This is a genomic window from Nocardia sichangensis, from assembly GCF_047200615.1.
GTDB classification, from domain to species: domain Bacteria; phylum Actinomycetota; class Actinomycetes; order Mycobacteriales; family Mycobacteriaceae; genus Nocardia; species Nocardia sichangensis.
In genome coordinates, this window is record NZ_JBJZOK010000010.1 from 1 (window position 1) to 55,140 (window position 55,140).

59 protein-coding genes (1 of these 59 only partly in view) are annotated in these 55,140 nt (G+C 68.4%); 32 read left to right on the top strand and 27 right to left on the bottom strand.

The annotated features are described in order from the left end of the window. Positions 1-204 precede the first annotated feature (204 nt). A complete protein-coding gene (locus ACL03I_RS15720; protein WP_355076592.1) occupies positions 205-891 on the top strand; it encodes a PAS and ANTAR domain-containing protein in 687 nt (228 codons plus the stop codon). Between the two features lie 9 nt (positions 892-900). On the opposite strand, the gene ACL03I_RS15725 is transcribed toward ACL03I_RS15720, so the two are convergent. After that, positions 901-1,977, bottom strand: a complete 1,077-nt coding sequence (locus ACL03I_RS15725) for a baeRF2 domain-containing protein (RefSeq protein WP_412806303.1) — start codon at positions 1,975-1,977, stop codon at positions 901-903. 747 nt (positions 1,978-2,724) lie between these two features. Here ACL03I_RS15725 and ACL03I_RS15730 point away from each other — a divergent pair. Beyond that, positions 2,725-2,883, top strand: coding sequence for a hypothetical protein (locus tag ACL03I_RS15730; RefSeq protein ID WP_355076589.1), 159 nt, complete (start codon positions 2,725-2,727; stop codon positions 2,881-2,883). Positions 2,884-3,350: 467 nt separating this feature from the next. On the opposite strand, the gene ACL03I_RS15735 is transcribed toward ACL03I_RS15730, so the two are convergent. After that, positions 3,351-4,826, bottom strand: a complete 1,476-nt coding sequence (locus ACL03I_RS15735) for an MFS transporter (RefSeq protein ID WP_355076587.1) — start codon at positions 4,824-4,826, stop codon at positions 3,351-3,353. Positions 4,827-4,939: 113 nt separating this feature from the next. Between ACL03I_RS15735 and ACL03I_RS15740 the strand changes: the two genes are divergently transcribed. Further along, a complete protein-coding gene (locus tag ACL03I_RS15740) occupies positions 4,940-5,596 on the top strand; it encodes an EthD domain-containing protein (RefSeq protein ID WP_412806304.1) in 657 nt (218 codons plus the stop codon). A gap of 4 nt (positions 5,597-5,600) precedes the next feature. On the opposite strand, the gene ACL03I_RS15745 is transcribed toward ACL03I_RS15740, so the two are convergent. Further along, on the bottom strand, positions 5,601-6,476 hold the full coding sequence (locus ACL03I_RS15745) for a LysR family transcriptional regulator (protein ID WP_397281284.1): 876 nt from the start codon (positions 6,474-6,476) through the stop codon (positions 5,601-5,603). Between the two features lie 71 nt (positions 6,477-6,547). Between ACL03I_RS15745 and dapA the strand changes: the two genes are divergently transcribed. Both dapA and ACL03I_RS15755 read left to right on the top strand, forming a co-directional pair. After that, positions 6,548-7,483, top strand: a complete 936-nt coding sequence (gene dapA / locus ACL03I_RS15750; protein ID WP_355076582.1) for a 4-hydroxy-tetrahydrodipicolinate synthase — start codon at positions 6,548-6,550, stop codon at positions 7,481-7,483. Continuing rightward, positions 7,480-9,018: a DHA2 family efflux MFS transporter permease subunit gene (locus ACL03I_RS15755; RefSeq protein WP_355076580.1), complete on the top strand. Its 1,539-nt coding sequence runs from the start codon at positions 7,480-7,482 to the stop codon at positions 9,016-9,018. Before dapA ends, ACL03I_RS15755 begins: the two co-directional genes overlap by 4 nt. Before the next feature lie 75 nt (positions 9,019-9,093). Here ACL03I_RS15755 and ACL03I_RS15760 read toward each other — a convergent pair whose 3' ends face one another. Both ACL03I_RS15760 and ACL03I_RS15765 read right to left on the bottom strand, forming a co-directional pair. Then, positions 9,094-9,912: an alpha/beta fold hydrolase gene (locus ACL03I_RS15760; RefSeq protein WP_412806305.1), complete on the bottom strand. Its 819-nt coding sequence runs from the start codon at positions 9,910-9,912 to the stop codon at positions 9,094-9,096. 19 nt (positions 9,913-9,931) lie between these two features. Further along, positions 9,932-10,486, bottom strand: a complete 555-nt coding sequence (locus ACL03I_RS15765) for a TetR/AcrR family transcriptional regulator (RefSeq protein ID WP_355076577.1) — start codon at positions 10,484-10,486, stop codon at positions 9,932-9,934. An 85-nt stretch (positions 10,487-10,571) separates the two neighbouring features. On the opposite strand from ACL03I_RS15765, the gene ACL03I_RS15770 reads away from it, so the two are divergent. Then, complete coding sequence (locus ACL03I_RS15770; RefSeq protein WP_355076575.1) at positions 10,572-11,288, top strand: SDR family NAD(P)-dependent oxidoreductase; 717 nt, start codon at positions 10,572-10,574, stop codon at positions 11,286-11,288. A 9-nt stretch (positions 11,289-11,297) separates the two neighbouring features. Here the strand turns inward: ACL03I_RS15770 and ACL03I_RS15775 are convergent, their stop codons facing one another. Further along, positions 11,298-11,729 carry a type II toxin-antitoxin system Rv0910 family toxin gene (locus ACL03I_RS15775; RefSeq protein ID WP_067809684.1) on the bottom strand — a complete coding sequence of 144 codons (432 nt, stop codon included), beginning with the start codon at positions 11,727-11,729 and terminating at the stop codon, positions 11,298-11,300. Positions 11,730-12,359: 630 nt separating this feature from the next. Between ACL03I_RS15775 and ACL03I_RS15780 the strand changes: the two genes are divergently transcribed. From ACL03I_RS15780 to ACL03I_RS15820, 9 genes are all read left to right on the top strand, one after another. Beyond that, a complete protein-coding gene (locus tag ACL03I_RS15780; protein WP_364435667.1) occupies positions 12,360-13,730 on the top strand; it encodes an ATP-binding protein in 1,371 nt (456 codons plus the stop codon). Continuing rightward, positions 13,730-14,155 (top strand): roadblock/LC7 domain-containing protein, encoded by a 426-nt coding sequence (locus ACL03I_RS15785; RefSeq protein ID WP_355076570.1) that lies wholly within the window; start codon positions 13,730-13,732, stop codon positions 14,153-14,155. The genes ACL03I_RS15780 and ACL03I_RS15785 overlap by 1 nt, the downstream gene beginning before the upstream one ends. A gap of 73 nt (positions 14,156-14,228) precedes the next feature. After that, positions 14,229-14,579 (top strand): DUF742 domain-containing protein, encoded by a 351-nt coding sequence (locus ACL03I_RS15790; protein WP_039805398.1) that lies wholly within the window; start codon positions 14,229-14,231, stop codon positions 14,577-14,579. Further along, positions 14,554-15,159 carry a GTP-binding protein gene (locus ACL03I_RS15795; RefSeq protein ID WP_355076568.1) on the top strand — a complete coding sequence of 202 codons (606 nt, stop codon included), beginning with the start codon at positions 14,554-14,556 and terminating at the stop codon, positions 15,157-15,159. The genes ACL03I_RS15790 and ACL03I_RS15795 overlap by 26 nt, the downstream gene beginning before the upstream one ends. Then, a complete protein-coding gene (locus ACL03I_RS15800; protein WP_356965394.1) occupies positions 15,156-16,427 on the top strand; it encodes a cytochrome P450 in 1,272 nt (423 codons plus the stop codon). The genes ACL03I_RS15795 and ACL03I_RS15800 overlap by 4 nt, the downstream gene beginning before the upstream one ends. Positions 16,428-16,440: 13 nt before the next feature. Continuing rightward, positions 16,441-17,670, top strand: a complete 1,230-nt coding sequence (locus ACL03I_RS15805) for a cytochrome P450 family protein (RefSeq protein WP_355076567.1) — start codon at positions 16,441-16,443, stop codon at positions 17,668-17,670. A gap of 298 nt (positions 17,671-17,968) precedes the next feature. Then, complete coding sequence (locus tag ACL03I_RS15810; RefSeq protein ID WP_355076565.1) at positions 17,969-19,261, top strand: cytochrome P450; 1,293 nt, start codon at positions 17,969-17,971, stop codon at positions 19,259-19,261. 203 nt (positions 19,262-19,464) lie between these two features. Next, complete coding sequence (locus ACL03I_RS15815; protein WP_412806306.1) at positions 19,465-20,727, top strand: cytochrome P450; 1,263 nt, start codon at positions 19,465-19,467, stop codon at positions 20,725-20,727. A gap of 10 nt (positions 20,728-20,737) precedes the next feature. Further along, entirely contained in the window at positions 20,738-21,964 is a 1,227-nt protein-coding gene (locus tag ACL03I_RS15820) for a cytochrome P450 family protein (RefSeq protein WP_364435651.1), read from the top strand. A 39-nt stretch (positions 21,965-22,003) separates the two neighbouring features. Here the strand turns inward: ACL03I_RS15820 and ACL03I_RS15825 are convergent, their stop codons facing one another. Next, the gene (locus tag ACL03I_RS15825) at positions 22,004-22,951 is read right to left on the bottom strand and encodes a pyridoxamine 5'-phosphate oxidase family protein (protein ID WP_364435648.1); all 948 of its coding nucleotides are present in this window, start codon (positions 22,949-22,951) and stop codon (positions 22,004-22,006) included. A gap of 60 nt (positions 22,952-23,011) precedes the next feature. On the opposite strand from ACL03I_RS15825, the gene ACL03I_RS15830 reads away from it, so the two are divergent. Together ACL03I_RS15830 and ACL03I_RS15835 are read left to right on the top strand one after the other, a co-directional pair. Then, complete coding sequence (locus tag ACL03I_RS15830; protein ID WP_412806307.1) at positions 23,012-24,340, top strand: MFS transporter; 1,329 nt, start codon at positions 23,012-23,014, stop codon at positions 24,338-24,340. A gap of 360 nt (positions 24,341-24,700) precedes the next feature. Then, entirely contained in the window at positions 24,701-25,201 is a 501-nt protein-coding gene (locus ACL03I_RS15835; protein ID WP_355076557.1) for a flavin reductase family protein, read from the top strand. A 32-nt stretch (positions 25,202-25,233) separates the two neighbouring features. Here the strand turns inward: ACL03I_RS15835 and ACL03I_RS15840 are convergent, their stop codons facing one another. Together ACL03I_RS15840 and ACL03I_RS15845 are read right to left on the bottom strand one after the other, a co-directional pair. Further along, a complete protein-coding gene (locus tag ACL03I_RS15840) occupies positions 25,234-26,097 on the bottom strand; it encodes a TIGR03619 family F420-dependent LLM class oxidoreductase (RefSeq protein ID WP_412806308.1) in 864 nt (287 codons plus the stop codon). Continuing rightward, entirely contained in the window at positions 26,094-26,468 is a 375-nt protein-coding gene (locus ACL03I_RS15845; RefSeq protein ID WP_355076553.1) for a MerR family transcriptional regulator, read from the bottom strand. The genes ACL03I_RS15840 and ACL03I_RS15845 overlap by 4 nt, the downstream gene beginning before the upstream one ends. A 137-nt stretch (positions 26,469-26,605) precedes the next feature. Between ACL03I_RS15845 and ACL03I_RS15850 the strand changes: the two genes are divergently transcribed. Continuing rightward, positions 26,606-27,733 (top strand): acyl-CoA dehydrogenase family protein, encoded by a 1,128-nt coding sequence (locus ACL03I_RS15850; RefSeq protein WP_355076551.1) that lies wholly within the window; start codon positions 26,606-26,608, stop codon positions 27,731-27,733. A gap of 10 nt (positions 27,734-27,743) precedes the next feature. Here ACL03I_RS15850 and ACL03I_RS15855 read toward each other — a convergent pair whose 3' ends face one another. Further along, positions 27,744-28,613: an alpha/beta fold hydrolase gene (locus tag ACL03I_RS15855; protein WP_412806309.1), complete on the bottom strand. Its 870-nt coding sequence runs from the start codon at positions 28,611-28,613 to the stop codon at positions 27,744-27,746. A gap of 64 nt (positions 28,614-28,677) precedes the next feature. Here ACL03I_RS15855 and ACL03I_RS15860 point away from each other — a divergent pair, with 64 nt between their 5' ends. Next, complete coding sequence (locus ACL03I_RS15860; RefSeq protein ID WP_356965583.1) at positions 28,678-29,286, top strand: TetR/AcrR family transcriptional regulator; 609 nt, start codon at positions 28,678-28,680, stop codon at positions 29,284-29,286. On the opposite strand, the gene ACL03I_RS15865 is transcribed toward ACL03I_RS15860, so the two are convergent. The 4 genes from ACL03I_RS15865 to ACL03I_RS15880 all read right to left on the bottom strand — a co-directional run bounded on the left by ACL03I_RS15865 (position 29,287) and on the right by ACL03I_RS15880 (position 32,496). Further along, entirely contained in the window at positions 29,287-30,348 is a 1,062-nt protein-coding gene (locus ACL03I_RS15865) for an NAD-dependent epimerase/dehydratase family protein (RefSeq protein WP_355076545.1), read from the bottom strand. 240 nt (positions 30,349-30,588) lie between these two features. Next, complete coding sequence (locus ACL03I_RS15870) at positions 30,589-30,831, bottom strand: hypothetical protein (protein ID WP_355076543.1); 243 nt, start codon at positions 30,829-30,831, stop codon at positions 30,589-30,591. Between the two features lie 42 nt (positions 30,832-30,873). Further along, positions 30,874-31,200, bottom strand: a complete 327-nt coding sequence (locus tag ACL03I_RS15875; protein WP_355076542.1) for a plasmid stabilization protein — start codon at positions 31,198-31,200, stop codon at positions 30,874-30,876. A gap of 135 nt (positions 31,201-31,335) precedes the next feature. Then, complete coding sequence (locus ACL03I_RS15880; RefSeq protein WP_355076540.1) at positions 31,336-32,496, bottom strand: lipase family protein; 1,161 nt, start codon at positions 32,494-32,496, stop codon at positions 31,336-31,338. Between the two features lie 483 nt (positions 32,497-32,979). On the opposite strand from ACL03I_RS15880, the gene ACL03I_RS15885 reads away from it, so the two are divergent. Next, entirely contained in the window at positions 32,980-33,384 is a 405-nt protein-coding gene (locus tag ACL03I_RS15885; RefSeq protein ID WP_355076538.1) for a hypothetical protein, read from the top strand. A 29-nt stretch (positions 33,385-33,413) separates the two neighbouring features. Here ACL03I_RS15885 and ACL03I_RS15890 read toward each other — a convergent pair whose 3' ends face one another. Continuing rightward, the gene (locus ACL03I_RS15890) at positions 33,414-34,445 is read right to left on the bottom strand and encodes a DUF2293 domain-containing protein (RefSeq protein ID WP_412806310.1); all 1,032 of its coding nucleotides are present in this window, start codon (positions 34,443-34,445) and stop codon (positions 33,414-33,416) included. A gap of 176 nt (positions 34,446-34,621) precedes the next feature. Between ACL03I_RS15890 and ACL03I_RS15895 the strand changes: the two genes are divergently transcribed. Beyond that, positions 34,622-35,089, top strand: coding sequence for a PaaI family thioesterase (locus ACL03I_RS15895; protein ID WP_355076534.1), 468 nt, complete (start codon positions 34,622-34,624; stop codon positions 35,087-35,089). A 61-nt stretch (positions 35,090-35,150) separates the two neighbouring features. On the opposite strand, the gene ACL03I_RS15900 is transcribed toward ACL03I_RS15895, so the two are convergent. The 6 genes from ACL03I_RS15900 to ACL03I_RS15925 are packed head-to-tail and all read right to left on the bottom strand — an operon-like array spanning position 35,151 to position 40,159. After that, positions 35,151-35,993 (bottom strand): acyl-ACP desaturase, encoded by an 843-nt coding sequence (locus ACL03I_RS15900; RefSeq protein ID WP_397281303.1) that lies wholly within the window; start codon positions 35,991-35,993, stop codon positions 35,151-35,153. Between the two features lie 16 nt (positions 35,994-36,009). Next, a complete protein-coding gene (locus ACL03I_RS15905; protein ID WP_355076530.1) occupies positions 36,010-36,858 on the bottom strand; it encodes an SAM-dependent methyltransferase in 849 nt (282 codons plus the stop codon). Then, positions 36,855-37,121 (bottom strand): acyl carrier protein, encoded by a 267-nt coding sequence (locus tag ACL03I_RS15910; RefSeq protein WP_412806311.1) that lies wholly within the window; start codon positions 37,119-37,121, stop codon positions 36,855-36,857. Before ACL03I_RS15910 ends, ACL03I_RS15905 begins: the two co-directional genes overlap by 4 nt. Further along, the gene (locus ACL03I_RS15915; RefSeq protein ID WP_412806312.1) at positions 37,118-37,684 is read right to left on the bottom strand and encodes a PaaI family thioesterase; all 567 of its coding nucleotides are present in this window, start codon (positions 37,682-37,684) and stop codon (positions 37,118-37,120) included. The genes ACL03I_RS15910 and ACL03I_RS15915 overlap by 4 nt, the downstream gene beginning before the upstream one ends. Before the next feature lie 4 nt (positions 37,685-37,688). Beyond that, positions 37,689-38,477: a ferritin-like domain-containing protein gene (locus tag ACL03I_RS15920; RefSeq protein WP_397281308.1), complete on the bottom strand. Its 789-nt coding sequence runs from the start codon at positions 38,475-38,477 to the stop codon at positions 37,689-37,691. Positions 38,478-38,500: 23 nt separating this feature from the next. Further along, positions 38,501-40,159 carry a fatty acyl-AMP ligase gene (locus ACL03I_RS15925; protein ID WP_412806313.1) on the bottom strand — a complete coding sequence of 553 codons (1,659 nt, stop codon included), beginning with the start codon at positions 40,157-40,159 and terminating at the stop codon, positions 38,501-38,503. A 270-nt stretch (positions 40,160-40,429) separates the two neighbouring features. On the opposite strand from ACL03I_RS15925, the gene ACL03I_RS15930 reads away from it, so the two are divergent. The 4 genes from ACL03I_RS15930 to ACL03I_RS15945 all read left to right on the top strand — a co-directional run bounded on the left by ACL03I_RS15930 (position 40,430) and on the right by ACL03I_RS15945 (position 45,617). After that, the gene (locus tag ACL03I_RS15930) at positions 40,430-41,668 is read left to right on the top strand and encodes a cytochrome P450 (RefSeq protein WP_412806314.1); all 1,239 of its coding nucleotides are present in this window, start codon (positions 40,430-40,432) and stop codon (positions 41,666-41,668) included. Continuing rightward, entirely contained in the window at positions 41,665-42,888 is a 1,224-nt protein-coding gene (locus ACL03I_RS15935; protein ID WP_412806315.1) for a cytochrome P450, read from the top strand. Before ACL03I_RS15930 ends, ACL03I_RS15935 begins: the two co-directional genes overlap by 4 nt. Next, positions 42,885-44,285, top strand: coding sequence for an FAD-dependent monooxygenase (locus ACL03I_RS15940; protein WP_412806316.1), 1,401 nt, complete (start codon positions 42,885-42,887; stop codon positions 44,283-44,285). Before ACL03I_RS15935 ends, ACL03I_RS15940 begins: the two co-directional genes overlap by 4 nt. A 63-nt stretch (positions 44,286-44,348) precedes the next feature. After that, positions 44,349-45,617 (top strand): cytochrome P450, encoded by a 1,269-nt coding sequence (locus ACL03I_RS15945; RefSeq protein WP_355076514.1) that lies wholly within the window; start codon positions 44,349-44,351, stop codon positions 45,615-45,617. A gap of 42 nt (positions 45,618-45,659) precedes the next feature. Here the strand turns inward: ACL03I_RS15945 and ACL03I_RS15950 are convergent, their stop codons facing one another. Next, complete coding sequence (locus ACL03I_RS15950) at positions 45,660-46,181, bottom strand: OmpA family protein (RefSeq protein WP_412806317.1); 522 nt, start codon at positions 46,179-46,181, stop codon at positions 45,660-45,662. Between the two features lie 365 nt (positions 46,182-46,546). On the opposite strand from ACL03I_RS15950, the gene ACL03I_RS15955 reads away from it, so the two are divergent. Continuing rightward, positions 46,547-47,422, top strand: coding sequence for a hypothetical protein (locus ACL03I_RS15955; protein WP_355076511.1), 876 nt, complete (start codon positions 46,547-46,549; stop codon positions 47,420-47,422). A gap of 57 nt (positions 47,423-47,479) precedes the next feature. On the opposite strand, the gene ACL03I_RS15960 is transcribed toward ACL03I_RS15955, so the two are convergent. Together ACL03I_RS15960 and ACL03I_RS15965 are read right to left on the bottom strand one after the other, a co-directional pair. After that, positions 47,480-47,878, bottom strand: coding sequence for an NUDIX hydrolase (locus ACL03I_RS15960; RefSeq protein WP_355076509.1), 399 nt, complete (start codon positions 47,876-47,878; stop codon positions 47,480-47,482). Positions 47,879-47,940: 62 nt separating this feature from the next. After that, entirely contained in the window at positions 47,941-48,537 is a 597-nt protein-coding gene (locus tag ACL03I_RS15965; RefSeq protein ID WP_364435583.1) for a TetR/AcrR family transcriptional regulator, read from the bottom strand. Between the two features lie 229 nt (positions 48,538-48,766). Between ACL03I_RS15965 and ACL03I_RS15970 the strand changes: the two genes are divergently transcribed. Next, entirely contained in the window at positions 48,767-49,759 is a 993-nt protein-coding gene (locus tag ACL03I_RS15970; protein ID WP_412806318.1) for an NAD-dependent epimerase/dehydratase family protein, read from the top strand. Between the two features lie 57 nt (positions 49,760-49,816). Here ACL03I_RS15970 and ACL03I_RS15975 read toward each other — a convergent pair whose 3' ends face one another. Then, positions 49,817-50,170: a RidA family protein gene (locus ACL03I_RS15975; RefSeq protein ID WP_412806430.1), complete on the bottom strand. Its 354-nt coding sequence runs from the start codon at positions 50,168-50,170 to the stop codon at positions 49,817-49,819. A 175-nt stretch (positions 50,171-50,345) separates the two neighbouring features. Here ACL03I_RS15975 and ACL03I_RS15980 point away from each other — a divergent pair, with 175 nt between their 5' ends. Continuing rightward, complete coding sequence (locus ACL03I_RS15980) at positions 50,346-51,320, top strand: helix-turn-helix transcriptional regulator (protein ID WP_412806319.1); 975 nt, start codon at positions 50,346-50,348, stop codon at positions 51,318-51,320. Here the strand turns inward: ACL03I_RS15980 and ACL03I_RS15985 are convergent. Both ACL03I_RS15985 and ACL03I_RS15990 read right to left on the bottom strand, forming a co-directional pair. Next, positions 51,302-51,565, bottom strand: coding sequence for a hypothetical protein (locus tag ACL03I_RS15985; RefSeq protein WP_412806320.1), 264 nt, complete (start codon positions 51,563-51,565; stop codon positions 51,302-51,304). The genes ACL03I_RS15980 and ACL03I_RS15985 overlap by 19 nt on opposite strands. Positions 51,566-51,677: 112 nt before the next feature. Continuing rightward, positions 51,678-52,871, bottom strand: a complete 1,194-nt coding sequence (locus ACL03I_RS15990) for a helix-turn-helix domain-containing protein (RefSeq protein ID WP_355076501.1) — start codon at positions 52,869-52,871, stop codon at positions 51,678-51,680. Positions 52,872-53,107: 236 nt separating this feature from the next. Here ACL03I_RS15990 and ACL03I_RS15995 point away from each other — a divergent pair, with 236 nt between their 5' ends. From ACL03I_RS15995 to ACL03I_RS16010, 4 genes are all read left to right on the top strand, one after another. Continuing rightward, complete coding sequence (locus ACL03I_RS15995; RefSeq protein ID WP_355076499.1) at positions 53,108-53,596, top strand: DNA-directed RNA polymerase subunit beta; 489 nt, start codon at positions 53,108-53,110, stop codon at positions 53,594-53,596. Next, positions 53,589-53,918, top strand: coding sequence for a hypothetical protein (locus tag ACL03I_RS16000; RefSeq protein ID WP_412806321.1), 330 nt, complete (start codon positions 53,589-53,591; stop codon positions 53,916-53,918). The genes ACL03I_RS15995 and ACL03I_RS16000 overlap by 8 nt, the downstream gene beginning before the upstream one ends. Continuing rightward, the gene (locus tag ACL03I_RS16005; RefSeq protein ID WP_355076495.1) at positions 53,915-54,229 is read left to right on the top strand and encodes a hypothetical protein; all 315 of its coding nucleotides are present in this window, start codon (positions 53,915-53,917) and stop codon (positions 54,227-54,229) included. Before ACL03I_RS16000 ends, ACL03I_RS16005 begins: the two co-directional genes overlap by 4 nt. A 578-nt stretch (positions 54,230-54,807) precedes the next feature. Next, on the top strand, positions 54,808-55,140 hold the 5' portion of the coding sequence (locus ACL03I_RS16010) for a hypothetical protein (protein ID WP_355076493.1). Its footprint extends 147 nt past the window's final position; only the first 333 of its 480 coding nucleotides appear in the window; the start codon lies at positions 54,808-54,810; its stop codon lies off the right edge, out of view.

Below are 55,140 nucleotides of genomic sequence, written 5' to 3' on the forward strand. Positions count from 1 at the left end.
GGGGGGGGGGGGGGGGGCCCCCCCCCCCGCCCCCGCCACGACCCCAAGACTATCCCGGCCATGGTGACGGGCTCGCGGCGAATCGTCCGGCCGGCCCTGCCGCCGGGAATAAGATGATGTTGTCACCGCGTGCGGTGCGCGGTCGAAGTCCGCTTCGATCGCCGGGATCAGGTGAGACGCTGCAGGTAGGAGCATACTTACGCGATGAACGAATCGGGCGACTCAACCGTGGACACGGCCGAAGGCACCGTAGCCAGGGTAGTCGGTGCGGGGATCCCGCAAGCCACGGGAAGCTTCCGGTTCTGGTTCGCCGACCAGCACTGGGAGTGGTCGGACGAGGTCGCCGCGATGCACGGCTACGGACCCGACGCGGTGACGCCGACGACCGAGTTGCTGCTCGCGCACAAGCACCCCGAGGACCGGGATCACGTCGCGGAGGCGATCGAGAAGTCGGTGCGCAACGCCGAGCCGTTCTGCAGCCGTCATCGCATCATCGACACCGCGGGTGTGCCGCACCATGTGCTCGTACTGGGCGACACCATGACCGACAAGAACGGCACCGTGGTCGGCACCGCGGGCTACTACGTCGACCTGACGGCCACCATCGCCGAGGACCGCCAGGATCTGCTCGACGACACGCTGCCGCGACTCGTCGAAGCGCGCGCGCTGATCGAGCAGGCCAAAGGCGTGCTGATGCGGGTCTACCGGATCAACGCCGACCAGGCATTTCACGTCTTGCAGTGGCGCTCGCAGGAGACCAACGTCAAGCTGCGCGACCTCGCCGCCCAGCTCATCGCCGAAATCGACCGGCTGCCCCCGGCGCCGCCCGGGGTGCAGACCGCCTTCGACCACATGCTGCTCACCTTGCACGAGCGCATCCCGAAGTCGTAGGGAGCGGTCCTAGTGGTCGCGCAGCACGGCGCCGACCCCGTCGTGCAGGGCTGCCACGGCGTCGACCAGGACGATCTCGGCCCCGATCGCCAGAGCGGCCACCGGCAGCGCCTCGTCGGCGCGGCGCATCTCACCGGCCGAGCCGTTCGTGGCCGGGCCGATCAGGGGGTTCGGGGCCGACCCGGCCAGCACCAATCGGTCACCCAGCACCCCGCGATCGAGCAGTAGCCGCTCCACGGTGGCGGCGCGCAGCACGCTGGTGGTCGCGGCCAGTCCGGCCACCGCCAAGCCGTCCGGGCGCTCGATCTCGGCGGCGAAGCGCTCGAGGACCCGGCGGCGCCGCTGCGCCGCCACCCGGTGCAGAATCTCGCGGACCTCGGCGTCGAGCGCCTCGGGGTCCGAACCCGGTGTCAGCGTGCCGGTTTCGGCGTCGATGACATCCCTGCCCTTCGCATCGAACACCGCCCGAAGTTCCGCACGTGCCAAGGCTTCCCCGGCGAGCACGACGACCTCCGCGCGCACGGTATCGGCGAGCCGGTCCAGCTCGCCCGCGAACTCGCGGACGTCGCGTCGCGCCGTGTCCTCGATTCGCTGCCGGATCGTGTGGTGCGACCAGTCGTCGCGCCGAGGCTCGAGCGCCGGATGGCCGGCGCTGCGGAGGGTGTGCCTCGTTTCGCTGCCGTGGCCGTCGAGTCCGTACAACTCCGAGCCCACTCGGCCCACGAGGGCGACGACATGCGGTACTTTCTCCGCCTGCGCCTCGATCAGCGGCAGCAGGTAGGGCAGGGGCGACACGCGGACGGTCTCGATGTCGGGCGGGCTCGGTAGACGTTCGTCGGCGAGCACCTCGGTCTCGTCGGCGATGAGCAGCCTGCCGCATCGCCCCCGCGCAGGCGGGTGCAGTTCGATCGCCTGGGCGAGCAGCCTGCGGATGCGCGGCCGGGCTCCGCTGCGGTCCAGTTCGGCGTCGATCGAACGCCAGTGCAGCTCGGTGTCGCGCGCCGCGTCCTCGGTGTCGTGGGAACTGTCGAAGCAGACCGATGCGAAGGGCCCGTGCTTATGGATGATGCGGCGGAGGTCGGCCATCGGTATCACCTGGGCATCCCTGGCCGCGAAGGTCCGTGCCGGTGGTCGTCGGAAACCATCGGCGACCACTCGGTCCGTGCCGCTCGGCGCCAGGTGACTTCGTCGTGTGTGCCGACGGCTTCGGTTCGGTGCACCACAGTCGGCGGGTACCCGGGCGTGTCGAGCCGAATCAGCGAACGCAGGTGCTCGGGCGCGGCGCCTTCGTCTGGGAGCGCGCTGCCACACGAGTTGTAGCCGAGGAATTTACGAAGCTTCCGGCTTCGCGGTCGGGTGTGACGATGCGGGGAAAGCTCCGCGGCTCCGACCGGAGCAACCGCCGCCGCTACCGCGCCGCGTTCCGGAGTCGCGTACGCGCGGCCGAGGCCGATCACTGTCAGCGCGACTGCCGTGGATGAAGGCGACGAGTTGGCCGCGTGTGTTTCACCACCCGGTGCTTTTTCGGTTTCGTGTAAGAAACCCGGTCGAACCCGCTATTTCCACTGTTCAGCGCCGAAAAATGTAAACAAGCGACCGCTTGGTGTCCAGATCGTAAACCGAAAAGAGCGGTTTGTTTCACGTCGGCTGTGGTAAATGTGGGGTGTATCGGATCGACAGCGCGGTCATCCGATAAAAGGGGCGAGGAACCCGCGCTGCTCGACGTTCAGCCGATTCGACGCGCTCTGTCGCGAAACTACCGGCGCGCACGGACACGAGGGCTCTCCGCAAGTATGTGTACGGCTACGTGCACCAGCGCAGAGGAACGTCATCGTGATCGAGAAACCCGAAGCGCCCGTCGCGGACGACGAAGAACGAGATCGGATCGTATGGCCCGACCCGAGCCCGCTGAGCAGTTGGTGGGCCGAAGTCATGGCGCATCGCCGGATCACCCGGCCACACGCCTCGGCCGCCGACCCGCGGCACAACTGACGAGCCGCGGGCTCGTCGGTTTCGCCGCGACGCGCAGAAGGCCGGCCGCCGCGGGCCGGCCCTCGGCGCGCAATTGCGGGCAGTGAGTTGTTCTACGACTTCCGCCCGAATGTGTGCAAGTGTTTTCCGCGACATAGCCGAAAGCGCCGCGCGCACAGGGCGATGAGGAATGTCGTTCGTGGCGTGAACAGTGGGCCGGGAGCGAGTTCACCGAAAACCCCGCGCGTTTACATGACATTCACATTTCGCGGAGTTCGAAATCGAGGACTCGCTCCGAGTTCGGCTCGACTTGCGAGGATGTAGCGACTCGTCCCATCCATGACCGCCCCGCGAATTCCGGGGCAGGACCGACCTGCCTTCTGCGTGGTCGTCACGCCGTTTCCGCCGCCGCGCCGGTGGCGTTTGCGGCGAAGTGCCGTAATGGGTTTGCGGCGGGGCCATCGCGAGCGACGATCCACGGTGTCGTCCTATCCGCTCGGCGGCGGCTGGCCGGCCTCGACGCGCGCCCGCTCGGGCGTCGCGCTGAGCGGCTCGGCCAAATCCTCCAGCGACCGCCCTTCCGCACGCACCCCATACGCCAGTTCCACCAGACCGGCCGCGAACATGGCGAGCGCGCCGATGGTGAACGCCAGGGCCGTCTTCCCCGGCTCGCCGTTCGCGGTCAGCCCGGCGAACACCAACGGTCCCGCGACGCCGCCCGCGACGGTACCGATCGCGTAGAAGAAGGCGATGGCCATGGCGCGGGTCTCCATCGGGAAGATCTCGCTGACGGTCAGATACGCCGCGCTGGCGCCGCACGACGCGACGAACAGCACCGCGGTCCAGCAGGCGGTGAGCGTGGTCGCGTTCAGGTGGCCCGCCGCGAAAAGCCATGCCGTGCCAAGCAGCAGCACGGCCGAGCCGAGGTAGCTGCCCGCGATCATGGGCTTGCGCCCGATCGTGTCGAAGAACTTGCCCAGCAGCAACGGACCGAGGAAGTTGCCGAAGCAGAGGACCGCGAAATAATAGCCGACCCGGTCGTCCGGAATGCCGAACGATCTGGACAGGATGAGCGCGTAGTTGAACGTGACGGCGTTGTAGAGGAACGCCTGCCCGATGAACAGCGACAACCCGAGCACGCTGCGCCGCGGATAGTGCCGCACCATCACCGCCGCGATCTCCCGGAAGGAGATGCTGCGCCGCTGCCGAATCCGGATCCGGTGATCGGAGACGTCGGCGAGCGAGGCGCCCGTGTCGTCCCGGACGCGCGCCTCGATCGCGGTGACCGAGCGTTCCGCGTCGTCTTCGTGACCGTGGATGAACTGCCAGCGCGGACTTTCCGGCACATGTCTGCGCACCAGCAGGATGATCAGGCCGAACACGGCGCCGAGCGCGAAGGTCAAGCGCCAGCCCACATTCGGCGGGAACAGATTCGTGTTCAATGCGACGATGGACAGCAACGCGCCGCCGACCGCGCCGAGCCAATAGGTGCCGTTGATGACGATGTCGATGCGTCCGCGGTACTGCTTGGGGATCAGCTCGTCGATCGCGGAGTTGATCGCCGCGTATTCGCCGCCGATGCCGAAGCCGGTGAGGAAGCGGAACAAGACGAACCACCACATCGAGAACGACAAGGCCGTCATGGCGGTCGCGAAGAGGTAGATCGCGAGCGTGATCAGGAACAGCTTCTTGCGGCCGAACCTGTCGGTCAGCCAACCGAAGAAGAGAGCGCCCGAGCCCGCGCCCGCGACGTACATCGCCGCCGCGACGCCGGAAACCTGTGCGGCCGTGATGGTCAGGCCGCTGCCCGGTTCCGAAAGCCGCGCGGCCACGCTGCCGACGACGGTCACTTCGAGCCCGTCGAGGATCCAGACGGACCCGAGCCCGATCACGATCATCCAATGCCACCGAGACCAGGGCAGGCGATCCAGCCTGGCCGGTATGTCGGTCGATATGGTTCGCACGGATCACCACCTTCGCAAGCCTGAGGGTCGGATACCCCGAGCCCGAGCGGCCAACCGCGCGGGTGGGTTAGGCTCGAACACGAGTGAAACGTGTTCTAGAAAGTGGCCTGTCGATGAAGACCATCTTTGCGCTGTGGGGCGTCGGTGACCCGCTCGCGGCGGACTTCGCGCCGCTCCTGACCGGGGCCGCCGCGGTGCAGGCGAACATCTCCGACGCGGCGGTCGAGACGGCGATGCTGCGCATCACGTCATTCGACGAACCGGTGCGAGCCGTCGTCAGCGTCTGGTGGGCGGACGCGCCGCAGGCGGAGGCGGCCGCGCGGGTGCTGAGCACCGTGGCCGAGCGGGTGGAAGGCTGGCATGTCGAGGAGGTGACGCCGATTCCCCCGCCGGTCACCGCGGTGCTCGAGCGTGCGCCGGGCCTGTCGAACTTCGCCTTCTTGCGTAAACCGGACGACCTGTCGCATGCCGAGTGGCTGGATCGCTGGCGCAACCAGCACACCGCCGTCGCCATCGAGACCCAGGCGACCTTCGGCTACGTGCAGAACGTCGTGACCGGGCCCGCGACGGCCGGTGCGCCGGACATCGCCGGGATCGTGGAGGAGCTCTTCCCGCTCGCGGCGCTCACCGATCCGCACGCCTTCTACGGCAGCGGCGGTGACGGAGCGGAGCTGGCGCGCCGCATCGATCGGCTGATGGCCAGCGTCGCGACCTTCGGCGGCGACCGGAACTTGGATGTCGTGCCCACCAGCCGATATCGGCTGCGCTGAGGGTTCAGCGGCCGGAGCGCCCCGCCGATTCGCGCAGCGCGACGCGTGCGGCGCGCACGGCGGGATGGTCGCCCGTGCCGCGCCGGTAGGCGAGGTGCGTGCGCCGTCGCATCGGCAGCGCGCCGAGGATGACGCCCGGCGGGCAATCCCGCGTACCGAATTCCGGGACCAGCGCGACACCCTGACCCGCGGCCACGAGCGCGAGGACCGTGCCGAAGTCGTCGGCGTGATGCCGGATCCTGGGCGTGAAGCCCGCCGCCTCGCAGGCCCGCATCGTCATGGTGTGGCACATTGTGCCGGGAGTGCTTGCGATCCAAGCGCTTTCGCGATGATCGGCGAGCGGTTCGGCGGTGCGCGCGGCGAGATGGACGATCTCCTCGAACAACGGCTCGCTGTGCAACGCGGGATCGGCGGGGACCGGAGCGTAGTCGTACTCCTGGATCAGCGCGACGTCCAGCGTCTCGGCGCGCAGCGCGTCGGGCGCCAGCGCCGGGTCCAATTCGGTCACACGCAATTCCAGCCGGGGATGCGCGCTGCTCAGCGCGACGAGCGCGGGGGAAAGGATGGTCCGCACCGCGGTCGGAAACGCGCCGATGCGCAAGGTTCCGGTGAGTTCGGTGCGGATCGTGGCCAGTTCGGCGGTGGCCTGCTCGAGCACCGCGAGAATCCGCTCGGTGTGCCCGACGAGCGCCACGGCCGCCGGGGTCAGCGTCACTCGCCTGCCCGTCCGCGTCAACAGTGGCACGCCCGCTTCCCGTTCCAGTGCGGCGAGTTGCTGGGAGACCGCCGAAGGGGTGTAAGCGAGGGCCTCCGCGACCGCCGCGATGGTCTCGCGGTGCGACAGTTCCCGCAGTAGGCGGAGTTTGCGGACGTCGAGCATAAGTTCAGCTTATGGTCTGCGACAGAAATGTGAACTGGATCTGATGAATTCCAGCGGCGAGGCTGATCGTCATGACGCTCGCAGGTCTTTTCGTTCCTCTGGTCACCCCGTTCACGGCCGACGGCGCACTCGCCGCGGACGCGCTGGAGCGGCTCGCCCGCCAAGTCCTCGACGACGGCGCGACCGGCCTGGTCGCGCTCGGCACGACCGGGGAGCCCGCGACTCTGACCGCCGCCGAGCGGGCGGAAGTGATCGCCGTCTGCGCGCGCGTGTGCCGGGAACGCGACGCGCCGTTGATCGTCGGCGCCGGATCGAACTCGACGGCGGCCTCCGTCGAAGCCCTCGCCGGTCTGGATCCGCGCACCACCGCGGCGCTCACCGTGGTCCCGTATTACACGCGCCCTTCCGAGGCGGGCGTGCTCGCGCATTTCCGCGAACTCGCGGCGGCCTCTCCCGTGCCGCTGATCATCTACCACATCCCCTACCGCACCGGACTTTCCCTGGGAACCGCGACACTCCTCGCGCTGGCCGACCTGCCCAACGTCATCGGCCTGAAGCATGCCGTCGGCGCCGTCGACGACGCCACCGTCACGCTGATGGCCGCCCGGCCCGCCGACTTCGCCGTACTGGCCGGCGACGACCTGTTCGCCGCGCCGCTGCTGGCCCTCGGCGCGTCCGGCGCGATCGCGGCCTCGGCCGCCGTGCACACTTCGTCGTTCGCGGCGATGGTCGCCGCGTGGCGCTCCGGTCCGGTCGATGTGGCGCGGACGCTCGGTCACCGGCTCGCGGTATTGTCGGCCGCGTTGTTCGCCGAACCCAACCCCGCGGTGATCAAAGCGGTGCTCGCGGCGCAAGGCCGCATACCGAGCCCTGCGGTACGGTTGCCTCTGCTGCCCGCGAGCGAGGCAGCGACTCGGGCCGCCTTGGTCGCGCTGGCGGAATTTCCGGCAACGGGAACCCGTAATGACTGGTATTGCGGCCGTGAAGGTGCCACGCTTAAGCGGTGACACAACCTCCGGATACCCAGGCGGCTGGGCCCGACCCGGCCACCGACAAACTCGACGCGGCCGTCTTCAAGGTCGCCGGCGTCGTGGTGCTCGGCGCGATCATGTCGATTCTCGACATCACCGTCGTCAGCGTCGCGATCCCGACCTTCCAGCGCGAGTTCGACACGAGCTACGCCATCGCGGCGTGGACGATGACCGGGTACACGCTGGCGCTGGCCACCGTGATCCCGCTGACCGGATGGGCGGCCGACCGCTTCGGCACCAAGCGGCTGTACATCATGGCGCTGACCTTCTTCGTGCTCGGCTCACTGCTGTGCAGCACGGCGTGGAACATCGAATCGCTGATCGCGTTCCGCGTGATCCAGGGCCTCGGCGGCGGCATGCTGATGCCGCTCGGCATGACGATCATGACCCATGCGGCCGGTCCGCAGCGGGTCGGCCGGGTGATGGCGGTGCTCGGCGTGCCGATGCTGCTCGGCCCGATCGGCGGCCCGATCCTGGGTGGCTGGCTGATCGAGAACTTCAGCTGGCACTGGATCTTCCTGATCAACCTGCCGATCGGCGTGATCGCCTTGACGCTGGCGTTCATCGTGCTGCCCAGCGACAAGCCGGAGCCGTCCGAGTCGTTCGACTTCATCGGCATGCTGCTGGCCTCGCCCGGCCTTGCGCTGTTCCTGTTCGGCGTCTCCTCCATCCCGGAGCAGGGGACGGTGCTCGCGGCGCGGGTGCTGATCCCGGCCGCCATCGGCGCGGTGCTGATGGTCGCGTTCGTGTTCCACGCGCTGCGCACCGAGCACCCGCTGATCGATCTGCACCTGTTCCGCAACCGCGCGCTCACCTTCGCGGTGCTCACGATGGTGCTGTTCGCCATCGCGTTCTTCGGAGCGGGTCTGCTGCTGCCGACCTATTTGCAACAGGTGCGCGGTGAGTCGGCGCTGCAAGCCGGTCTGCTGATCGCGCCGCAGGGCATCGGCGCGATGCTCAGCATGCCGATCGCGGGCCGTTTCGTGGACAAGATCGGCCCGGGCAAGATCGTGCTGGTCGGCATCACGCTGATCTCGATCGGGACGGCCTACTTCGTCCAGCTCGACGCGGACAGCTCGTATCTCCCCATGATCGGCGCGCTGTTCGTGATGGGCCTCGGCATGGGCTGCACCATGATGCCGATCATGACCGCGGCGATCCAGACCCTCACCCACCAGCAGGTGGCGCGCGGGTCGACGCTGATGAACATCGTCAACCAGACCGCGGGCTCCATCGGCACGGCGACGATGTCGGTGGTGCTGACCAACCTGCTGAACAACCAGCCGCTGGCGCGCCCGGCGATCGCGGCCAACTTCGATCCCAGCTTGGCGAGCCAGCTTCCGCCGGGCGCCGTCGAAACCGGTCTGCAGCAGGCCGCGGAAGCGTTCAGCCACACCTATGTGGTGGCGCTGGTGCTGATCGTGCTCACCTTGATCCCGGCGTCCTTCCTGCCGCGGACCAAGCCGAAGAACCCGCAGGGGGCCGACGCGGCGACAGTGGTGCACGCCTAGCGGTACTCGTCCCGAGATCGTCTGCCGATCCCGGGACCTACCGCCGTAGGGGCCGGGCGGATGCCGCCGCGGCCCCTATTTCTTGCCGTGGGCAAGGCCTGCGGTGGGCCGCTGCCGCGCCTCGCGGAGGAACGCCAGGACGGCCGAGCTCGCCACCGAGCGGAATTCGTCGAAATACGCGTGCCGTGCGCCCTCGATCAGATGTAGTCGCGCGTCGGGGATGCGCGCGACCAGCAGGGGAGCGTTCGCGGCGGGATTGAAGCGGTCCTCGGTGCCGTGCACCACCAGGGTGGGAACCCGTATGTCCGGCAAAACATCCCACGCATCGTGCTTGTTGCTCGCGTACAGATGCCTGCGCTTCGCGTAAACCGGCATGGCCGGGTCGCCGAGCGTGTTGTACGGGCCGGACGTGCTCGCCAGCCAGGCCGGGGTGTACATCAGTTCCAGTAGAGCCTGTCGCGCGGCGGCCGGGTCACGCTGCCCGAGCGACCTCCTGACCTCGGGACCGCGTTCGAATGCGTGCTTGCCGCCGGGGGAAGTGCAACCGAGCACCAGGGAGTGCACCCGGTCCGGATGGCGCGCGGCCAGCCACTGGGCCACCCGCCCGCCCATGGACGTGCCGTAGACGGCGGCCTGCCGCACGCCCAGGTCGTCGAGTACCGCGACCACGTCGTCGGCGAATCCCCGCGTGCTGTACACCTCGTCGGGCTTGTCGCTGTCGCCGGTGCCGCGCCAGTCGAGTGTGATGGTGCGGTGCCCGGTCTCGAAGTCCGCGCGGATGCCGTCCCACCAGTGGTGGGTGTTGGCCTGACCGGCGAGCAGGACCAGCGCGCTGCCCGTGCCCGCCACTTGATAGGCGAGGCGAACTCCGTCGGCCGCCGTTGCGTAGGGCACCTCTACGAAATCCTTTCGTTCAGCGATCGCCGCGAAGCCCGTCGAAGACGATCTCCAGGCCGCGCCGCCACGACGGCGAGCCGGTGGTCTCGCCGAGCAGCGACAGCGCCCACATCAAGTTGACGACATCCTCGTCGGTCGCGTCGGCGCGCAGCGCGCCGGCATCCCGGACGCGCGCGAGCACCGCCGACAGGTGCGACATACCGCGATGGCAGGCCTCCGCCAGTTGAGCCGCCGCAGGATGATCCCCGGTGAACGCCTCGAGCAGTCCGCGATCGGCGGTGAGCCTGTTGAGCAGGTCTTCCACGAATCCGGTGAACGCCGTCCACGCGTCCGGTTCGGCCGCCGCCCGGGCGGCGATCTCGTCCACCGCCGCCAGCCGGGGCGGCAGAAGGGCATCGATCAGGATGTCGCGGGTGGGGAAGTGGTTGTACAGCGTCCCGATACTTACGCGGGCGCGCCGCGCGATCTCCTCCAGCGAGCCGTCGAGGCCCTGCTCGGTGAGCACTTCGGCCGCTGCCCGCAGCAGATTATCGCGATTGCGAGCGGCGTCCCGGCGCAGCGGTTTGGTCACGCGGTCATCCTACAGAACCTGAGGCACACCTCAGATTCTGTGCTACGGTGATAAATCGAGGGGGGCCTCAAATTAAGGAGAACGCATGGCGGATCAGGGAACAGCAGTGATCGTCGGTGTCGGCCCCGGCCTCGGGATGTCGATGGCCCGGCGCTTCGGACGGGAAGGGTTCCGCGTCGCGCTGATCTCGCGCAGCGATGCACGGCACGCCGGGTACCTCGCGGACCTGGCGGAGCGTGGTGTACACGCCACCGCTCACGTCGCGGACGTCACCGACCGGTCGCGGCTCGGCGTGGTACTCGGCGACATCCACAAGGAGGGACCGATCGGAATGGTCTATTACGGACCCGGTTCCACGCAGCAGCCCGTGCCGATCACCGACATCGACGCGGCCACGGCGCGATCGGCGTTCGAGTGGGTGTGGCCCGCGGTCGACGTGGTGAGCGACGTGTTGCCGGGCATGCTCGATCGCGGGAAAGGCGCATTACTTTTCGCCGGCGGGCTCTCCAGCGTCCGCCCCATGCCCATGCTCGGCCACCTCGCCCTCGCCGCGGCGGCACTGCGCAACTACGCGCTCACCTTGAACGCGGCATTGGCCGAGCGCGGTCTCTATGCGGGCACGCTGACCATCGGCGGACTCGTCGAGCGCGGGGACATCCACGCGATGGTCACCGCTGACCCGGCGCGCTTCGGCAGCGCGGACGGCCACACTCTCGATCCGGACGACTTGGCCGATACCGCGTGGGGCATGTATCGCACCCGCGACCGCGCCGAAACGATCTTCGACGCCATCGGCGTATGACGGCGGAGGTCAGCCGTACAGGGCGATGAAGCGGTCCAGGGAACGTTCGATATCGCCCTTGACGGCGCGGGCCACACCGGATCCGATAGGGCCGAACAGCGGCGCGCCGCCGAGTTCGATGTCGACGGTGACCTCCGAACCGGAGCCCTTCGGGGCGACGAGCAGCTGCAACCCCAGTTTGGTGCCGCCTTTGCCCGCGCCGGTCAGTTGCAGGCGGCGCGGCGGCTCGGCGGCCCGCACGGTCCAGGTGACCCGGTTGCGCAGGCCCTTGACCGAGGCGATGCCGACCAGTTGGGTGCCGACGGTCAATTCGGCGGGAACCTCGCCGCGCCACGCTTCGTGCATGGTCAGCCATTTGTCGAGTTCGGCGAGGTTGGAGGTGTGCGTCCAGGCCTCCTCGGGCGAGATCGGAACGTCGACCGAGACCTTCAGCTTTGCCATGGGCGCATGGTATCCGGCTCCGGCGGTCCGGTCGGTGCGAGGCACGGCCGGTCCGGGCGGACTCCCCGCACAGCGGTGGACGCTACTTCGCGGAATCGAATTCGAGCACCCGCCAATACATTCGTTGATGCGTCAGCGAACGGCCATTCCGCCTGTTCGGCTCGGCCGCCGTGGGCGTTCGCGGCATCCGCGCCGCCACCCGCGCTTCCGGTGCTGGTCCGACGCGCGGGCCCATACGCAGGACAAATGGTCCACGGGTTGCACGGCAGCCCAACATTATTGCGCAGCTATGTCGCGATCCGCGGCACCTATCGTCCCAGTTCCGGGAATCCGGAAAGTGTCTGTGGGATCGGCAGAGAGTTCGTTGGAATGCTGCTAATGTGCGAATGGTCGGGTTCTGGTTACCGTTCGGACACGATCCGGGCGGTCGGCGATTGACATGTAATCGCCTGTCCTGCGGGCACTGTGCGGTAGGCGCTCTCGGTGAGCGCCGGTGCCGTCGTGGGATTTCCGGTACTCCGACGCGGACCCCACCGACCGGTCCGTTCATGGTCGGCAGGCGAGGGAAGGCGAGCGAAGCAGGATGGCAGTGGGCCGATTCCTCGAGACCAGTCAACGACGAAAGAACTGATGAATCAAGATATCGCCGTGGTGCTTTCATGGATCCTCGCCGTCGCTTTGGTGATCGCCGTAGCGGGGGCGTTGTACGCAGTACAGTATGCCAGGGCTCAGCGGGCCAAGCTCGAGGCTCTGGCCAGGGAACAGCGCGCGACGGAGGACACGCTCGAGCGGTTCGCCGCCACTACGCTACCCGCGGTGGCCGAGTCGATCCGCCGGTTCGAGTCCCAGGTGCCCCCGGTCGAAGTCCAGGCGGGCATGGAGAATTCGCGGCTCGCGCAGATCCTGCGGTGGATCTCCGAGCGGTATGCCGACGATCTGAGCCTGATGCGCTCGGAGACCAGGGAGCTGACCAACAACGAAGGACAGCAGGCGATCAAGGCGGCCGAGGAGGCCGCGCGCAACGAGGTCGCCTCCGCATCGCGCCAGGCGACCAGCGCCGCGGTCCGCTCGTTCGGCACCTCCGTGGTCAGCCTCGGCGCTGACGTCAGCCAGGTGGTGAGCGCCGCGCTGCGTGAGCATCGCGACGATCAGGTGTACGAAACCCTCACCCGCATCGACCACACGGTGCAGCAGATGATCCGCCAGGCGCAGTCCTACGTGATCGTCTGCGGTGGTCTGCCCGGCCGCCGCTGGCCCGCGCAGACGCTGACCGACGTGGTCGGCGGCGCCATCGGCCGTGTCCGGGAATACCTGCGGGTGCGGCCCAACCAGCTCGACCGTGTCGTGATCAGCCGCGCGGTGGAACCGCTCGTGCACACACTGGCGACCTTGCTGGACAACGCGTTGCGGTACTCGCCGCCGACTTCCTACGTGGACGTCAACTTCCAGGAGGGTCACCACGGCGTCACCGTCATCATCGATGACGCGGGCGTGCGGATGAACGCCGAGCAGATGGAGGAGGCCCGCCAGGTGCTCGCGCACGAGCGGCCCGTCGACATCCACCAGCTCGGTCCGTCGCCGAAGGTCGGCTTCCCGGGCATCGCCGCGCTGGCCCGCCGTTACGGCTTCACCGTCTACATCGACGGCCCGAACGTCTACGGCGGCATGCGCGCGATGGTCTACATCCCGGAGTCGCTGCTGGTCACCCCGCAGAACGTCCAGGAGGTCGCGCCCGTGACCGAGGCAAAACCGGAGCCGGTCACGGTTCCCGCGCAGGACGCGCCGAGCGAACAGCCCGGCGAGAACGAGCCGTCGCTGTCGGTGAGCGAGATCACCAGCGGCGGGCTACCCAAGCGGCGACGCAGGACGGTCGCACTCGCCCCGGTCGGGCCGCGCACCGAACCCGGCCTCGCTCGCCCCGAGGTCGCCGCAGCTTGGCACACCGGCTCCAAGAGCGGCCGCGCCGCCGCATCTGATGACACGGAAGGGATGACATCCTGATGGCCACACCCGTGACCGACAGCAGCAACAAACTGGGCTGGCTACTCGAAGATCTCAGCATCACGGGTGTGCGGTTCTCGGTGTTGCTGTCCGACGACGGCCTGCGGATCGCGCACTCCACGGGGATCGCCCGCGACGAGGCGGAACGCTTCGCCGCCGCGGCCTCCGGCCTGCGTTCGCTCGGTAAGGCGCTCGGCGAATTCTGCGGTGACGCCACGAACGGCGTGCGGCAGAACATCACCGAGTACGACCAGGGGATGATCCTCATCACCGCGGCAGGCGAGGGCGCGCTACTCGGCGTCGCGACCACCAACGACATCGACGTGGGCCTCGTCGCCCACCGGATGAACGAGCTGGCAGGCCGGGTCGGACGCGAGCTCGGCAGCCAGCCGCGCAGGCGCGTTGACGGCAGCGAAATGCCATGATCGAGCGCAGCGAGCGAGTCAGAGGTACTGCGCCGCTGGGCAGCACGGAGCCGAGCGAGAGCGAGGTGCCGTCATGAGCAAGCCGCGGCGCGATCCGGACCTGGTCCGGGCTTATGTGCGCACCGGAGGGCGTACGCGCCCCACTCGCGAGCTGGACCTGGTTACTTTGGTCCTGACCGCCAAAGATCCACTCCCCGGCGCGTCGCCCGATGCGCGCCGGGTCATGGCCCTGTGCAGCCGTCGGGGTGCGCTGTCGATCGCGGAGATCGCTGCGTACCTCGACCTTCCGCCGTCCGTCGTGAAGATCGTCGCGTCCGATCTCATGGACGGCGGGCACCTGGTCACCCCCACCCCGGCCGAGTCCCTGCCGGAGATCGCTCTGCTGGAGGAGGTACTCAATGGGCTCCGTGCTCTCGCCGTCTGATCGCACCGTCGATTACGTGCCGGAGACCGTGACCCGCTCGGTGAAACTGCTGGTGGCCGGCAACTTCGGTGTCGGCAAGACCACGTTCGTGAGCAGCGTCTCGGAGATCAAACCGCTGCGCACCGAGGAGACCATCACCGAAGCCAGTGTCGGCGTCGACGACATGGCGGGGCTGCCCGGCAAGTCGCAGACCACGGTCGCGATGGACTTCGGCCGCATCACGCTCAGTCCCAAACTGGCGCTCTACCTGTTCGGCACTCCGGGTCAGCAGCGTTTCGTCCCCTTGTGGGAGGAGCTGGCCCGCGGTGCGCTCGGCGCGCTCGTGCTGGTGGACACCCGCCGCATCGAGAAGTCCGACGAGGTCCTCTCGGTGCTGGAGGAGCGCGGCGTCCCGTATTCGGTCGCCGTCAACCAGTTCGAAGGCGCCCGGCCCTACCCGCTCGACGAGGTGCGCGATGCCCTCGACCTGGAACCCGGGACTCCCCTGACGTCACTGGACGCCCGGGACCGAGGCACGTGCCTGCGTTCGCTGATCACGCTAGTCGAATTCTTGTTCCACCGTTTGGAGTCTCGCATTTGACCACGTCCCAGTCCTCGACCCACCCCGGGCACCTATCCAGCGGCGCCTGCCCGGTCGCACACGGATCGCCGATCGACACCGACGGTCCCAGAATTCCGCTCTATGCTGAGGGATTCGCGGCCGACCCCCACGGGATCTACCGGGAAATGCGCAGGCGCCACGGTTCGTTGGTCCCGATCGAACTGTCGCCAGGGGTGCCCGCCACGCTGGTGATCGGCTATCAGGAAGCCGTGCGGATCCTCAACGATCCCGAGCACTTCCCCGCCGATCCGCGCATCTGGCAGAAGAACATCCCCGAGGACTCGCCCATCCGTCCGATGATGGAGTGGTACCCGAACGCGCTGCGCAACAGCGGCGCGGCGCATGCTCGCTACCGGGGTGCCTACGTCGCGAGCATCGACGCCATCGACCTGCACGAGGTGCACTCGATGGTAGAGCGCATCGCGATTCCGCTGATCAATACCTTCTGCCAGGCGGGGTCCGCCGATCTGGTGACCCAGTACGCGTTCCCGCTCGTCTTCGAAGTGCTCAACCGGATCGTCGGCTGTTCGACGGAACTGGGGCAGCGGGTCGCCACCGGCATGGCGATGCTCTTCGACACCGTCGAGGCGGCCAAGGGCATGCAGATGCTCTCCGAGGCGCTGATGGAGCTGATCCACCAGCGCCGCGCGGAGCCGGGCGACGACGTCACGTCCCGGTTGGCGCATCACCCGGCCCGCCTGAACGACGAGGAGATGCTGTCGAACCTGATCAGCCTCTACGGCGCCGGGATCGAGCCGCAGCAGAACCTGATCACCAACACCCTGCTGCTGATGCTCACCGACGACCGTTTCGGTGGCGACATGCTCGGCGGCGCGCTGTCGACGCGTGACGCGCTGGACGAGGTGTTGTTCAACGACCCCCCCATGGCGAACTTCTGCATCACCTATCCGCGCCAGCCCATCCTGATCGACAACGTCTGGTTGCCCGCGCACCAGCCGGTGCTGATCAGCCTGGCGGGGTGCAACAACGATCCGGCGATCCGCGGCGGCGACCGCACCGGTAATCGCTCGCATCTGGCGTGGGCGGTCGGCCCGCACGCCTGCCCCGCGAAGTCCGTCGCGTCCGTGGTCGTGCAAGAAGCCATCGACCAGCTGCTCGACGCTCTCCCCGAAATGCAGCTGGCCGTGCCCGCGGACGAAGTGGTCTGGCGGCCCGGCCCATTCCACCGGGCGTTGGCGGCCCTGCCGGTCGTCTTCCCCAAGTCCCCTCCGTTGAACATGGTGTAAGGAGAAGCGTCCGATGTCGCAAGAGCCGATAGTCTTGGATCTGACCGGTTCCGATATCCAAGGCGAAGCGGCGCGGCTGCGCGAGCGTGGGCCGGTGGCCCTGGTGGAACTGCCCGGCGGGGTGCCGGCGTGGTCGATCACCGATGCCGTCGTGCTCAAGAGCCTTCTGGCCGACCCGCGCGTCTCGAAGGACCCCAGGCAGCACTGGGCCGCGTTCATGAACGGCGAGATCACCGAGGAGTGGCCGCTGCACCCGTGGGTGGCGGTCGACAACATGTTCACCGCCTACGGCGCCGAGCATCGGCGGCTGCGCAAGCTGGTCGCCCCCGCGTTCACGCACCGTCGTACGGTGGCGCTTCGACCGCGCATCGAAGCGATCACCGCCGAGTTGCTCGACCAGTTGGCCGCGACCCCGCGCGGCACGGCGGTGGATCTGCGTGAGGGCTACGCGTATCCGGTGCCGATCCAGGTCATCACCGAGCTGATGGGTGTGCCCGAGCATCTGGGCCCAGGCGTGCGGAAATGTGTCGACGGATTCTTCGACACCTCGTTCGGTCCGGAGGAGGCCCAGGCCAACTACCTGGAGATGTACCGGCTCGTCAGCGAACTGGTGGCGTACCGGCGGGAGGCGCCCGGCGACGACATCACGAGCGTCCTGATCGCCAGCCGGGACGAGGAGGACGGCTCACAGCTGACCGAGAAGGAACTCGTCGACACCCTGATGCTGGTCATCAACGCCGGGCACGAGACGACGGTGAACCTGCTGGATCAGGCCATCTTCGCGTTGCTCACCCGTGCGGACCAGCGCGCCGACGTGGTGGCGGGGCGGATCCCTTGGTCGGACGTGGTGGAGGAGTCGCTGCGCTACGAGGCGCCGGTCGCGCACCTGCCGCTGCGCTACGCCGTCGAGGACATCGACATCGCCGACGTCCGTATTCCCAAGGGGGAGGCGATCCTGGCCTCCTACGTGGCGGCCAACCGCGATCCGAAGGTGCACGGTCCGAACGCCGACCAGTTCGACCTGCGGCGCTCGGTCAAGGATCATGTGGCCTTCGGTTACGGGGCGCATCATTGCCTGGGCGCGCCGCTGGCCCGGATGGAAGCCGAGATCGCCCTTCCGGCCATCTTCCGGCGCTTCCCGGACATGCGCCTCGCGGTCGATCCGTCCGAGCTGGGCACCGTGCTCAGCTTCATCTCCAACGGTCATTCCGAGCTGCCGGTGTTCTTGGAGGCGACGGAGTAGGTCGGCCGGGAAGAACATCTCGATCACACCCGGCATGGGCGCTCGGCTGTCCCGCGCCGGGACTCGACAGCCCGCGTGTCCCTCGGGGATACGCGGGCGGAGGTGTTCCACCGTCGGCGTACGCACTTGGGAACACGCACGATCGCACCGTTTCGGCACACGAGATATGCTCTGCGGCAGCGGAATTCGACGTAGTGTCGAATTCGCGACGCTCACATGGCAATTCGCTTCCCGGGCTTCGGGACGCTTGTCGTGTGCCCACCCTGCTCGTCGAACGTTCCGACTTTGGAGTCACGTTTTGACCCACCCACAGTCCTCGACATCGTCCTTCTCCACCGGCTGCCCGGTCCCGCACGGTTCACCGGTCGGCTCCGACGGACCCCGGGTCGCGTTGTACGCGGACGATTTCGCGGCGGACCCACACCAGGTCTATCGGCAGGCACGCGCGAGATACGGTTCGCTGGTGCCGGTGGAGCTGTCTCCCGGCGTGCCCGCGACGCTGGTGATCGGGTATCACACCGCGCTGCGCATTCTGAACGATCCCGACCATTTTCCTTCCGACTCGCGGACCTGGCAGCAGACCGTGCCCAGTGACTGTCCGGTCCTGCCGCTGCTCGAGTGGCGTCCGGCCGCGATTCGCAACTCCGGCCTTGTGCACGCCCGGTACCGGCAGGCCATCGTCGCGGGCATCGATGAGATCGATCAATTCGCGCTGCGCAATACGGTGGAGCAGATCGCCGCTCCGCTGATCAACACCTTCTGCGCAGACGGCTCCGCCGACCTGATCGCCCAATACGCGTTCCCTCTGGCCTTCGCCGTGATCAATGCGATGCTCGGCTGCCCGCCGGAGATCGGGCAGCAGGCGGCGATGGGACTGGCCGCGATGTTCGAAGGGGTGGATGCCGAGCGGGGCAACGCGATGTTCAACGACGCGATGGCGAACCTGGTGACGCTGAAGCGGTCCCATCCCGGCGACGACATCGTCTCCCGGATGTTGCGGCACCCGGTCGATCTCGATGACGCGGAGATGGTCCAGCAGGTGCTGATGCTGTACGGCGCGGGCATCGAGCCGCAGCAGAATCTGATCATCAACACCCTGCGACTGATGCTCACCGACGAACGTTTCGCGGGAGACTTCCTCGGTGGCAGCCTTTCGACCCGCGACGCGCTGGACGAGGTGCTGTTCACCGACCCGCCGTTGTCGAACTACTGCGTCACCTTCCCCCGTCAGCCGATCCTGATCGACGGCGTCTGGCTACCCGCCCACCAGCCGGTGGTCATCAGCATGGCCGGATGCAACAACGACCCGGCGATCCACACGGGGCGGTACACCGACAATCGCGCTCATCTCGCCTGGAGCGTCGGGCCGCACACCTGTCCGGCCCGGTCGGTGGCCTATCTGATCGCCCAGGACGCCATCGATCAGCTGCTCGACGCGCTGCCCGAGATGCGGTTGGGTGTTCCTGCCGAGCAGCTGACCTGGCGCCCGGGTCCGTTCCATCGATCGCTGACCGCCCTGCCGGTCCTCTTCCCGGAATCACCGCCCCTGCCCGTCTATGTCCCGCAGCCGGAGGGGAGCGCGGCGCAGTAGCCGTGCTCCGTCCGGCAAGCCGCCGTCGCCGCGTTCCCGTCCAGAAGGAGGTTGCCGCTCAGAGGTCGTCGTGCACACAGCTGATGAGGGTGTGCGCCGGCCTGTCACCGATCCCCACGCATCACGCCGACCTTCGCCGTCGCGGCGCGCACGCGCCCGGTCGATCGCGTTCGTCGCATGTTCGTTCCTCTGGAGTTTCGTCTTTGACCACGCCACAGTTCCCGCCGTCCACTTCCGCGAATGGGTGCCCCGTCTCGCACGGATCGCCGATCGACACCAGCGGCCCTCGTTACCCGTTGTATTCGCAGGAATACGCGGAAGATCCGCACAACGCATACCGCGAAATGCGCCGCCAGTTCGGTTCGCTCGTCCCGATCGAGCTGTCGCCGGGCGTGCCCGCCACCCTTGTGATCGGCTACCACACCGCGCTGCGCATCCTCAACGATCCCGACCATTTCCCGGCCGATCCGCGGATCTGGCAGAAGGACATTCCGGGCGAGTGCCCGGTCCTGCCGATGCTGGAGTGGCGGCCGAACGCGCTGCGCAGTGCGGGCCTCGAGCATCTGCGCTACCGCCAGGCGAACGTCGCCAGCATCGCCGGGGTGGACCTGCACGCGCTGCACGGAACCGTCGAGCAGATCGCCATCCCGCTGATCAACGCCTTCTGTGAGGACGGCGCGGCGGATCTCATCAGCCAATACGCGTTCCCGCTCAGCTTCGCGGTGCTCAATGCCATGCTCGGCTGTCCGGCGGACATCGGCCAGCAGGTCGCGACCGGTATGGCCGCCATCTTCGAAGGCGTCAACGCGGACAAGGGCAACGCGATGCTCACCGACGCACTGTTCGAACTCGTGCAGATGAAGCGCAAGGACTCCGGCGACGACATCACGTCCAGGCTGTTGCAGCATGAGGCCGGGCTGGACGACGTCGAGATGATCCACCAGCTGGTCACGCTCTACGGCGCGGGCATCGAGCCGATGCAGAACCTCATCGTCAATACCCTGCTGCTGATGCTCACCGACGAACGTTTCGCGGGAGACTTTCTCGGCGGCAGCCTCTCGACGCGCGACGCCCTCGACGAGGTGCTGTTCAACGACCCGCCGATGGCGAACTACTGCGTCAGCTTCCCGCGCCAGCCGATCCTCATCGATGATGTCTGGCTACCGGCGCACCAGCCGGTGCTGATCAGCATGGCCGGATGCAACAACGACCCGGCGATCGGCGTCGGGCAGCGCACCGACAGCCGTGCCCATCTGGCGTGGAGCGTGGGCCCGCACGCCTGTCCCGCCCGGTCGGCCGCGTACCTGGTGGTGCAGGACGCGATCGATCAGATCCTCGACGCCTTGCCCGAGATGCGGTTGGGCCTGCAGCCCGGTCAGTTGAGCTGGCGGCCGGGACCGTTCCACCGTGCGCTGGTGTCCCTGCCGGTCGTCTTTCCGAAATCCCCTCCACTGACCGTCTTCTAAGGAGTCATCGATGGACACACAACCCCTGGTCCTCGACCCGCTGGGTGCCGACATTCAGGGTGAGTCCGCCCGTATTCGTGCGCGCGGGCCGGTGACCCCGGTCGAATTGCCGGGCGGCGTGCGAGCGTGGTCGGTCACCGACGCCGACGTGCTCAAGCGGTTGCTGGCCGATCCCCGGGTGTCGAAGGACGGCAAGCAGCACTGGCCCGCGTTGATCAACGGCGAGATACCCCAGGACTGGCCGTTGTTGCCGTGGGTCGCGGTGAACAACATGTTCACCGCGTACGGTGCCGACCACCGCAGGCTGCGCAAACTCGTCGCGCCCGCCTTCACGCACCGCCGCACCCAAGCGATGCGCCCGATGGTCGAGCAGATCACGACGGACCTGCTCGGCGCGCTCGCCGCGACGCCGGCGGGCGAAGCGGTCGATCTCAGGGAAGGTTTCGCCTACCCGCTGCCGATCCAGGTCATCAGCGCGCTGATGGGCGTTCCGGAATACCTGAACGCCGGTCTGCGCACATGCGTCGACGGCATCTTCGATACGTCGCTCGGGCCCGAGGAGTCCCAGGCGAACTACATGGAGATGTACCGGATCCTGGGTGAGCTCGTCGCCTATCGGCGGGAGACACCCGGTGACGACATGACCAGCCTGCTGATCTCGCACCGGGACGAAGAGGACGGCTCGCAGCTGACCGAGCAGGAGTTGATCGACACGTTGTTGCTTGTCATCAGCGCGGGGCACGAGACCACGGTCAACCTGCTCGATCAGGCCGTCTTCGCGCTGCTGACCCACCCGGACCAGCGTGCCGAGGTGACCGAGGGGCGTGCGGCCTGGTCCGATCTGATCGAGGAGGCGCTGCGGTACGAGGCGCCGGTGGCGCACCTGCCGCTGCGCTTCGCCGCCGACGACATCGAGATCGACGGCCTGCGCATCGCCAAGGGCGAACCGATTCTCGCCTCCTACGCCGGGGCCAATCGCGATCCGAAACTGCACGGCCCCACCGCGAGCGAGTTCGACGTGCGGCGAGCGAGCAAGGAACATCTGGCATTCGGCTACGGGGCCCATCACTGCTTGGGCGCACCCCTGGCGCGGCTGGAAGCCGAGGTCGCCCTGCCCGCGCTCTTCCAGCGCTTCCCGAACCTGCGCCTGGCGGCCGATCCCGCCGAACTCGGGAGCGTGTCCAGTTTCATCTCCAACGGGCACGCCAGGCTGCCGGTGTACCTGGCGGCGGACTAGGGGCTGGCCCGCGCCTCCGGTCGCTGCCTGGGGCGCGGTTCAGCGCAATGCTTCGACCAGGCCGGACTTGCGTGCCTTCGCGAGTCCGCGCCGGGCGAGAAAACCGTTGCCCAGCAACAAAATCGTCTTGTTCGGCGGCGCTTTGAACCCGGACGCGGTGTGCGGCGCGTACACCGCCTCGGTGCCGGAAACCTCGAGCCAGCCGGTGTTCTGCCGCGATTCCAAGCCGATCAACTGGGACCGATACTCGTGGGCCAGCAGCCCGGCGCGGCGTCCGCCTTGCGGCAGGCCCGCCGGGACGGTCAACCGCACACCGTCGGCGCTCGACCCCGTCACCTGCACCGGGACGACCGCCGGGTAGCCGTCGGCCTGCCGGTAGCCGAGCAGCCGGTGCGGCAGCTTCGTCGCCTGGGCCGCGGTCCGGGCGACGTCCACCCGGGGGCCCGTCCCCTTCGCCGGAGGCTGCTGTGTCGCTGGTTCGACAGAAGGCGCTGCGGCACCGAGGATCTCGGGCGTGCCCGCCGCGTCGAGGTCCGGCCATACGACGATGCGGTCGACGGTCACGGTAACGACCACTCGATCGGCGTAGTAGGCCCGCAGCCACCGGTCCCAGAACACACCGCGCCGCGGTGCGCCCAGGTAGGGCGTGGCCTGGGCGCCGAGGCGGTCCAGCGCCTCCTGGTCGGGCGTCGGGTCGAACGCCGCGGTGCCCTGCACCAGCACGAATCGCGAGTTTTCCCGGCTTCCGATGCCGTGCTCGCGCGCGTGATATGCCAGCGCCACTTTGGGTTCCCGCTTCATTCGCTCCAGCTTGCGTCCGAACCCGAGTGAAGTCGTGAACCCCACCGTGCCCGCGGCCCGGTCGCGCAGCCCGATCGGCGACACCGCCGACACCACCGCGCCGCCCGCGGGCGTCACATACGCTGCGGCGCAGGTCAGATCGCCGCCGAGAACGTCGTCCACCTCGTCCGGCCAGGTAACCGCCATGGGACGGATTTTACTGCGCCGCCCTTGACGACGCGGCCGTCCGGAGCCGAGAGTGCGCAGATGGTTTCCACCGCCGAGGCGGCAGACACGACGCTGCGCAAGGTCACGATTCGCCTGCTGCCCTTTCTCGGGCTGCTGTACTTCGTCAACTATCTGGACCGGGTGAACATCGGGTTCGCCGGGCCGAGCGGCATGAAGACCGAGCTCGGGCTCACCGAGACCGCGTTCGGATTCGCCTCCGGCATCTTCTTCGTCGGATACCTGCTGCTGGAGGTGCCGAGCAACCTGGCGCTGCACCGGTTCGGCGCCCGGCGCTGGATCGCCCGGATCATGGCCACCTGGGGGCTGGTGGCCACGGCGATGGCCTTCGTACCCGACGCCACCGTGCTGTATCTCCTGCGGTTCCTGCTGGGTGTGGTGGAGGCGGGCTTCTTTCCCGGCATCCTGCTCTATCTGACCTATTGGTACCCGCAGGCGCAACGGGCGCGGATCGTCGCGTTGTTCATGACCGCGGTGCCCATGTCCACCGCGTTGGGCGCGACGGTGTCCAGCTTGATCATTCGATACGGCGACGGCGTCTTCGGGCTCAGCGGTTGGCGTTTCATGTTCTTGGTCGAGGGGTTGCCCGCCGTCGCGCTGGCGGTGGCGACCTGGTTCTATCTGACCGACCGTCCCGAGCAGGCGGGCTGGCTGGCCTCCGCCGAACGCGAATGGCTGATTCGCGAACTCGCCGCGGAGCAGGCCACGTTGCGGCGCGCGGGGCACTGGACGGTGCGTCGTGCGCTGACCCATCCGCGGGTGCTCGGCCTCGCCTTCGTCTACGGCGGCATCGTCTACGGCCTGTATGCGCTGGGATTCTTCCTGCCGACGATCATCGACGGCTTCCAGCAGCAATACGGAACGCACTATTCGGTGGTGCAGCGCGGACTGATCAATGCGGTGCCCTACCTCGTCGGGGCCGTGGTGATGGTGTGGTGGGGCAGGCACGGCGACCGGACCGGTGAGCGGGCTCGGCACGTCGCCCTGCCCGCGCTGCTGGGCGGTCTCGCCATCCCGGTGGCGCTGTATCTCGGCGATCCGTTCGCCGCGATGATCGCGGTCACGGTGTGCGCGGTGGGCGTGCTCGCGGCGCTGCCGACGTTCTGGGCCCTGCCCGGCACCTTCCTGTCCGGCGCGGCGGCGGCGGGCGGCATCGCGTTGATCAACTCGGTCGGCAACGTCAGCGGTTTCGTCGCGCCGTACGTCACCGGTGGGCTGAAGGACGTGACCGGCAGCCAGCGCGCCGGGCTCTGGGTGGTGGGATTGTGCATGATCGCCGCCGCGGCGGGCGTCATGACGCTGCGGCGGCGAACCGGCGACGCTGCCGTCGACCGGAACGCGGATCTGTGATCCTCGGCCTGCCCATGGCCTCGCTCGCCGCCGAGTCCGTGGCACGATCCGTGCCGCCGAACCGCGGCCGCCGAGGTGAGGGCCAGGCCGTATGCAGAGATGCGCTCGCAATGTGGCGACCGCCACCATGCGTTTTCAGTGTCGGCACGGAAGTCGTTGTGGTGGACTATCATCCACGGCAATGTAGATCGGAAAGGGCTGATCTACCGGGCCGTCGTACGGGCGTCTCACCCTTGCCGACGTCGGCGTCTCAGACGACTTGCCGCCGCGGTTGTAGGGTGAGCGCTGCTCGTTCCGGCATGTTTGCGCGACGGTCGCGCGGGCATCCGGGGAAGACGCCGCATCACGCTGGGAGGACCGATGGCTACCGAAGACCGGACCGCAGTGTTCGACGCGGTGGTCGCGGCGGCGGACTATCCCGTGCTGCTGGTCACCGTGCAGGCGGACGGCCGGCGCGCCGGTTGTCTCGTCGGCTTCGCGACGCAGGTCAGCATCGAGCCGCGCCGGTTCCTGATCGGCCTGTCCAAGAAGAACTACACCTATCGGGTCGCGCAGCACGCCGACCGGCTCGCGGTGCATTTGCTCGGCAGCGAACAAGTCTCCCTCGCACGGCTTTTCGGCGGTGAGACCGGCGACGACATCGACAAGTTCGTGCACTGCGACTGGCGCCCGGGTCCGGGCGGCATCCCGGTGCTCAGCACGGTGCCCAGCTGGTTCGTCGCTCGTATCCGCGACCGCTACGACCTCGGTGATCACGTCGGGATGCTGCTGGAACCCGAGGACGGCGCCGTGCTGCGGCCCACCGCGGAGACGCTGCATTACCACTCGGTAGCGGATCTGGTTGCGGGCCATACCGTCTGAGTTGGTTCGGGACCGCCGCCCGGGCGCGAAAGCTATTTCAGTGCGTTCGCAAGTTCGAATCGTTCGGCGAAGGCGGACAACTCGTCTCTGGCTTGCTCAGGGTCCCCTGTGCTCGCGCTCACCACGATGCGCGTGACACCCTGTTCGGCCAGTCCCTCGACCCGCTCGACCGGCATGTCGATAGATCCCCAGCGCGTGTACTCGAACGCGCCGGGATCCCGGCCCGCCGCAGCGGCCGCGGTATGGGCGATCTCCAGCTGGGCGGCGCGTTCGGTGGGCCCGAGCACCCCGCCCGGGAAGTAACCGTCGCCGCGGGAACCGGCGCGCCGCGCCGCGGCGCGGCTCGCTCCACCGACATGGATCGGCAGGTCGCCGCCGAGGGGTTTCGGATAACTGCACAGGTTCTCGAACCGGGAGAACTCGCCTTCGAAGCTCACCCCGTCCGCGCCGCCGGACCACAGCAGTCGCAGCACATCGATGGCCTCGTCGGCGCGGCGGCCTCGGGAGGCGAAATCGACGCCGACGGCCTGTGCCTCCCCGGGCAGGGTTCCCACCCCCACGGTGAGCAGGCGCATCCGTCCCTTGGACAGCACGTCGATCGTCGCGAGGCGTTTGGCCAGCACCACCGGATGGTGGTAGGGCAATAGCAGCACCGCGGTGCCGAGCAGGATCCGCTCGGTCGCTGCGGCCACGAAGCTCAGCGCGTCGAGGGGGTCGGCGAACGGCACCGAGGGCGTGATCTCCATCGGTCCGACCGCGGCGCCCGGGTACAGCGCGACGTGCTCGGGCAGGTAGATCGCTTCGAATCCGCAGCGCTCGGCGTGCTGGGCGTAGGCGATCAACCGGTCCGGGTCGACGCCGAAGAAGGGAGTGCTGTAGCTGACCGCGAACCTCACCGCGGCTCCTCGATCCGGTCGAACTCGCAGGCCGCCGCGAGCCGCTCGTGCAGCTGACCCCGTACTCGCTCCAGCCGCGCCAGGTACGAATCGACCTCGGACAGCTTGCGCCGCAAGGTGGACACCGAGTCCGGGCAGACGTCTCCGGAGCCGTTGCCCGCCCGCAGGCAGGCGACGAACGGACGGATGTCGTCGAGATCGAAGCCCGCGCCGAGCAGTTCGCGGATCTGCGCCACGATCAGCACCTCCGCGTCGTCGTACGAGCGGTAACCGTTGGCGGCGCGGTGCGGCCGCACCAAACCGTGCTCCTCGTAGTAACGCAAGGCGCGCGTGCTGGTGCCCGCCCGCTCCGCCAGTTCGCCGATGCGCATCCGTCCTCCTTGTCTCCGCTACCGCCACGCTAAACCTTCTCGTCGACGTCAAGGCAAGTCGGCGCGGGCTGCGTACCCTCGGGGGAGATCAGCCGGCGAGCTTCGCTCGCCGATTCCCCTCGACCAGAGAGCATTTCGTGACGAATGCGCATTTCATCGTTCCGGTCCGCGACGGCGAGCGGGAATTGCTCGACCGGGTCGCCGACTTGGCGACCGGATTCGCGGCCGTGGCGGCCGACTACGACGAGCGCGCCGAGCTCGCCGTCGAGCATCTGGACGCGTTGCACGAGGCCGGCGCGGATGACGCGGTGCTGCCCGAATCGTCCGGTGGCGCGGGCCTGAGCTACCTTGGCCTCGGTCGTCTCGTCAGAATCCTGGCTCGAGCCGATCCGTCCACCGCGACGATCTGGACCATGCACGCGGGGGCGGGCGTCGCCCTCGCGGAATTCACCGGCGAGAGTTCGGGATCGTTCTTCGCCGACGAGCTGCGGGCGGGTAAGCGCTTCGCGAACGCGTTGTCCGAACCGGCGAGCGGAAACCGCTTCCTCCAGCCGCAGCACGTCGCCGAGCCGACCGCGGGCGGGTGGTTGCTGAGCGGGGCGAAGCGGTTCGTCTCCGGCAGCGAGATCGCCGATTATCTGCTGGTCAACGCGCTCGTGGCGGGGGAACCCGCTTTCTTCGGCGTGGTCCCCGACGAAACGGTATCGATCGTCCCGATCTGGGACACTCTCGGCCTGCGCGCCACCCGCAGCCAGCTGCTCGCGTTCGACGACACCGTGCTGCGTGCCGAGTACCGCGGCCGCGCGCCGCGTCCGGGAGATTTCGCGGTGATCCCGGCCGGGCTTCCCGCGATTTCGCTCGGCATCGCCGATGCCGCGCTGGACGCGCTGGTGGAACACGCGCGCACCAGGGAAATTCTCGGCAAGCCCTTGGCGCACCAGCAGTGGGTGCAGTACGAGGTCGCGGACGCGCAAACCCGGCTCGCCGCCGCGCACGCGCTCTACGAACAGGCATTGTGGCAGGCCGACCATGGGATCGCGCTGTTCTTCGACAACCTGTCCCGAGCCAAGTACCTCGCGAACAAGGTGGCGGTCGACGTGGCGCAGCTCGGCGTTCGGGTCGGCGGCGGCTCGGGGTATCTGAAGCGGTCGCCGATCCAACGTCATCTGCGCGATGCCCAGGCCGGCCAGCTCATGGCGTATTCGACGGAGGTGATCGCCGGGGTGATCGGGCGGGGTGTCCTCGGCGTACCGGACGAAGCGTGACTCGCGGGCGCTAGCGCGGCGAGCGCTTGTCGCGCCCCGGTGCGGTGTGGTTGTCGAGCAGGAACGCCGACATCGCCTCGGCTACGGCGGCGGGCTGGTCGAGCATGGACAGTACGTACGCGTCATCGATTTCGACCAGCCGGGCCGCGGGAATGAGTTCCGCGAGCCGGGGGCCGTGCTCGCGCGGCATCACCTTGCCCGCCGAAGACCACAGGATCAGGGCGTCTCCACGGAAGTCGCGCAGCGCTTCGGTATGGGCGATCAATTCTCGTTTCGGGAACGCCGACTTGGTGTAGGCGAGCAGGTCCCGCCGGATCCGTGCGTCGCGCAGCCCCGGCTCGGTCCAGCCGCGCACCAGCGCATCGGGCAATGGGCGCCGCGCCATCCAGCCGAACAGCAACGGCGAGCGGCGCAGCCACCGAACGCGCAACTGCCGCAGCGCCAGCGAGATGCCGCCCGGGAGGTGAGTGGCGACGGTGGCCGTCTTGCCCGGCAGGCCGGGCGGGAAGTTGTCGAACGCCTCGCACGGCAGCACGATCAGCCTGCCGACGCGTTCGTCCAACCCGTAGGCGGTGAGGAACAGCGCACCGCCCCAATCGCTGTGTACGAGCGTGACCTCGCGCAGGTCGAGTGCGGCGAGGAAGTCGGCGATCAGGTGGTTCAGGCCGCGCAAACTCAGGTCGACGCCGGGGCGCAGCGGCAGGGGATGGGCGCCGAGCGGCAGGTCCGGCAACAGGTACCGGAAGCCTTCGGGGAGGGCGTCGATCACCTGGTCCCAGACCGTGTGGTTCATCAGGAGGCCGTGCAGCAGGACGACCGGAGGTCCCTCGCCGCGCTCGACGTAGTGCACCCGTCCCGCGGGCAGTTCGATCACAGGCATGTCCGCCTCCATTCGAGCGATCACTCTAGAGTGTTTGCTCTAGTCTGGAAGGGTGACCGAGAAAATGTCAACCAGCACCCGGGAGCGCCTCGTCACCGCCATGGCCGAGTTGATGCGCACGCAGGGCTATGCGGGTACCAGCGTCAAGCAACTCACCGTCGCCGCTCAGGCTCCGATGGGGTCGCTCTATCACCACTTTCCCGAGGGCAAACCGCAGATCGCCGCCGCGGCGCTGCGCACGTCCGGGGCCGCGTACATCCAGTTGCTCCCGCTGCTGCTCGACGCACACGACGACTTGCGCGAAGCGATACCCGCCGCCTTCGCGGCGGCCGCCGAACAGATCGAGCAGACCGGCTGGATCAACATGTGCCCGGTCGGCACCGTCGCGGGTGAGATCGCCGACAGCGAACCCGCGCTGCGCGACGTCGCCGCCGAAGTCATCGCCTCCTGGATCGACGAGGGCACCGACTACTTCGTCCGCCGCGGCCTGTCCACGGCGGACGCTCGCGATCTCATCCTCGCCGTTCTCACGAGCCTCGAGGGCGCTTTCGTCCTCAGCCGCACGCTGCGCTCGACGGAACCATTGCACGCGGCCGGCCGGTCCACGAGTGCCCGTATCGAACAGGTACTGGCCGGGGCGCGCGGTCAGCGCGCCGCGCACTCGGCCGAGTGACTAGCCGACGCCGATTTCGCGGCCACCGACTCCCGAGGTGAACTCCTTCCAGCGCCATGGCCCGCCCGCGTCGCTGGCCAGCGGCGGGGTGTCTTCCCCCGCGCCCGCCCGCAACCCGGAGATGAGGTGCCGGAGTGCGTCGACGGCGGTGAACCGAGGAGTCCAGCCCAGCTCCGCCCGCGCGCGGCCGGTGTCCATGATCGGCAGGTGCATCACCCCGTCCAACAGGTCCGGCGTAGCGGGCAGTGTCCGCGCGTGCCAGCCCATCGCGAGTGCGGCGCGGATCACCGAGGGCGGAACGGACACCACCCGGGCATCGAAGACCGCGGCCAGCCAGGAGCGATCGATCACCGGCTCCGCGGCCAGGTTGAACGGGCCACGAGCATCGGTCGCGATCGCGAGCGCGTACGCGCGTCCGACGTCGGCGCTGTGCACCGCCTGGAACCGCAGGCCGCGCGGAATCGGCAGGATCGGCGGGAGGCCCGGCCGCATCAGGCGGTTCGGCAACAGCGGACCGGCGAACAGACGCCGTTGCTGACTGGCGGTGTGCCTGCGGAAGATGAACGCCGGACGCATGCGAACCACGCGGCGATCCGGATTCTCGGCCTCGAACCGATCGAGCAGCCTTTCGACGTAAGCCTTCTCCCGCATGTAAGCGGCGGGTGGCCAGCCGTCGGTCGGCCAGCTCTCCGGCACCGGCTCGTCGCTCTGGCACGGGGAGTAGGCGCCGACGGAGGAGGCGTAGACCAACGCGGGGACCTGCGCCGCGGCGACGGCGCGCAGCACGCGTTCCGTGCCGCCGACATTGGCGCGCCACGTGACCATGGGCTGATGGGTGGGCTGGAACAGCCATGCCAGATGCACGACCACGTCGGCTCCGTGGAAATGGGACTCCAGGTCGTCGGTTCGCACATCCGCGCGCACCCACTCCACACCCGGGCGAGGGATGCCCGGCACGCGCCGCGCGATCCCCACGATCGAACTGACTCCCGCTTCGGCCGACAGTGTCTCCAGCACGCTCGTTCCGACGTTTCCGGTGGCACCGACCACGACGACGCGCATATCTGCTCCTTGGCTCGGTGACGAGGTTCGAGAGCGACTTACCCAGGATGTCGGCGACGACACCGCGGTAGACCGGTGAATCGGATTCTTCCCGGCCGGGCCCGGCGACCGCCGGGTGCGGTAGCCCGAAGGCGCGGCCAGGACCGCGTCACGACGGGCCGGTGCGCGTCCGGACGACCTGCGAACCAGCGGCGGACGGGAACCCACTCGGGCTCCCGTCCGCCGCTCGTCTGCTAAACGTCACATATTCGATTGGGCGAGACGGTTGGCAAGCAGTTCCTTACCCATCCGGCCGCCCTTGCGGCTGTCGGCCTGCGCCTTGCGGAAGAACTCCACCAGCTCGGTGTCTCCGGCGCGTTCCGCGTCCTGGATGAACGTGTCCAGACGCAGTGCGTTCTCGAGGGACGCCTCGACGAACCAGATCAGGTTGTAGTCCTTGTCCCTGGTGCCGGTGATGGTGCCCGTTTCCTGCTGCTTGGTCATCTCCACTCCTTTCGCTTCTTCGTCGCCGAGCCGCGCGTCGCGTCAGTCCCGTCCGAGCGCGTGCGCCAGCTCCTTCTTCGTCATCTTCGAGCGGCCTTCGACATTGCGCTTCTTGGCCTCGTTGTACAGCTGGTCACGGGTCGGCCCTTGGGCGCCGCTGTGCGAACGCTGACCACCGCGCTGCTGCGGGGACTTGTCGTCGGTCGACGTCTTGCTCGCGGTCTTGGATTGTCCGGACTGGGCACGGTTCTTGTTGACCGTGCGAGCGGCGATCTCCTTCGCGCGCCCGGTGCTCGCGCCCCGGGATTTCGCCGAATCCGCGATGTGCTCGTACTGGCGTTCCTGCTTGTCGGTCCAAGCCTTCGGCATGTCATCACCTCCTGTATCTGCGGTCTACCCCGGGAATCTCCGCGCAATCCGGATCGGGTCCGAATCGTCCGCCGGGCCCGGCCATCCGAAGCTTCCGAGAGCGCGACCGCTACTCCGGGAGGTGGTGAGCTGACGTCAGCAGGTGCTGGGCGCGGGCTCGCCGCGAACCCGGCCTTGGAGCCACGGCAGCACCGAGGGGGCGCCGAGGACCGCTGCGGTCAGATGCTCCACGTCGGCCACGCGCAGTGTCTGCACGGGCACCCCGGCCGAGCACCAATGGCGATTGGTGTTGTCGATGGCATCGATCGGAATCAGCCCATCGCTAGGTGAATGCCATTCGAAAATGGGGATTTCCGGGGCGCTCGGGTAGAGCTCCACACTGTTCTCCTCGACCACCGACCATGCGGCCGGAGTGTCGAAGACCGACGTGGAGGTCACATAGTCGCGCGCGCTGCCGTTCACGCCCGCGGCGAGGATGTCGTTGGTGCAGCTGTTGGCCATCTGGTCGCGAAGCGCCAGACCGCGCTCGTTGAGTGATTGGCTGGTCGGCACACGGTCCGGGTACTCCCGTTCCAGGCCGATCGCCGTCGCCATGGCCAGGCCGAACGCCGGATGCGGTTCGAAACCCAACGCTTTGGCCATCGTCACCAGGTTCATCGGGGCACCGCCGATGGCCGCGCCCGCGAGCCGCAGGTCGGGCGCGTAGGTAGGTTGCAGCTCGGCCGCCCATGCCGTGGCGAGACCGCCGCCGGAGTAACCGGCCAGCGCGGTCGGACTGCTCTGCAAGCCGAGTTCGGGTAGCTGTTTGGCCGCGCGGATACCGTCCAACGTGATCTGGCCGCCCAAACGCCCGGCGCCGAGCGCGAACTGCGGACCGAGATGGTCCGGCAGCGCTACCGTCCAGCCCTGCGCCAGCATGACGTTCAACATCGGCGTCGTCAGCGACAGGTTCGGATCGTTGTGGTAGAGCAGGTGCGACACCGCGCAGTGCGTGCCGAGCGAGTTGATGAAGTGCTGGTACGACAGCAGCGGCATGCCGGGCCGCTGGCCGAGGGGGGTGAGGATCGTTGTCGTCGCCGAGATCGGCGCGCCCCGCGAATTCGTGGACCGGAACTCGACCAACCGGACGGTGGCGCCGGGGAACAGCGGAAGCGGTGGCAAGACGCGCGCGTCGAGTATGTCACCGGGACGGTGCGCCGCCAGATCGGCGGGCGCGGCGTAGAACGGGTCCGGATCGGGCTGCGGATAGAGCGGGTCCGCGGTTGCCGCCGTCCCGAGCAGAAGAGTGACTGCCATTCCGCAGCACGCGCCGATAGCACGGGCGGAACCGATGCGTTTACTGCCGAGCAAACGAAGAAACGGACGAGTCACGACCTTGACCTCCAGGGGTAGTTCGCCGCATTCGCCGAACAGTGGCGGGCATAAGAGTGCATCGTCGGCAAACTATCAGCAACCTGAAGTGGTGAGTTCGTGAATGCGCGAAAAATCCACTGGCCTCGAAGATAACTGGCGATTTTGGGGCGCTTCATTGTGGGTATCGTGATGCATAGCAACTGAACAGCCACTACTGGGAGAATCCCAGGGTCCGAAGCGGAGACCGCACATCCGCGCTGGGCATCCGATCCGCCGTCGGCCATGGCCGCGAACGTCCGGCGGTGTCCGTTCGTTTGTCACTTCGCGACCGAACGCATCCCGACGAGGGGTTGCGATGCGGGGCGAGCACGGCTTGGCTGGATCACATACACAGCGACGAGGTGCAGGGCGCAGGAAGGAGCGGTCATGGCCAAGACAGCAACCGAGAAGGTCCGCGAGTCCGGTTCCGAATCACCGGAGAAGGCACGTTCCGCGCCGCCCACCGAGACCGAAGCGCCGACCGGCTCCGACACCGCGACCGCAGAGCGCGGCGGGGTGCGTGTCCCGGTTCCGACGCTCGGGATGCGGATGGCGCGAGTTCCGCTGCCGCCCGGGCCGCGCAGCGTGGCGACCGGTGTTTCCTCGGCGACCACGGCGGTGCTCAATCGAGTACCGGACCGGGAGTCGTTGCTCTATTTCGGCGGGCTCGGGGCGGCGGCGGTCACCGGACTGGTCTCGTGGCCGGTCGCCGGAGCGATCGGCGTCGGCGTCTGGGTGGCCGAGCATGCCCGTCGTTCGCCGGTGCCTGCGGGAGACGGGGCCGAAAAATGACCTGACACGCGATGCCACCTAACGCCGCCTCAACCGCGCCAGCTTTCGAGGACGCGGTCGACGGTGGGCCGGATACGAGCCCTGGCCTCCGAGCGGGGGATGCCGGTCATGAGGAGATGGTCGTAGTCGGTGTCGCGGTGGCGGATGGAAGCTATCACGGCGAGGGTGAGCGCTTCGGCGGACAGGAGTTTGGCGGCGGCGGTGCGGCCTACGCGGCCGCTGCCGCGGGCGGCGGCGTGTTCGGCGATCTCGGTGGCGCGGCCGGCGGGGCAGCGGGGGAACAGCCGCCGGATCTCGTCGGACATTCGGGCGCGGTATTCGACGTCCTCGGCGGCGCGGCGCACACGGTCGCGGTCGCGGCGGCGGGAACGGGCCTCTTCGTCGGCCAGGCATTGCTGTTCGGCGCGGGTGAGGGCGGCTTCCTCGACGAGGATGCCCAGCCGTTCGTAGCGTTTGCGCCGCCGGTTGAAGCGGACGACCACGGCGGCGAGGGTGCTCTCCTTCTTGGCGCGCCGGCTCAACGCCGCGTTCCCGGCCGGCAGGAACTCCAGATGATCCAGGTCCGAACAGGTGAGGCACAGCGGCCCGGCCGCGGAGGTGATCAGATACGAGCCGCTCTCGGCGCATTCCGCGCACGTCCAAGGTTCGGCGGCCTCGACCACCGTCAGATCCGGGGCCCGGTTCTGGCGCTGGACGACCTGCTCGCGCCGCGCCGGGCTGAGCTCCGCCGAGAGCCAGTGCACCCGGAACACCGTGTCGTCGCCGTCGTCGACGAACCGCAACGCCTCGCGGTCGCGGCCGCTCGACAGATACGCCGCTGTGCTCGCGTTCAGCCCGTGCTCGCGGGCCCACTCGCCCAGCAGATCCGCCGCTTCGAGCATTCGTCGCCCGTCCACCGCCGTGACCTGCTCCAGCGACGGCGCCTGCCCCTGTCGCCAGCGATCGACCTGACCGGACCGCACCCACCCCAGAACGGCGAACACATCGACCGCCGACACGTATTTGCGTTGGGCCAGCGCCGCTTCCGCAGCCTCGACCACCCGTCGCCGCAGCTTGGACACGAGTTCGAACCCTAGCGCACGCCGCGATGGGCGCAGGACGGTGCCGATGCGGCGGATTCGCTGCGAAAAAGTGTCCTATCACCCGATCGAATGTCGGTATGCAAGCGGATGCCGTCGGGTGGCGTTCATCGGGCGCTGGTCGAATAGCGGGGCAACGTTCGCAGGGAGGAAGAGCCATGACCAGCATCGACACTCACGCCAACGGAACCGTCGCGTCCCGTGTCACCGAACTGACCACGGTTTTCGAGCGGGGACTTCGCGAAAACCTAGGCGTCGGCGCGTCTCTGGGCATTCGACTGGAAACCGCGGGCGACGGCTACACCCGGTACTACCTCGACCCGAACCCGGCCACGATCAACGCGATGTTCACCGTGCACGGCGGTGTGCTGGCCACGTTGATGGACACGGCGATGGGCAGCGCCGTCTTCACCGAACTCGGTGACGGCGTGGCCTACACGACATTGGAGTTGAAGGTGAACTTCATCCGGTCGGTGACGCTGGACGGTTCCCGGCTGACCTGCGAGGCCAACGCCGTGCACGTCGGTCGGCGCACCGCGACGGCGGAGGGCCGGATCACCGACGCGAACGGCAAGCTGATCGCGCACGGTTCGACCACGATCCTGGTCTTGCAGCCCGAACACTGAGCGCAGCGGACGGCCCGGCTCCCGGAACACGATCGGGAGCCGGGCCGTCCGGTGTCGAAGCTCAGGCCAGTGACCGGCATTCGTCGATGAAGCGCACCAATTCGTCGAGGCGGTCGCTGCGGGCGTCCACCGCGCGGTCGATCACCTTCACCAGGTGCTCGTAGGCCTCGGTGTGGTCGTAGGAGGCCACGTCGGCGATCTTCAGCGCCCACCGCCAGTAGCCGCGCATGGTGTCGGCCAAGGGCATGCGGAAGGTGGCGATCACCTCCCGGATCGGCTCCACGGCGGCGTCGCCGTGCACCCGCAGGTAGCGGCCGACCACGTCGGCCATGAAACTGAAATGCCGCGCCTCGTCGCGCGACAGCCGCGCCAGCACCGCCCCGAGCACCGGATCGTTCACCACCTCGCGCAGGTGCTGGTAGTACATCTGCGTCGCCTTCTCCTGCACCAGCGCGTAGGCGAAGAACTGCACCGGATGCCGGTAGGGCAGGTCGAACGGTTTCTGCCCCTCGATCGCCAGCTCGGCGCGCAGGGCGCCGCGCTCGGCCATCCCGGACGCCACCTGGTAGCGGCTCAGCGCGCGTGCGTGGGTGTCTTCCTCCAGCGCCCAGCGGACCGTGAAGTGGTAGAGCTCGCGGTTGTGCGCGAACGCGTCCCGGTCGACGGTGTCGTCCACCGGGAAATAGCGGTGGTAGACGTCGAAGTAGCCGGGCAGATGGTCCTCGATGAGGGTGACGAACTGGACCGCGGACCGCTGGCCTTCGGTGAGGCGGCCCGCGTCGGCGCGGGACCAGTCGAAGGCGGTCTCCACGTCCCAGGCGCGCGTGGCGGGCGAGGCCGCGAGGAAACCGTCGACGGCCGCGACCACTTCGTCGACGGGAATCAGCGCCGATTCGATGTTCATCTGTCGCTCCTGCGGCTCAGCGGGCGTTACGGCAGGTCAGCGCGTAATGCTTGGTGGTGTAACCCCATCCGGCGTTCGCGATCTCCAGGTAGTGCCGCAGCTTCGCGGCCAAGCCGGGCCCGTGCGCGTCGATGCGTTCGGCGGCGGCGTCGACGTTCGCGATCCAGTCGTCGATGGTGCGGCGGTAGTGCTCGGTGAGGTCGTCCACCGCGATGACGGACAAACCCGCGTCCTCGGCGGCGGTGACCAGGTCGGAGAGCGGACGCAGATCGCCCCACCCGAAGATGTCCGCGCGCACGAACTCGGTTCCGGCCTTGGCGTCGAACGCCGTGCGCGCGGACGCGTTGCGGAAGCAGCTCTCCGACACGTACAGCGTGCCGCCGCGCCGCAGCACCCCGCGGGCTCGGCGGAAGACCGCGCCGAGATCGGGCATGTGCACGATCGAGCCGAGCAGCGTCACGGCGTCGAAACCGCGCGGCGGCAGTTCCATCCGCTCGAAGTGGCCGACCCGGGTGTGCACCCGATCCGCGAGACCGCGGGCGCGGGCCTGCTCGGCGATGTACTCGTGCTGGCGTGGCGCCGGGCTGACACCCGTTGTCTCGCAGCCGAATTCCGCCGCCATGAACAGGATCAGCGAGCCCCAGCCGCAGCCCACATCGAGGAGGCGTTCGCCGCCGGTCAGCCCGAGCCGGTCGGCCACGAACCGCAGTTTGCGCCGCTGCGCCTGCTCGAGGGTGTCGGACTCGGATTCGTAGAGCGCCGAGCTGTATTTGCGCAGCGGGTCGAGGAATTGGCCGAAGATGTCGGGGTCGAGGTCGTAGTGCTGGTTGGTGTCGGCGGTGACCGGCTGGTCGGTGACGGTCACGCCGCCGCCTCGCGCAGCGCCTTGCCGACCACGGTGACGACGTCGTGCAACGAGGACAGGCCGAACACGTCCTGGTCCTCGAGTTCGATGTCGTAGGTGCGCTCGATCTTGGCGACCATGCGCAGCACGCGCACCGAGTCGACGCCGGCAATGCCGCGCAGGTCCAGGTCGGGGCGCAGCTCGGTCTCGGGGATGCCGGTCTCGGCGGTGGCGATGCCGGTGACCGTGCGCAGGATGTCGTCGGCGGTGTGGGTGGTGGTCATGACTCGACTCCGTTCGGGGCGAGGGCGGTGCCGGTGGACAGTGCGTGGGAGAGCGCGGCGACCTCGTCGTCGCCGAGGGTGAGCTGATGGCGCACGTCGTCGAGCGCGAACGGCTGGTAGGCCGCGGTGGAGCCGGCGCACACGAGGCCGTCGGCGTCGCGGATCTCCGCGGACGCCCGGATCGGGCGGTCTCCTTCGTCGCCGGGCAGCGTTGCGACGCAGTGGTATTCGCGTCCGACGAGTAGCGGGGTGAGGAACCGGGTGCGCTGGGTGACGGTGAACGCCGGGTGGTGGCGCGCCAGGACGATGAGATTGCCCATCACCTCGTCGCAGATCACGCCGATCAACCCGCCGTGCACGACGCCCGGGTAGGACTCGAACTCGCGCCCGAGCCGGAACCGGGCCTGCAACCCGTCCGGATGCGGGGTGAACCGCAGGCGAAGGCCGGTCGTGTTGTGCGGCGAGCAGCCGAAGCAGCGGTAGTCCGGGATCACCGACCAGGGCACCCGGACGATGTCCACTCCGCCGTGGCCGGTGTCGTCGAAAGCGCTGTCGCGGTCCATGGCGCTAGGCGATCGCGTCGGCCAGGGCCCGGCGAACCTTGGCGTTGCTGGACAGGTCGAGTCCGGTCATGCCTGCGAAGGTGCGCCGGACCTTGTCGTGCAGGACATCCAGCTCGCCCTCGGCGGCGACCTGCTCGAGGAACAGGTCGAAGCCGGTGTCGATGGTCTCGTGGTCGCCGAGTTCGCTGATCCCGGCCTTGAACGTGCTGACCGGGTGCTTGATCTTGGCCTCCGAGCTGTACACGTAGAGGGTCTCCAGCACCGACGGCAGCTCCTCGGGCCGCCGCCGCAGCCGCTCGGTGGCGTAGTGGATGAACTCGCGCGCGTGGCCCGCCTCATCGCGACTGGCGTTGAGCAGCAATCCCTTCAGCACGGGCTCCTCCACCCAGTTCGCCACCGCCCGGTAGATGTGGTTGACGGTGAGCTCGGAGATGATGTTGGTGGCCAGGGTCGCCGACGGAGTGGTGCCCGGCGCGTACGGCTCGCGCATCGAGTCGACGGCCTTGTCGTCCACGCGCTCGCCGAGCGCGTTCAGCCAGGAGCGGAACGCGTAGTGGTGCTGCACTTCCTGGTAGCCCCACACCACCGCGAACGTGGAGAAGTCGTAGTCGTCGACGAACTCGTTCAGGAATCCGTGCACCGCGGCGATGACGTTGGACTCGCCCATCGTCGCGCTCTTGGCCAGGGTGATGTACTCGGGACGGACCAGGGTCGCGTCGACGGCGTCGAGATCGAGGTCGGCCAGCTTCCAATGCAGGCGCTCGTAGTGGCGGAAGACGTCATAGCTGTGCACGAAAGGCTCCGGTTCGGTCGGGATTACCTGCGGTGGGTGATGAGATCGCGGGCGGCGAGCCGCTGGAGCTTGCCGCTGCTGGTACGGGGAATGCTGCGCGGCGCGACCAGGTGGACCTGGACCGCGGCCAGGCCGAGTTCGGCGGAGACCCGGGCGCGGATCGCCTCGGTCAGCGCGTCGGCGTCGGCTCCGGTGCGCTCGGATTCGGCGATCAGCGCGATCACGTCCGCTCCGTCCGGGTCGATCGCCGCCGTGCACCGGCCCTTGTACACGCCGTCGAGGTCGCGTACCGCCGCCTCGACGTCCTGGGCGTAGTAGTTCACGCCGCGCACCGTGATCATGTCCTTGCACCGGCCGGTGACGAAAAGCTCGCCGTCCCTCAGGTAGCCGAGGTCGCCGGTGCGCAGCCAGCCGTCGGCGAACAGACCGGACACGCGCGCGGGGTCGGCGGTGAGATATCCGCCGGTGACCGCGTCGCCCTGGATGAGGATCTCGCCCACCTTGCCGTCGGGCAGGTCACGGTGCCGGTCGGGGTCGACCACGCGCACCCGCATACGCGGTACCGGCGAGCCCACTCCGGCCACCGGCCGAGCACCCGGGGCGTCCGGTGAAACACGCTGTGCGATCGCGCCATCCGACAGTGCGGCGCGATCCACCCACTCGAAGACGGGCGCGCGGCCCAGCGGCGGGAAGGTGACCGCGAGGGTCGCTTCGGCCATGCCGTAGACGCCGAACATCGTCGCCGGTCGGAATCCGGCGGGGGCGAAGCGCTCGCAGAACGCGACGACGACATCTCGGGAGATCGGTTCCGATCCGTTGAACGCGATCCGCCAGCGGCTCAAGTCGTAGTCGCGCACCCGCTCGGCGGGCACGGCGGCCAGCAGCGCCTCGTAGCCGAAATTGGGCATCGCGGTGATGGTGGTTCCGCTGGCGGCGAAGTCGGCGAGCCAGCGGGCCGGGTCCTTGACGAACGACAGCGGGGACCACACGTGGGCGGGGATGCCGCGCAGAATCGCCGAGAGCGTGCCGAACAGACCCATGTCGTGGAACAGCGGAAGCCAGAACCCGCCCTGATCGTCCAGGCTCAGATCGATGCCGGTGCGGATCGATGCCAGGCCGCTGAGGACGTTGTGGTGGGTCAGGCGAACGCCTTTGGGTGTCGCGGTGCTGCCGGAGGTGAACTGGATGACGGCCGGATCGTCGCTCGACAGCTCGGGAAGAGCGTCGGCCGTCGCAGTGTCCTCCGCGAGAAGTGCTGCGGTGTCGATCAATTCGACGTCCAGCGTGTCGCCGAGCAGTGCCGCCAGGTCGGCGAATCGATGCGACACCAGAACCGTGCGCATGGCCGCCGCCGCGACGATGGCGGCGAGCTTCTGCGGGTAGCCGCTCGCCGCGCGGGCGCCTGCGGGCAGCGGAAGGGGAGTCGCGGCGCCGCCCGCCGCCGTCACACCGAACAGGCAGGTGAGGAACTCGGGAGCATTCGGACTCAGGATGCCCACTGGTTCGCCGCGCCGGACCTCGCGCCGCAGCAGCGCCGCCGCCGCGACCAGCGACCGCCGGTGCAGCTCGGCGTAGTCCACCGTTTCCGGCAGCGACCAGAACGTGGCGGCCACCGCGGGATGGGCGGCGGCGATCTCGGCGAGGCGACCGTGCAGGGTCCCGGCCGAATCCGCGGAATTCATGTCCGCCACGGAAACAGCGAATTGTGACGGCGCATTGAACTCGTTATGAATTGACGTCGGCGATAAACAAGGCCGATCATCCGATCGCACTGCGCGATAAAGTATTTCGGCTATGGCCCGATAGGAACGGGTAATCGCCGCCACACCGCGCCGGTGCCGCGCACCACGATGGACGAGAAATTCTCTCCCGCGTCCCGGAATTGTCCGCAGCGATCCGGCGGATGCTATGTCCCTTTCCGCGCCGCGTCCATTTCTACCCAGGAGTCGCCGGTGAGTTCCGACCAATCCGCGGTCGAGGAATCGACCCCGGTTCAGCTGGCGGTCGTCGAGAGCGTCGCCGCGCACATGCGGCACAACCCGTACGGCAGTTACGACGTGCTGCGCGCGGCGGCCCCGTTCGTGCCGGGCCCGCACGACACCCACCTGGTGACCCGCCACCACGAGGCGCAGGCGATCATGCAGGACCCGCGCTGGAGCCACGCTGAGGAACCGGAACTGCTGCACGGTGACAGCGAGGTCGAACTGCCCGGCTCCTTCCTCTGGATGGAACCGCCGGAGCACACCCGCCTGCGCGGACTGGTGAGCAAGGCGTTCACCGCGCGCACCGTCAGCGGTATGCGCGAGCGCGCGGAGCGTTTGGTCGAGGACCTGATGGCGAAGATGCTCGCCGAGCGGGACGTCGACCTGCTCGAGGCGCTGGCCTATCCGCTGCCGCTGACCATGGTGTGCGAACTGCTCGGCGTGCCGCCCGAGGCGCACGAGCACGTGCGGGAGATCTCGGCGGGCATCGCGCGCGGCCTCGACCCCGACGTGCTGCTGTCGAAACAGGAGCTGGACGCGCGCACCGCCGCCGTGCACGCCTTTCTCGAATTCTTCGGCGACCTGGTCGAACAGCGCCGCCGCACTCCACGCGCCGACTTGATCACCGCGCTGGTGCAAGCCGACGACGCGGGCGCGCGCCTGACGCGCACCGAATTGCTCGGCACGCTGCTGATCCTCGTCGTCGCCGGGCACGAGACCACGGTGAACCTGATCGGCAACGGCGTGCTGGCGCTCATCCGCAATCCCGAGCAGTTCGAGCGGTTGCGCGGCTACCCCGAGCTGTCCGAGCCCGCGGTGGACGAGGTGTTGCGCTACGACGCTCCGGTGCATCTGACCACACGCACCGCGCACGACGAGATCACGGTCTCCGGAAGGACTTTCGCGCCGGGCGAGGCGGTGATCGTGCTGCTGGCGTCGGCCAACCGCGATCCCGCGGCATTCCCGCGGGCCGACGAGTTCGACATCGCGCGGTATGCGCGCGGGCGAAAGGCCGAGCGGCACTTGTCCTTCGGGCTCGGCCTGCACTACTGCCTCGGCGCGCCGCTGGCCCGGCTGGAGATGAGCGTGGTGCTACGGGCGATCGCCGACCGGGTCGCGTCCATGTCCCTGCTCGAGGAACCGCTGTACCGGCCGAACGTGGTCGTGCGCGGCATGTCGCAACTGCGTGTCCGGATGGAGGCCCGATGAACGCCGTTACGCCCGCCGAAGTCACCTTCGACGCCTTCGATCCGAGCGAGCGCGCCGACCCGTATCCGGCCTACCGGCGGGTGCGGGACGCGGCGGCGCTCTTCCCGTTCGCGTTCGGCGATGTGCCGGTCACGCTGGTCACCCGTTACGAGGAGTGCGCCGCGATTCTGACCGGCGCGGACTGGGGGCACGGCTACGCGGCGGGCATCAGTCCGTTCCGGGACACCACGGCGGCGATTCCCGGTTCCTTCGTCCGGATGGATCCGCCCGAGCACGGCCGCTACCGCAAGCTCGTCGCGAAGGCGTTCACCCCGCGGCTGATGGCCGAGATGGCCCCGGTCGCCGGGCAGGTCGTGCGGGAGATCGTGGACGCGGCGCTCGTCCGCGGCGAACTCGACGTCCTCGACGGCCTGGCGGTGCCGCTGGCGGTGGCGATGGTGCCGGTCCGGTTGCTCGGCGCCGACCCGGCCGACGCCGCGAGGTTCCGGGAGTGGCAGCTGGCCATCGCGCGCGGCAGCGACCCCGATTCGCTGCTCGGGCCGCAGGATGTGGCGGCCCGCACCGCCGCGGCAGTGGAGTGCATGGGCTACTTCGCCCGGCTGGTCCAGCGCAAGAAGGAGAATCCGACGCCGGACCTGCTGAGCGCGCTGGTCGCCGCGAGTGCGGACAGCGACCAGCTCACCGAGCCGGAGGTGATCGGCATTGCCCTGCTCACCCTGGTGGCGGGGATGGAGACCTCGATCAACCTCATCGGCAACGGCATGCTCGCGCTGCTGCGCAGCCCGGACCAGCTCGCCCTGCTGCGCGACCAGCCCGACCTCATCGCGCCCGCGCTGGACGAGATGCTCCGCTACGACGCGCCCACCCAGTTCACCATTCGCGTAGCGCTGGCCGACACCGTGGTCGGCGGACACCGGTTCCGCAGGGGCGACGGAGTCGTGGTGCTCACGGCGTCGGCCAGCCGGGACGACCGGGTCTATCCGGACGCCGACCGCTTCGATGTCACCCGCTACGCCGGAAACCATCCCGCGCGCAAGCATCTCGGCTTCAGCCTCGGCATCCACTACTGCGTGGGCGCGCCGCTGGCGCGGATCGAGGCCGAAGCCGCGGTCGGCGCGCTGCTCGCGCGGGCTCCGAAACTGGCGCCCGCGACCGACACGATCGAGTACCGGCCGAGCTTGATCCACCGCGGCATCGTGTCGCTGCCGGTGACGTTGTGAACGGGGCACGGCACGCCGTCGTGCTCGGCGCGGGCGTCGCCGGGCTGCTGGCGGCGCTGGTTCTGGCCGACCACTTCGCGCGGGTCACGGTGTTCGAGCGCGACGGCTTCGACGTCGAGGGCATGCGCAAAGGCGTTCCGCAGGCACGGCACCTGCACGGCCTGCTGGATGGTGGCCGCACCGTCATCGAGGAACTGCTGCCCGGATTCACCGACGAGATGACCGCGCGCGGCGCTACCCGCGCCGAGGCCCTGGTCGCGACCAGGTGGTACGTGGGCGGGCTGCGGGCCGCGCCGGCCGCCACCGGGCTCACCTCGCTGATCGCGACCCGGCCTCTGCTGGAATCGTTATTGCGGGAACGGATATCGCGGCTTTCTCAGGTGCGGCTCGTGGCGGGAACCGCGCGCGGCCTGATCGGTGACCGGCACGGCGTGCGCGCCGTGTCGGTGTCGGGTGATTCCGGCGTCGAGACGCATGCCACCGACCTCGTGGTCGACGCGACCGGACGCGGCACGCGAGCGCCGGTGTGGCTCACCGCGCTCGGCGCCGAGCCGCCCGCAGAGCAGCGGCTGGAGGTGGATCTGGGCTACTCCTCGCGGTTCTACCGCCGCCTCGAAGGCCAGCTCGACGGGCACGCCTCGGTGATCATCTCGACCGGGGCCAGCGGCCGCGGCGGCGGCGCGGTGCGGGTGGAAGACGACCGCTGGCACGTCACGCTGGCCGGGATACTCGGTGACCACCCGCCCACCGACCCCGACGGCTTCACCCGGTTCGCCGCCTCCCTCGCCGCGCCGGACATCCTCGATTTGATCACCCGCTCCGAACCGGTCGGCGACGCGGTGCCGCACCGCTTCCGCGCTCCGGTGCGCAGGGCCTACCGGCGCCGTGCCGCGGTGCCCCATGGCTTCCTACTGCTCGGCGACGCGCTGTGCAGCTTCAACCCGCTCTACGCCCAGGGCATGGCGGTCGCCGCCCAGCAGGCTGCGGCACTGCGCGCGTGCCTGCGCTCCGGCGGACCCACGCCCGATCTCCCCGCGAGGTTCTACGCGGCGGCGGACAAGGCGCTCGACGTCGCCTGGCAACTGTCGGCCGGCGCGGATCTGGCGCATCCGGGGGTGGTGGGGCCGCGCACGGTGCGCACGCGGCTCACCAACGCCTATGTGGCCCGCGTGCATCGCGCAGCCCACGTCGACCCGCATGTGTCCAGGACCTTTCTGCGAGTGGCGAACCTGGTCGAACCGCCGACGGCACTGCTGCACCCCGCGATGGCGGGACGAGTACTGCTGCGCGGCGGCACCCGCGCGGCCGCACCGAACATCCGTCCCACCGGTCCCGGACCCCTTCGCGCATCGGGTCCGTCGCCGGACCCGCGGCCGTCCATCCCTTCCGATCGCTGACCCATTTCGACTACCGGCAGCATCGACCGGCGTCGGTGCTCCGCACAGGAGGAACCACTCGACATGGACTCGTCAACCGCTGGTACGGCTGTCGCGGAACAGGATTCCGCCGTCCAGACCGCCCTGATCCAGCTCTTCGGCCCCGAAGGCAGACCGGATCCCTACCGCCCGGCCCGGGTGCTGCGCGAGGCGGGCCGCCTGCACCAGACCCCCTTGGGCCACTACGTGCTCACCCGCTACGAGGACTGCGCCGCCGTCCTGTCGACCACCGCGTGGAGCCACGCGGAGGAGGCGGCGATGATGCATCCGACGGTGTCGCCGGAGGACGCGCCCGAGGAGTTGCCCACCTCGTTCCTGTGGATGGAGCCGCCGGACCACACCCGGTTGCGCAACCTCGTGACCAAGGGCTTCACCCCGCGCATGGTGACCAGGCTGCGTCCGCGAATCCAGGAACTCACCGAGCAACTGGTCGACAAGGCCATGGAGGCAGGCGAATTCGACCTCGTCGAGATGATCGCCTACCCGCTGCCGCTGATCATCGCGTGCGAGCTGATCGGGGTGCCGCCGGAGGCCTACGACCAGGTCCACCAGTGGTCGCAGGATTTGGCGCGTGGCTTCGACCACGATCACACGCTGCCGGAGGAGGCGCTGAAGGCGCGCAGCGCGGCCTCGCGTGGATTCATGGGCTACTTCCGCGAGTTGCTGAACCAGCGCCGCCGCGACCCGAAGGACGACCTGCTCAGCGCGCTGTCCCAGGTGGAGGATCGCGGGGACGTGCTCACCGAACAGGAGCTGCTCGCCACCTGCATCACCACGTTCGTGGCCGGGCACGAGACCACGGCCAACCTGATCGGCACCGGTTCGTTGCAGCTGATGCGCAACCCAGAGGCGATCGATACGCTGCGCAAGCGACCGGAACTGGTCGCCTCGGCGCCCGACGAACTCTTGCGCCTGGAACCGTCGGTCCAGATCACCACGCGTGCCGCGACCCGCCCGATCACGCTGGCCGGGCACGACTTCGAGCCGGGCGAAGGCGTGGTGGTGCTGATCAATTCGGCCAATCGCGACGACGCGGCCTACGCCGACGCCGATCGCATCGACGTCGCCCGGTACGCGGACCCGATGAACCCGGCCAAGAAGCATCTCGGCTTCAGCCTGGGGATCCACTACTGCCTCGGCGCGCCGCTGGCGCTGCTGGAGATGGAAGTGCTGCTGGAGGTGCTGTTGCGGAAGGTTCGCGACATCGAGGCGCTGTCGGACACGCCACCGTACAAGCCGAATGTCGTGATACGCGGGTTGGCGGCGCTGCCGACTCGTTTCACCGCCGTGTGAGCCCGGCGCCATCGGGCCGGACCCGGCCCGATGGCAACACGGTCAGCTGCCGACCACCTCGATCTTCGCTTCGTCGACCTTGATGTTCTGGTCGGTCGGGTTGCCCTGGGGTTTCACGGTGATGCGCGACTTCTCGACGCCCGCGGACTCGAGTTCCGCCGCGATGTTGTCGCCCCGGGCCTTGGCCACGGATTTGGCGGTGGCGGGGTTCTCGTCCTGGGCGTAGGTCGTGATCTCCACCTTGGCATCGTTGCCTTTCAACGGGACCGCCACCACTTTGATGGTGGCGACGTCCGTCCCGCTGAGGTCGGAGCTGCCGCTGTCGAAGGTGATCGGCGCGGCGGCCAGCGCCGCGTTGATCGCGTCCTGGATCACCTGCTGCGCGGTGTTCAGGCCCGAACGCACTGCCGAGGACGCCGTCGCGGCCAGGCTGCTGCGCAGGGGGTGGGTCTGCTCGGTCGTCGTCGCCGAAGAGTTCGAGCCGTCGTCGGACCCGCACGCCGCGGTCACGAGCAGCGCGACGGCCACAGCGGCGATTCCACTGACGCTTTTCTTGGAAATCATCTGCCTACTCCTGTTTCGGTGGAGAAATCCCGTATGCGCCATTCGGTGCGATGCGTGGAATTGCCCGGGAACAGGCCCGCACGCATACGTCTGTCCAATGCTGTCGGTGCACTCGATCCTTGCACAGGCACGCGGCCCCGGAGTGCCGTTTCGCGGGTCGCCGCATTTCCCGGTCACGAGCGGCGCAATTGTTGCCGGAATGTGCGCGAGTCGCCATGAGCGCGGCGTAGCGTCGATTCGGCGAAATGCGGGAGTTCTCCCGGCCGGGCGACGACCGGTTCGGGAGGGGCCGGACGTCGAGACGAAGCGGACCAGTCGCGCGAATCGGCCCTTCGCGGCCGGATGAGCAGAGGAAGTGAATCGCGGTGCGGTCGGTGAAGTTATCCGTGGCATTGGCCCGGGAAGTCTCGCTGGCACGGAGCCGGGCAGCGACCGGATGGCTGCGCGGAACGCCCCAGGGCCGCACCGTGCGCCGGATGATCGATGGCTTGGCGGAGGTCCAGATCGTCGATCGGTCGATGGTGCTCGCCGCGCAGATCTTCACCTCGGTGCTGCCGGTGATCATCGCCGCGTCCGTCTTCAGCGGGTGGCATGCGGCGGCGGAGACGATCAACGACCAGTTCGGGTTCGATTCCGGCTCGCTGGGCGCCGAAACCGGCGCGAGTTCGGACGATCCGACGCTGGCGGCCTTCGGCGTGGTCGGACTGCTCATGGTCGTGCTCGGCGGGACCTCGTTCGCGCGCGCGCTCGCTCGCGTCTACGCGGCGGTATGGAAGGTGCCGACCCTTGGCCCCCGCGATGCGTGGCGCTGGCTCGCCGCGCTGCTCGCCGTCGCGATCGCGGTGGCGCTGGTGGGGCAGACCAGGGAGCTCACGCGAATCCGGTACGCGGGTGGACCGCTCGCCCTGGCGGGTGAGCTGGTCGTCTGGGCTTGCGTCTGGACGGTCGCGCCTTTCCTGCTCACGAAGGGAGCGCTGACCGGGCGGCCGTTGTGGGTGTCCGGAGTGCTCACTGCGGCCGGTCTGACCGCGATGCACGCGGTGGGGCGGGTGGTGCTGCCGCGAACCACGGCGAACGCCGAAGCGCACTTCGGTCCGCTCGGCCTGGCCTTCACCACGGTCAGTTGGCTTTTCGTCCTGTCGATGGTGATCGTGGGCGCGGCAGCGGTCGTCAAGGCGCTCGCTCTGGACGAGACCGCCGTCGGTCGATTTCTGCGCGGTCCGCAGCAGAACGGCGCGTGATGCGGCAGGCAGCTCGCTCTTCCCGAAAACCTCTGTGTATCAGGCCTTCTCGGTGAGTTACCAGTCGACCTCGCCGAGTTCGTGCAGCCTGCGGAAGACCAGCATCGAGCCGGGCGCGACGTGGTCCATGGCGGCGTACTCGCGCACGGTGAAGTAGCGCAGTTCGGCGATCTCGCTGGTGGGTCGCGGCTCCCCGTCGAGTTCCGCGGTGAAACAGGTCATGTGCAGCTGGGTGCCAGGGGAGTGCCCGTACGCCTCGGCCCGGAACACGCCGAGTTCGTCGTAGGCGACGACGCCGACGCCGAGTTCTTCGCGCACCTCGCGGTGCAATGCCGCCTCGGGCGTCTCGCCCGGGTCGATCTTGCCGCCGGCCATGTAGAAGACGTCCTTGCCCACCGAGCGCGCCTGTAGCAGGCGGCGATCCCGGACATGGGCCAGAGCGGCGGTGCGAATCACCGGCCCACTGTACTGAGCGGACCGAACGCGACGTCAACCGGATTTCCGGCGGTTCGTGCCGCTCAGTGCTCGAGCACGGCGCGGTGCAGGAGCTCGCCGATGCGCCGGTGGATCAGCGCGGTGTCGTCACCGTCGGCGACGAACTCCAGGAACAGCGCCGCACCGGCCGCCAGCGCGATGACGGCCCTGGCATCCAGTTCGGATCGCGCACGCGATTCGGTGTCGCCCGCGGCGAACAGCGCGGCCGCGGGGGTGCTGAATCCGGCCCACAGCCGGTCGCGCAATTGCCGATCGCGATCGAGCGCGGTCAGCAGGCCGGGCACGGCCGCGCGAACATCGTCCCGCGCGAACAGTTCCCGGCTGCCGCGCAGCACCCACTCGATCCATCCCTTCCGATCGGTTCCCTCGAACGGGCCCAGATCCGGCGTCTCACCGAGGACGGCGTGCAGCACCAGTTCGGCCTTCGATTGCCAGCGGCGACCGATGGACGCCCGGCCGACCCCCGCGCGTGCCGCCACCGCCCGCACACTCAACTCGTCCCAACCCACCTCGACCAGCATCTCCCGCACGGTCGCCAGCACGCGCTGCTCGACCGACTCGTCCCGGGGCCGGCCCGCGCTCCGGGTCGCCGACTGCGGGTCCTGCGCCGTTTCGCCCATGCCGCTTCCTGACCTCCATTACGATGCCACTGGCATCGAATTTGTACCGATGCTTCCGATGTGCGGCCATTGTCGCGTGTGCCGTGGGCGCGGCGGCGGTGGACCGGACGGCGGAACCCGTGGTGACGAAGGAATGAGATGGGCGGACCGAAAGACATACCGGCTGATACCGGCTCGGCGGCCCGAGCGGCGAGCGCGTGTACGACCGGAAGCGACGAGGGGTAGCCGTATGCGAATCGCGGTCACCGGCGGCACCGGCTATCTCGGTGCGCACACCGTTTCCGCACTATTGCGGGACGGGCATCAGGTCGTTCTGCTGGTCCATCCGAGTGAGTCCCTCGCCGCGGTGGTCGGCATGTTCGACGCCAGGCCGGACATGCTCTCCGTGCTGCCCGGTGACATCAGGGACCCGCAGACCGTGGAGAAGTTGCTCGTCGGATGCGACGCCGTTCTGCACGCGGCAGGCGTGGTCGGCACCGACAACCGGCGCGAGCAGTTGATGTGGGAAGTCAACGCGGACGCCACTGCGATGGTGCTCGCCCGAGCGACGGCGCTCGGGCTGGACCCGATCGTGCACGTGGCCAGCTACAGCGCACTGTTTCCCAGCCCCGATCCGGTCATCACGCCGGACAGCCCCACCGCGCCGGGTCGCAGCGCCTACGGCCGTACCAAGTCGGCCGCCGATCGGATCGCGCGGGCGTTGCAGGCCACCGGCGCTCCGGTGGTGATCACCTATCCGTCCAGCGTCGTCGGCCCCGGTCTCGGGGCGCAGGCCGGGATCACCTCCGACGGTTGGGGCGCCATCCTGCGAGCCCGCGTCGCTCCGCGAATCCGGGGCGGGATGCAGATGATCGACGTCCGGGACGTAGCCGCCGTGCACGCCGCCGTCATGCGCCCCGGTCTCGGACCGAGGCGCTATCTGTGCGGCGGTCACCTGGTGGCCTTCGACGAGATCGTCGATATTTTGGAAAGCGCCGCCGGGCAACGGATCCGCCGGATACCGGTGCCGAAGGCCGCCCTGCTGGGAATCGGACGGCTCACCGACGCCGCCGCCCGATTCCTCCCGATCAGCGCGGGCCTCAGCTACGAGGCGGCGTGGTTGCTGACCACCGCCACGCCGACCGACGACTCCCGCACGCTGGCCGATCTCGACCTGCGCTGGCGGCCCATCCGGGACGCCATCATCGAATCCGTGCGCCGCGAAACCGATTCCCACACCTGATGCGGCACGGGCCGGTCGGACCAGTTCCCGGCGGTCATGTGCTCGCCGGAGGCGGCATCACGCGACGGCGGTTCCCTCGAGCTCGACCAACTGGCCCGGGATCGCCAGCCGTGTGACCCCGAGCATCGTGGTGGTCGGTGCCACCCCGGAAGCACCCAACCTCGACGCCAGCACACCGTAGTGCTGGAAAAGCAGATCGACGTCGGTGGTGTAGACGTTGAGCCGGACGAGGTTCGCGAGAGACATGTCGGCCTCGCCCAGCACGGCCTCCAGGTTGTCGAGGCTCAGCGCCAACTGCGCCGCCATGTCACCGTCATGCTGGGGCTTGCCGTCGCCGCTCATCGCGGTTTGCCCGGAGCAGTACAGGGTCCGGGTGTGCCCGCAGACGAGTTCGCCCTGGTTGAATCCCATCTCCACCGACCACGTCACCGGGTTGACTGCCGTTCGTTCCGCTACCACATCAGCTCCATTCGATTTCGAAGTACGGACGTCCTGTCGGCCCGGTAGCCGCTGTCCGTGACGCCGTGGTGCTGAGCCTCCCAGCGAATCACGACATCCTGTGTCGTGTATTCGTTAGAGTTTTCGTATGCGCGCCGACCGGTTGGTCTCGCTGGTGCTACTGCTGCGCCAGCGCGGTCGGCTTACTGCGGCCGAGCTGGCCGACGAGCTGGAGGTGTCCACCCGCACCGTGTTGCGCGACATCGAGGCGCTGTCCGCGGCGGGTGTCCCGGTCTACGCCGAACGCGGCCGACACGGCGGTTACGCGTTGTTACCCGGGTTTCGGACCGAGCTCACCGGGCTGAACCACGACGAGGCGCTTGCCCTGCTGATCGCCGGATCACGTCGCGGCGCGCAGGCATTCGGCCTCGGCTCGGCGCTTGCTTCGGCGATGCTCAAGGTGATCGACGCGCTACCCGAAAGCTATCGGGACACCGCGGCTGACGTGGCCGAGCGATTGCTCGTCGACCCGCAGACCGATCTGCTGTCGCGTCGGCTGATCGCTGAGGAAGTGCCCGACACCATATCGGCGGAGATCCGGCGCGCGGTGCTCGCCGGACACAAGCTGCGCATCCACTACGCGGCCGTGGACCAGACCCCGAAGTGGCGCACGGTGGACCCGATCGGCCTGGTCATCGTTCGCGACCAGGGCTACCTGCTGGCCACGAGATCTGGCGCGGACCGCACCTACCGGCTGTCGCGGGTGCTGGCTGCGAAGGAACTCTCCGAACCGGCACAGCGACCAGGCCGGGTCGATCTGGACCGGGCGTGGCAGGAACGCAGCACGCGGTTCCGGACCGGCGGAGACCGAATCGCCGTGCTGGTACGGGTGAACCCAGCCCGGCGGGAGGAACTGGTGAGCACCGCACTGGCCGTCCGCGCCGAGGAAACCGACACAAACGGCTGGCTGCGGCTGGAGGTGATCTTCCAAGACTCGCGACACGCCGAATGGGCGCTGTGGCAGCTCACCACAGACGCGGAAGCACTGGCCCCGCAGTCGTTGCGCACTTCCCTTCGCCACCGCGCCGCCGCGATCGCCACCTACTACGGGGAGTCATCTTGAGAGTCGTCGCCTGCTGACGTCACCTCGGTGAGTATCGCGATCCGCTCGCCGCAGGCACGGGCGACCGCCGTCGGCCCACTGTCGGCAGACCGACGTCCTTCGGCGTGATCTGGCCCTAGGGGTGCGGAGGAAGTGGCGCAGCTGGGCGCGCCGGGACAGATGTGCGGGCCGTAGCTGAAAGCCAAGTGCCGGTTGGCCGTCGAGCGGGAGAAGTCGAAGTCTTCGGCGTCCTCTTCCTTGGTCATCGGCGATGCCCAACCGCCGCTCGCCACTTCGGCGAGCGCGGCGGCGGCGCGGCGGGGCTGACGTTGTCGTGGAACATCGGGGTCTCGATGTACCCGGGACTCACCAACCGCTTCAGTATGGGACCTGCACGAAGTCCGCCAGTTCGCGGACCTCTGCGGTCAGCGTCCTCCGCTTCTCGATCATTCCTGCGAGGATGTCACGCGCAAACCGTTGTTTCACAAGCCATTCCGGCAGCTCCCGCCGGATCTGCTGAAGCACGGCGAGCGCTTCCGGGTACTGCCGCATAGCCGCGTGTGCTGCTGCAATGTCGAGCCGATGACGCTGCCACGGCCACGGCAGGGGGTACTTCGTCCCCGCCAGTTGCGCACCGATCGCCAGCGCCACTTGCGGTTTGTCGACGACCATCGCGTTCTCTGCCGCCAACATCTGCACGGTGACCGGGCCGAATGCGTGCAGCAGGCCGTCTTTGGAGTCGTGTTCACCGTGACGGATCGCCATCCCGGCTACGCGGGCGAACGCGAGCGCGTCTTCTGCCTCGCCAGGCCGGTTGTCACGTATCGCCGCTGTGGAGACACGTTGCAACATCAGTCCCCAACCGGCGAGGTCTTCCCGTGATGCCTTCGAGATCCGGCGCGGTTCGAGATCGTCCGCCCACTTAGTTGCAACCTCGCGCGCCTTGGCCAGATCGCCTTTGCGAATCCAGCGCCAGCAATCCGCATCTGCCAACGGCGCAGCAGCACGAAGGTCGGGGGCATCATCGAGTGCCAAGGCGATGGCGTGGTCTGCGGCGTCGAACTGCCAGGTCAGGCACATTTGCCATGCCACCATCTGGCGAATCCGTGATCGTAGTCTGCGTGCATCGGTGGTACCCGAATCCGCAGCAGAAACCAGGTAATCCGCGTCGCGCAACATCGGTACGAGCCGAGGAGCGAGTTCTGTGAACCGACCACCACGGAATAGCGGCTTGACCTCAGCGAATGTCGCACTGACACCGGCGACGGTCGGCGGCTCGCTGAACTCATCAGCCGGGTAGATACCAGCCAGCGCCTGACGGACCTCGGCCCACAACTCGACATCTGTCACGTCTGGATCGGCCGCATCCGGCTTGACGATCAACGCAGATGTTTCGACTCGCAGTGCACTCGCCAGCCGACGCGCCGTCTCAGTTCTCGTCGATTCCTGACCACCCTGCTCCAGAAGCCTGACCAGCTGAACCGATACACCGGAACGTTCTGCAAGCTCCGCCTGAGTGAGCCCACGCCGTTTACGAATACTGCGCAGGCGGTCCCCTAGTTGTGCGCCCATATGCCAACGGTACGTGGGCTCAATTGATTTCGAGAGATTTCCGAATTAGTAGTTTGCAACGCCGCTGCTCACTACTGCCATTGTGGCCATTGAGCCGAGCGCTGACGCTGAATAGGCCCCGACGCCGGGTGCTGCCGGTTCTTCATCCCGGCCCTGCCGGTTGCCGGATTACGAGTAGCCTGCGGTTGGCCTCGGCGTCGGGTGCAAGCCAATCGTTCGAGCGAGGGGAGACGCTTGTGAACTCACAGCAACAGCCTGAGGACACACCGTTGTTGGTATGCGATTTCTATCGGCGAGTGTGCGACCTGCCTGCCGAAGTCCATCCGCCGCACCTGGGGCGCATCACGCTACGCGCGGGCCGGGTGTGCGGCGTGATGATGCCTGCGTTCATCGGCTCGGAAGTAAAAGCGTGGATGCACCGCACGGGCCAGCAATCCGGGCCGGTACTGACGCATCCGCGTTCGCAGCGGTGGACTTTCCTCACCGGGCCGGATCTGCCGGAGGACATTCGGTTGTTCGCGGAGATGTCGCGGTTGGGTGTGTCGATCCTGCGTGCAGGCGAGATCGCGTTGCCCGGTCCGGGTCAGCGGCCAGGTTTGTTCCGGGCGTGGGTGCACCCGCCCCGCGATGCCTACCGGCCATCCGGCCGGGTTGTGGTCGAGGCGATCCGGGGATGCGTCGCCGAGCGTGTGCGGCATCGAGGGCGGGTGATGGCGTATGCCTGAACACACCAACACTGTGGTGCCGCACGGGTGCGCTCCAGCGTGTGGGCCGTGGATCACCGTCGAACAATGCGGCCTGTTCACCTTCCACCACCAGACCGGCGAAATGCTGTCGGTCAAATGCCCGTCGATGATCTGCTTCGGGCAGATGGTGACGGTGGTTCGCGGTCGCATGGCCGACCACGATTCCCCGATGGACATCGCGCTCGGCGGGCAGAAATGCCCGTGGATCGGTATCCGCGTGGTGTTCGATCCCACCCGCTATCCCGACCCCGCCGCCCAGCCTGCGCCGCCGCCAACCCAGCCGCCGCAGGCCGGTCGGTGACCGGGGACCAGGACGCCGAGCGCGCCGACGCCGAACTCGACGTTCTTACCGACGTGATCGGCACGCTGGTAGCCGCCACCACAGACGCGGTGCCCGACGGGATGAGCGACACGACCCGTGTCCGTGTGATGGCGATGGTGGTCTATGAACTGATCAGCAGCGCCCGCGCTGCCGCCGCACCGCACACCGGACGCCTGTATGCCGCACCGGTACTCGATCCGATCATCGACAACATTCCCGCCGCCGACGACATCACCTTTCTGGACCTGTTGATCCCCGCCATCATCGGCCAGCACCTCAACAACACCTGAACCACCCAGACCGCCCCGCACGAAAGGCGCGTCCCCCTGGCTCCTTTGCACCACAGGGAAGCGCGCCACGCGCCGGGGCACCCAAAGGGGAAGGCTGCGCGGACGGGACTCCATCGGTGTGCCCAACCGAACCCGCCCGCCAGCCTTCCCCCGACACGCCGAATTTATTGCGCTACAGCAGCATTCAAACCAGGGTGATCCCTTCACGAAAGGCTCCCATGCAACCCGCAGACGAACCGCACCACTCCATGCACGGCATGACCTCACCTTTGCCGGACGAACCCGACGTGCACCTGATCGTGCGAATGCGCGGCCACCAGCTGCACTACGTGGCGTGCCTGACTGCGGCCCTGGTGTTCCTGTAAGACCAGAGTGTCCGCCGTTGCACCGACGCCGCAGCCGTCGCCAGCGGCGCAACCGACCGGCTGCCCCGGATGCCCTGTGAGCGGCTGTATGTCGAGCGATGATGGCGACACCCCGCCTCCGCACACCGCTTGCCCGGCGACACGTACCGACGTGACACTGTAGTGCTCGAAACCGCGACACGAGACAGCTCGCATGAGGGGAAGGCTTCGCCAGTGGACGACGACCAAATGGGTTTTGATATCGAATTCGACGCCGCAACGGAGGCGTACTTGGATTGGGTTGCGCCGGAACGCATGGAATCGGCCATTCGGAAATTCTTGTCCGACACAGTTCCCGGAGTCGCCGCATACACGGATTCGTGGTGGAAACCGCCGTTGACGTTGCAAATCTTGGAAGCCACACAGAGTCGCTTCCACGACCGCGCAAGATTTTTTTCACCGGAGAACCGGGAAGTCGCAGATGAATTCATTCGATTTTTGGGTGAAGCTTGCGTGCGGCGGCATGCTGGGATGACATGGACGAATAGCCCGGACTCCGGTGCTCCT

Coding starts and splice junctions, on each gene's coding strand:
- ACL03I_RS15725 (WP_412806303.1), bottom strand. CDS start 1,977: ATGGCCGACCTCCGCCGCATCATCCATAAGCACGGGCCCTTCGCATCG.
- ACL03I_RS15770 (WP_355076575.1), top strand. CDS start 10,572: ATGGCGGATCAGGGAACAGCAGTGATCGTCGGTGTCGGCCCCGGCCTC.
- ACL03I_RS15925 (WP_412806313.1), bottom strand. CDS start 40,159: ATGAATTCCGCGGATTCGGCCGGGACCCTGCACGGTCGCCTCGCCGAG.
- ACL03I_RS15990 (WP_355076501.1), bottom strand. CDS start 52,871: ATGGGCGCACAACTAGGGGACCGCCTGCGCAGTATTCGTAAACGGCGT.
- ACL03I_RS15825 (WP_364435648.1), bottom strand. CDS start 22,951: ATGGCGGTTACCTGGCCGGACGAGGTGGACGACGTTCTCGGCGGCGAT.
- ACL03I_RS15870 (WP_355076543.1), bottom strand. CDS start 30,831: ATGACCAAGCAGCAGGAAACGGGCACCATCACCGGCACCAGGGACAAG.
- ACL03I_RS15790 (WP_039805398.1), top strand. CDS start 14,229: ATGAGCAAGCCGCGGCGCGATCCGGACCTGGTCCGGGCTTATGTGCGC.
- ACL03I_RS15910 (WP_412806311.1), bottom strand. CDS start 37,121: ATGACCACCACCCACACCGCCGACGACATCCTGCGCACGGTCACCGGC.
- ACL03I_RS15785 (WP_355076570.1), top strand. CDS start 13,730: ATGGCCACACCCGTGACCGACAGCAGCAACAAACTGGGCTGGCTACTC.
- ACL03I_RS15855 (WP_412806309.1), bottom strand. CDS start 28,613: ATGCCTGTGATCGAACTGCCCGCGGGACGGGTGCACTACGTCGAGCGC.
- ACL03I_RS15865 (WP_355076545.1), bottom strand. CDS start 30,348: ATGCGCGTCGTCGTGGTCGGTGCCACCGGAAACGTCGGAACGAGCGTG.
- ACL03I_RS15830 (WP_412806307.1), top strand. CDS start 23,012: ATGGTTTCCACCGCCGAGGCGGCAGACACGACGCTGCGCAAGGTCACG.
- ACL03I_RS16000 (WP_412806321.1), top strand. CDS start 53,589: ATGCCTGAACACACCAACACTGTGGTGCCGCACGGGTGCGCTCCAGCG.
- ACL03I_RS15885 (WP_355076538.1), top strand. CDS start 32,980: ATGGCCAAGACAGCAACCGAGAAGGTCCGCGAGTCCGGTTCCGAATCA.
- ACL03I_RS15775 (WP_067809684.1), bottom strand. CDS start 11,729: ATGGCAAAGCTGAAGGTCTCGGTCGACGTTCCGATCTCGCCCGAGGAG.
- ACL03I_RS15880 (WP_355076540.1), bottom strand. CDS start 32,496: ATGGCAGTCACTCTTCTGCTCGGGACGGCGGCAACCGCGGACCCGCTC.
- ACL03I_RS15895 (WP_355076534.1), top strand. CDS start 34,622: ATGACCAGCATCGACACTCACGCCAACGGAACCGTCGCGTCCCGTGTC.
- ACL03I_RS15835 (WP_355076557.1), top strand. CDS start 24,701: ATGGCTACCGAAGACCGGACCGCAGTGTTCGACGCGGTGGTCGCGGCG.
- ACL03I_RS15740 (WP_412806304.1), top strand. CDS start 4,940: ATGAAGACCATCTTTGCGCTGTGGGGCGTCGGTGACCCGCTCGCGGCG.
- ACL03I_RS15795 (WP_355076568.1), top strand. CDS start 14,554: ATGGGCTCCGTGCTCTCGCCGTCTGATCGCACCGTCGATTACGTGCCG.
- ACL03I_RS15980 (WP_412806319.1), top strand. CDS start 50,346: ATGCGCGCCGACCGGTTGGTCTCGCTGGTGCTACTGCTGCGCCAGCGC.
- ACL03I_RS15945 (WP_355076514.1), top strand. CDS start 44,349: ATGGACTCGTCAACCGCTGGTACGGCTGTCGCGGAACAGGATTCCGCC.
- ACL03I_RS15820 (WP_364435651.1), top strand. CDS start 20,738: ATGGACACACAACCCCTGGTCCTCGACCCGCTGGGTGCCGACATTCAG.
- dapA (WP_355076582.1), top strand. CDS start 6,548: ATGACGCTCGCAGGTCTTTTCGTTCCTCTGGTCACCCCGTTCACGGCC.
- ACL03I_RS15975 (WP_412806430.1), bottom strand. CDS start 50,170: ATGGGATTCAACCAGGGCGAACTCGTCTGCGGGCACACCCGGACCCTG.
- ACL03I_RS15860 (WP_356965583.1), top strand. CDS start 28,678: ATGTCAACCAGCACCCGGGAGCGCCTCGTCACCGCCATGGCCGAGTTG.
- ACL03I_RS15745 (WP_397281284.1), bottom strand. CDS start 6,476: ATGCTCGACGTCCGCAAACTCCGCCTACTGCGGGAACTGTCGCACCGC.
- ACL03I_RS15915 (WP_412806312.1), bottom strand. CDS start 37,684: ATGGACCGCGACAGCGCTTTCGACGACACCGGCCACGGCGGAGTGGAC.
- ACL03I_RS15900 (WP_397281303.1), bottom strand. CDS start 35,993: ATGAACATCGAATCGGCGCTGATTCCCGTCGACGAAGTGGTCGCGGCC.
- ACL03I_RS15780 (WP_364435667.1), top strand. CDS start 12,360: ATGAATCAAGATATCGCCGTGGTGCTTTCATGGATCCTCGCCGTCGCT.
- ACL03I_RS15935 (WP_412806315.1), top strand. CDS start 41,665: ATGAACGCCGTTACGCCCGCCGAAGTCACCTTCGACGCCTTCGATCCG.
- ACL03I_RS15950 (WP_412806317.1), bottom strand. CDS start 46,181: ATGATTTCCAAGAAAAGCGTCAGTGGAATCGCCGCTGTGGCCGTCGCG.
- ACL03I_RS15805 (WP_355076567.1), top strand. CDS start 16,441: ATGTCGCAAGAGCCGATAGTCTTGGATCTGACCGGTTCCGATATCCAA.
- ACL03I_RS15845 (WP_355076553.1), bottom strand. CDS start 26,468: ATGCGCATCGGCGAACTGGCGGAGCGGGCGGGCACCAGCACGCGCGCC.
- ACL03I_RS15965 (WP_364435583.1), bottom strand. CDS start 48,537: ATGGGCGAAACGGCGCAGGACCCGCAGTCGGCGACCCGGAGCGCGGGC.
- ACL03I_RS15875 (WP_355076542.1), bottom strand. CDS start 31,200: ATGCCGAAGGCTTGGACCGACAAGCAGGAACGCCAGTACGAGCACATC.
- ACL03I_RS15720 (WP_355076592.1), top strand. CDS start 205: ATGAACGAATCGGGCGACTCAACCGTGGACACGGCCGAAGGCACCGTA.
- ACL03I_RS15970 (WP_412806318.1), top strand. CDS start 48,767: ATGCGAATCGCGGTCACCGGCGGCACCGGCTATCTCGGTGCGCACACC.
- ACL03I_RS15985 (WP_412806320.1), bottom strand. CDS start 51,565: ATGACCAAGGAAGAGGACGCCGAAGACTTCGACTTCTCCCGCTCGACG.